Source organism: Nocardia aurea, from assembly GCF_003123685.1.
In the GTDB taxonomy this organism is placed as follows: domain Bacteria; phylum Actinomycetota; class Actinomycetes; order Mycobacteriales; family Mycobacteriaceae; genus Nocardia; species Nocardia aurea.
Window position 1 is genome coordinate 168,501 of the sequence record NZ_QCYJ01000154.1, and the last position, 45,703, is coordinate 214,203.

Annotated in this window: 42 protein-coding genes and 2 pseudogenes; 32 read left to right on the forward strand and 12 right to left on the reverse strand. The window is 66.9% G+C overall.

The window, feature by feature from the left end:
* Positions 1-23 precede the first annotated feature (23 nt).
* From DAT37_RS38645 to DAT37_RS38660, 4 genes are read left to right on the forward strand one after another with little or no spacing between them, the layout of a single operon-like run.
* Positions 24-353, forward strand: coding sequence for a DUF427 domain-containing protein (locus DAT37_RS38645; RefSeq protein WP_232840259.1), 330 nt, complete (start codon positions 24-26; stop codon positions 351-353).
* A gap of 57 nt (positions 354-410) precedes the next feature.
* A complete protein-coding gene (locus DAT37_RS38650; RefSeq protein ID WP_109529896.1) occupies positions 411-1,178 on the forward strand; it encodes an alpha/beta hydrolase in 768 nt (255 codons plus the stop codon).
* A 53-nt stretch (positions 1,179-1,231) separates the two neighbouring features.
* On the forward strand, positions 1,232-1,741 hold the full coding sequence (locus DAT37_RS38655; RefSeq protein ID WP_109529897.1) for a PspA/IM30 family protein: 510 nt from the start codon (positions 1,232-1,234) through the stop codon (positions 1,739-1,741).
* Between the two features lie 36 nt (positions 1,742-1,777).
* Positions 1,778-2,797, forward strand: a complete 1,020-nt coding sequence (locus DAT37_RS38660; protein ID WP_109529898.1) for a hypothetical protein — start codon at positions 1,778-1,780, stop codon at positions 2,795-2,797.
* Between the two features lie 17 nt (positions 2,798-2,814).
* Here the strand turns inward: DAT37_RS38660 and DAT37_RS38665 are convergent, their stop codons facing one another.
* Genes DAT37_RS38665 through DAT37_RS38680 form a run of 4 tightly spaced genes read right to left on the reverse strand, consistent with a single transcriptional unit; the run spans position 2,815 to position 5,950 of the window.
* Positions 2,815-3,588: an ESX secretion-associated protein EspG gene (locus tag DAT37_RS38665; RefSeq protein ID WP_109529899.1), complete on the reverse strand. Its 774-nt coding sequence runs from the start codon at positions 3,586-3,588 to the stop codon at positions 2,815-2,817.
* 22 nt (positions 3,589-3,610) lie between these two features.
* Positions 3,611-4,939 carry a hypothetical protein gene (locus DAT37_RS38670; RefSeq protein ID WP_109529900.1) on the reverse strand — a complete coding sequence of 443 codons (1,329 nt, stop codon included), beginning with the start codon at positions 4,937-4,939 and terminating at the stop codon, positions 3,611-3,613.
* 3 nt (positions 4,940-4,942) lie between these two features.
* Positions 4,943-5,326: a hypothetical protein gene (locus tag DAT37_RS38675; protein WP_109529901.1), complete on the reverse strand. Its 384-nt coding sequence runs from the start codon at positions 5,324-5,326 to the stop codon at positions 4,943-4,945.
* Positions 5,327-5,341: 15 nt separating this feature from the next.
* Complete coding sequence (locus tag DAT37_RS38680; RefSeq protein WP_232840260.1) at positions 5,342-5,950, reverse strand: DUF3558 domain-containing protein; 609 nt, start codon at positions 5,948-5,950, stop codon at positions 5,342-5,344.
* Between the two features lie 578 nt (positions 5,951-6,528).
* Here DAT37_RS38680 and DAT37_RS38685 point away from each other — a divergent pair.
* The 8 genes from DAT37_RS38685 (at position 6,529) to DAT37_RS38720 (ending at position 16,589) form a co-directional block, all read left to right on the forward strand.
* On the forward strand, positions 6,529-9,654 hold the full coding sequence (locus DAT37_RS38685) for a sensor histidine kinase (protein ID WP_109529903.1): 3,126 nt from the start codon (positions 6,529-6,531) through the stop codon (positions 9,652-9,654).
* A 63-nt stretch (positions 9,655-9,717) separates the two neighbouring features.
* Positions 9,718-10,149 (forward strand): roadblock/LC7 domain-containing protein, encoded by a 432-nt coding sequence (locus tag DAT37_RS38690; RefSeq protein WP_109529904.1) that lies wholly within the window; start codon positions 9,718-9,720, stop codon positions 10,147-10,149.
* Positions 10,146-10,574: a DUF742 domain-containing protein gene (locus DAT37_RS38695; protein ID WP_109529905.1), complete on the forward strand. Its 429-nt coding sequence runs from the start codon at positions 10,146-10,148 to the stop codon at positions 10,572-10,574. Before DAT37_RS38690 ends, DAT37_RS38695 begins: the two co-directional genes overlap by 4 nt.
* A 43-nt stretch (positions 10,575-10,617) precedes the next feature.
* Positions 10,618-11,193 carry a GTP-binding protein gene (locus DAT37_RS38700; protein ID WP_109529906.1) on the forward strand — a complete coding sequence of 192 codons (576 nt, stop codon included), beginning with the start codon at positions 10,618-10,620 and terminating at the stop codon, positions 11,191-11,193.
* Between the two features lie 35 nt (positions 11,194-11,228).
* Positions 11,229-11,786 carry a sugar O-acetyltransferase gene (locus DAT37_RS38705; RefSeq protein WP_109529907.1) on the forward strand — a complete coding sequence of 186 codons (558 nt, stop codon included), beginning with the start codon at positions 11,229-11,231 and terminating at the stop codon, positions 11,784-11,786.
* 119 nt (positions 11,787-11,905) lie between these two features.
* Positions 11,906-12,325, forward strand: coding sequence for a VOC family protein (locus tag DAT37_RS38710; protein WP_109529908.1), 420 nt, complete (start codon positions 11,906-11,908; stop codon positions 12,323-12,325).
* A gap of 87 nt (positions 12,326-12,412) precedes the next feature.
* Positions 12,413-15,232, forward strand: coding sequence for a phosphoenolpyruvate carboxylase (gene ppc, locus DAT37_RS38715; RefSeq protein ID WP_109529909.1), 2,820 nt, complete (start codon positions 12,413-12,415; stop codon positions 15,230-15,232).
* Between the two features lie 49 nt (positions 15,233-15,281).
* Entirely contained in the window at positions 15,282-16,589 is a 1,308-nt protein-coding gene (locus DAT37_RS38720) for a type III PLP-dependent enzyme domain-containing protein (RefSeq protein WP_109529910.1), read from the forward strand.
* 31 nt (positions 16,590-16,620) lie between these two features.
* On the opposite strand, the gene DAT37_RS38725 is transcribed toward DAT37_RS38720, so the two are convergent.
* Complete coding sequence (locus tag DAT37_RS38725) at positions 16,621-17,169, reverse strand: TetR/AcrR family transcriptional regulator (protein ID WP_109529911.1); 549 nt, start codon at positions 17,167-17,169, stop codon at positions 16,621-16,623.
* A gap of 112 nt (positions 17,170-17,281) precedes the next feature.
* Here DAT37_RS38725 and DAT37_RS38730 point away from each other — a divergent pair, with 112 nt between their 5' ends.
* Complete coding sequence (locus DAT37_RS38730) at positions 17,282-18,382, forward strand: FAD-dependent oxidoreductase (protein ID WP_109529912.1); 1,101 nt, start codon at positions 17,282-17,284, stop codon at positions 18,380-18,382.
* Here the strand turns inward: DAT37_RS38730 and DAT37_RS38735 are convergent, their stop codons facing one another.
* On the reverse strand, positions 18,383-19,348 hold the full coding sequence (locus DAT37_RS38735) for a helix-turn-helix transcriptional regulator (protein WP_109529913.1): 966 nt from the start codon (positions 19,346-19,348) through the stop codon (positions 18,383-18,385).
* Positions 19,349-19,410: 62 nt separating this feature from the next.
* Between DAT37_RS38735 and DAT37_RS38740 the strand changes: the two genes are divergently transcribed.
* Positions 19,411-20,592: an epoxide hydrolase family protein gene (locus DAT37_RS38740; protein ID WP_109529957.1), complete on the forward strand. Its 1,182-nt coding sequence runs from the start codon at positions 19,411-19,413 to the stop codon at positions 20,590-20,592.
* A gap of 37 nt (positions 20,593-20,629) precedes the next feature.
* Here DAT37_RS38740 and DAT37_RS38745 read toward each other — a convergent pair whose 3' ends face one another.
* The gene (locus DAT37_RS38745; RefSeq protein WP_109529914.1) at positions 20,630-21,610 is read right to left on the reverse strand and encodes a helix-turn-helix transcriptional regulator; all 981 of its coding nucleotides are present in this window, start codon (positions 21,608-21,610) and stop codon (positions 20,630-20,632) included.
* Between the two features lie 62 nt (positions 21,611-21,672).
* Here DAT37_RS38745 and DAT37_RS38750 point away from each other — a divergent pair, with 62 nt between their 5' ends.
* The gene (locus tag DAT37_RS38750; protein WP_109529915.1) at positions 21,673-22,161 is read left to right on the forward strand and encodes a pyridoxamine 5'-phosphate oxidase family protein; all 489 of its coding nucleotides are present in this window, start codon (positions 21,673-21,675) and stop codon (positions 22,159-22,161) included.
* Positions 22,162-22,225: 64 nt separating this feature from the next.
* Here the strand turns inward: DAT37_RS38750 and DAT37_RS38755 are convergent, their stop codons facing one another.
* The 4 genes from DAT37_RS38755 to DAT37_RS38765 form a co-directional block, all read right to left on the reverse strand.
* Entirely contained in the window at positions 22,226-23,068 is an 843-nt protein-coding gene (locus tag DAT37_RS38755) for an alpha/beta hydrolase (RefSeq protein ID WP_198654651.1), read from the reverse strand.
* On the reverse strand, positions 23,065-23,388 hold the full coding sequence (locus tag DAT37_RS45110; RefSeq protein ID WP_198654652.1) for a hypothetical protein: 324 nt from the start codon (positions 23,386-23,388) through the stop codon (positions 23,065-23,067). Before DAT37_RS45110 ends, DAT37_RS38755 begins: the two co-directional genes overlap by 4 nt.
* 163 nt (positions 23,389-23,551) lie before the next feature.
* Positions 23,552-24,094, reverse strand: coding sequence for a hypothetical protein (locus DAT37_RS38760; RefSeq protein ID WP_109529916.1), 543 nt, complete (start codon positions 24,092-24,094; stop codon positions 23,552-23,554).
* Between the two features lie 171 nt (positions 24,095-24,265).
* The gene (locus DAT37_RS38765) at positions 24,266-25,039 is read right to left on the reverse strand and encodes an isocitrate lyase/PEP mutase family protein (RefSeq protein ID WP_109529917.1); all 774 of its coding nucleotides are present in this window, start codon (positions 25,037-25,039) and stop codon (positions 24,266-24,268) included.
* A gap of 294 nt (positions 25,040-25,333) precedes the next feature.
* Between DAT37_RS38765 and DAT37_RS45885 the strand changes: the two are divergent.
* The 12 genes and pseudogenes from DAT37_RS45885 to DAT37_RS38825 all read left to right on the forward strand — a co-directional run.
* Positions 25,334-25,510, forward strand: a pseudogene (locus DAT37_RS45885) (cation:proton antiporter); the annotation flags it as partial.
* Between the two features lie 31 nt (positions 25,511-25,541).
* A complete protein-coding gene (gene argC / locus DAT37_RS38775; RefSeq protein WP_109529958.1) occupies positions 25,542-26,600 on the forward strand; it encodes an N-acetyl-gamma-glutamyl-phosphate reductase in 1,059 nt (352 codons plus the stop codon).
* Complete coding sequence (gene argJ / locus DAT37_RS38780) at positions 26,597-27,808, forward strand: bifunctional glutamate N-acetyltransferase/amino-acid acetyltransferase ArgJ (RefSeq protein ID WP_109529919.1); 1,212 nt, start codon at positions 26,597-26,599, stop codon at positions 27,806-27,808. The genes argC and argJ overlap by 4 nt, the downstream gene beginning before the upstream one ends.
* Positions 27,805-28,713 carry an acetylglutamate kinase gene (argB, locus tag DAT37_RS38785; RefSeq protein ID WP_109529920.1) on the forward strand — a complete coding sequence of 303 codons (909 nt, stop codon included), beginning with the start codon at positions 27,805-27,807 and terminating at the stop codon, positions 28,711-28,713. Before argJ ends, argB begins: the two co-directional genes overlap by 4 nt.
* A gap of 85 nt (positions 28,714-28,798) precedes the next feature.
* A complete protein-coding gene (locus tag DAT37_RS38790) occupies positions 28,799-30,013 on the forward strand; it encodes an acetylornithine transaminase (protein WP_109529921.1) in 1,215 nt (404 codons plus the stop codon).
* Positions 30,010-30,966, forward strand: coding sequence for an ornithine carbamoyltransferase (gene argF, locus DAT37_RS38795; RefSeq protein ID WP_109529922.1), 957 nt, complete (start codon positions 30,010-30,012; stop codon positions 30,964-30,966). Before DAT37_RS38790 ends, argF begins: the two co-directional genes overlap by 4 nt.
* A gap of 255 nt (positions 30,967-31,221) precedes the next feature.
* A complete protein-coding gene (locus tag DAT37_RS38800) occupies positions 31,222-31,740 on the forward strand; it encodes an arginine repressor (protein ID WP_109529923.1) in 519 nt (172 codons plus the stop codon).
* A gap of 495 nt (positions 31,741-32,235) precedes the next feature.
* Positions 32,236-32,538 (forward strand): hypothetical protein, encoded by a 303-nt coding sequence (locus DAT37_RS38810; protein WP_109529925.1) that lies wholly within the window; start codon positions 32,236-32,238, stop codon positions 32,536-32,538.
* Positions 32,535-33,752: a DUF6973 domain-containing protein gene (locus DAT37_RS38815; RefSeq protein WP_109529926.1), complete on the forward strand. Its 1,218-nt coding sequence runs from the start codon at positions 32,535-32,537 to the stop codon at positions 33,750-33,752. Before DAT37_RS38810 ends, DAT37_RS38815 begins: the two co-directional genes overlap by 4 nt.
* 22 nt (positions 33,753-33,774) lie before the next feature.
* Complete coding sequence (locus tag DAT37_RS38820; RefSeq protein WP_157978897.1) at positions 33,775-34,293, forward strand: hypothetical protein; 519 nt, start codon at positions 33,775-33,777, stop codon at positions 34,291-34,293.
* Positions 34,294-34,402: 109 nt separating this feature from the next.
* A complete protein-coding gene (locus tag DAT37_RS45890; protein ID WP_232840267.1) occupies positions 34,403-34,714 on the forward strand; it encodes a hypothetical protein in 312 nt (103 codons plus the stop codon).
* The gene (locus tag DAT37_RS38825; RefSeq protein ID WP_232840266.1) at positions 34,612-35,379 is read left to right on the forward strand and encodes an ADP-ribosylglycohydrolase family protein; all 768 of its coding nucleotides are present in this window, start codon (positions 34,612-34,614) and stop codon (positions 35,377-35,379) included. Before DAT37_RS45890 ends, DAT37_RS38825 begins: the two co-directional genes overlap by 103 nt.
* A 45-nt stretch (positions 35,380-35,424) precedes the next feature.
* Here the strand turns inward: DAT37_RS38825 and DAT37_RS38830 are convergent, their stop codons facing one another.
* The gene (locus tag DAT37_RS38830) at positions 35,425-36,084 is read right to left on the reverse strand and encodes a Uma2 family endonuclease (RefSeq protein ID WP_232840261.1); all 660 of its coding nucleotides are present in this window, start codon (positions 36,082-36,084) and stop codon (positions 35,425-35,427) included.
* 143 nt (positions 36,085-36,227) lie between these two features.
* On the opposite strand from DAT37_RS38830, the gene DAT37_RS38835 reads away from it, so the two are divergent.
* The 5 genes and pseudogenes from DAT37_RS38835 to DAT37_RS38855 all read left to right on the forward strand — a co-directional run bounded on the left by DAT37_RS38835 (position 36,228) and on the right by DAT37_RS38855 (position 45,612).
* A complete protein-coding gene (locus DAT37_RS38835) occupies positions 36,228-37,784 on the forward strand; it encodes a DUF2397 domain-containing protein (RefSeq protein WP_109529929.1) in 1,557 nt (518 codons plus the stop codon).
* Positions 37,774-38,919: pseudogene (locus tag DAT37_RS38840) on the forward strand (DUF2398 family protein). The gene DAT37_RS38835 and the pseudogene DAT37_RS38840 overlap by 11 nt, the downstream one beginning before the upstream one ends.
* Positions 38,916-43,118, forward strand: a complete 4,203-nt coding sequence (locus tag DAT37_RS38845) for a TIGR02680 family protein (protein WP_109529930.1) — start codon at positions 38,916-38,918, stop codon at positions 43,116-43,118. The pseudogene DAT37_RS38840 and the gene DAT37_RS38845 overlap by 4 nt, the downstream one beginning before the upstream one ends.
* Complete coding sequence (locus tag DAT37_RS38850) at positions 43,111-44,313, forward strand: DUF2399 domain-containing protein (protein ID WP_109529931.1); 1,203 nt, start codon at positions 43,111-43,113, stop codon at positions 44,311-44,313. The genes DAT37_RS38845 and DAT37_RS38850 overlap by 8 nt, the downstream gene beginning before the upstream one ends.
* A gap of 207 nt (positions 44,314-44,520) precedes the next feature.
* On the forward strand, positions 44,521-45,612 hold the full coding sequence (locus DAT37_RS38855) for an IS630 family transposase (protein ID WP_198654653.1): 1,092 nt from the start codon (positions 44,521-44,523) through the stop codon (positions 45,610-45,612).
* The last annotated feature ends 91 nt before the right edge of the window (positions 45,613-45,703 follow it).

Sequence of the window (45,703 nt, forward strand, 5' to 3'; positions counted from 1 at the left end):
TCTCCGATGACAGGGACGGCGACGTGACCGACGTGGCCGTGGTGACGACAGCGGAGGTTCCGATGAGCGTGCGAGCACTGTGGAACGACGTGGTACTGGCCGAGAGCGCCGACACGGTTGTGGTGGAGGGCAATCACTATTTCCCGGCGGAGTCGATCAACAGGGAGTACTTCACCGCGAGCGACACCCATTCGGTATGCCCGTGGAAGGGCACGGCCTCCTACTACACCGTGACGGTCGACGGTCGGCAGAATCCCGATGCCGCCTGGTTCTACCCGGAACCGAAGAGCGCCGCCGAGCAGATCCGCGACCGGGTCGCGTTCTGGCGCGGGGTCGACGTCGTCGAGAACTGACCGGATTCCCGGTCCGGCGAACTGTCGCCGACGGCGCGGGCCGAGTATGAAGAGGACATGCGACATCCGGCCGCCCCGATTCTCAACGCGCTGACGTTCATGCCCGAGCGGCAGGTGTCGCGCACACCCGCCGTCCTCGGTCTGTCGTATACCGATCTCACCCTGCGCACCGACGACGGCGAATCACTGCACGGCTGGTGGATGCCGGCAGCGCGCTCCCGGGGGCACATCCTGTTCGCCCACGGCAACGGCGGCACCATCGGCGATCGAGTGCCGATCTTCGCGATGCTCAACGAAATGGGCTTCGACGTACTGGCATTCGACTATCGCGGATACGGTCGCAGCACCGGCCGCCCGACCGAACACGGCACCTACCTCGACGTGCGCGCCGCGCGCCGGAGTCTGCTCGGGCAACGGGGCGTCGACCCCGAACGGGTGCTGTATCTGGGCAAGTCGCTCGGCGGCGGCGTCATGCTCGAACTGTGCACCGAGCATCCGCCCGCCGGGCTGATCCTGATGTCCACCTTCACCGGAATCCGGGACGCGGCCAGGTCGATCTACCCGTACCTGCCGAGCCCGTTCGTTCCCGACGCCTACCCGAGTCTGCGGCGGATCCGCACGCTGCGCGCACCGGTGCTGATCATGCACGGCGACCGCGACGAACTGCTTCCGCTGCGTCACGCCGAACGGCTGTACGCCGCCGCGCCCGAGCCGAAGCGGTTGGAGGTGTTCCCCGGCGCGGGCCACAACGACCTGATCGCCACCGACGGCGGACGGTGGATGGGACTTGTGCGCGGCTTCGCCGGGGACGTTCTCGGCACCTGACGGTGTTTCCCGAGGTCAGCGGGTCGAGCGCAGGTGCTGCGTAACCTGGCGACATGAGTGATTACAGCGATATCGCCGCGAAACTGGCGGCGTTGTCGGACGCGGAACTGGTGGCTGTCCTGCGACCCGTGGTGGCCGGACGGCCCGCCCTCTGGGCGCTGCGAAACGCGCTGGAGGAGTCATCGAGCGTCCATCATGCGGAACTGATCGATGATGTGAGTCCCGCCACCGGTACAGCGCCGTCGCATGACGCGCCCGCGCCGGACCCGGGATCGGGGCAGGTAGGGGGCGGTATTCCGGTACCGCCGGTACCGGTACCACCGACCGGAATTCCCGGCAGCCCCACGATCGGCGGATATTCGACCTCGGGGGTGCCATCCTTCGACTCCGTTCGCGATAAGGTCGAGCAGCGCTTCGGCACCGCGCAGGGGATGGGCGAACTCGACCGACAGACCCCGGCGGGCCGCAGCGCCGAAGAACAATTCGAGGCGCGTGAGAAAGCCGCGCGCGACCGTCTGGACCAGATACGGAAATCGGTGCGCGGCAACGACGTCGATTCGTGACAGCGCGGCCCGGACCGCAGATATGGATGGAACTCGATGAGCGAACCGCGTGAGATCGCCGAACGGCTGCTCGACGCCCAGGTGGAATACCTGCTCGGCGAGGTGACCGGCGACCGCTTCGCGGAGGTCGTCGGCCGCGATATCGAGTCCGTGCTCGGGGTCGCCGACACCCTGGTGTTCCGCGAGATCGTGGACGTCGACCAGGCGAAGCAGACGGTGCGCACCATCGTCGACCTGATCGGCGGCAGCCCGGTCATCGCGGATATGGTCGGCGTCTTCGCCGATTCGATCTACGACAACATCGCCGAGAACAACGATTACACTCTCGGCCAGGTGGTCGACCGCGAGCCCGTCGAGGCGCTGCTGGAGAAGATCTTCGCCATGCACCAGGCCCAGGAACGCATCCTGGACCGGCTGACCGAGAGCCCGCTTGTCGCCACCGTCGCCGCGAAATTCGTGGACAAACTCATCAACGATTTCGTCGCCGCGAATCGGGAGCGCGCCGAGAAGATTCCCGGTGTCTCCTCACTGATGTCGCTGGGCCAGTCGGCGGCCAATCGGGCCAAGAAGGTCGCCGACAACAGTTTCGTCGGGGATCTCGCGGGCAAGGGAGCCCTGTTCGCCCTCAAACGCACGAACAACGCCATCCGGGAGATGTTGCGTGACGCGCCGGTGCATTCCGCCGCGATGGAATTCTGGGATCTGCACGCCGACGAACCCGTCAGCGGGTTGCGCGAATACCTGACCCGCAAGGATCTGAACGAACTCGTCCTGCTCTGCTACGAGATCGCTGTCACCACCAGGGAGAAGCCGTATTTCGGCCTGCTTCTCGACGAATGCGTTGAGGTCTTCTTCCAGAAGTACGGCGACTACACCCTCGCGGCCATGCTGCCCGAACTCGGTCTGACCGGGGACGATATCGCCACCGAGATCCTGCGCTACGGTCCCGCCGTCATCGAGGGCGCCAAACGCAACGGCGTCCTGGCCGGGCTGATCAGGGAACGTCTCGCGCCGTTCTACACCTCCGAGGCGGTGCTCGCGATCCTCGCGGGATAGCCGTTCGCGGCGCTCGCTCAGCGCGGCCGGTGATCGCCGTTGCGCACCTCGGTGACGGTACGGCTGATCATCTCCCGCAGGGTCGCGGTGATCCGTTGCCTGTCGGTGGGTTTCACGGTCACCACGCGACTGCCGAAACTGACGTAGCGGCCGTCGTCCTCGAAATCGGTGATCTGGAAATCCTTACGCCCACCGATATGGCGATTGTCGACGCTGCCGAGCGGATACACCCCGATATGGGTGGTCGCCGTGGTCCTGCGCGCGAAGAATCTGTCGAATTCCTCGCGCACCGTCGGTCGCCAGGCGTCGCGGACCACCGGCGGCGGCTTCTCCAATTCCTCGACCGGAACCTGCATCGGTTTACTCTGTCCGGCACGGCAATCCGGAATCGCCGTGAGCACGGCGGGCGCGAGATCCTCGGCATCGAGCAGCAGCAGATCGACATCGGCGCCGCGATCGTGGTCGATCCCCGGCGCCTGGACGGCGACCGCCGCATGCTGGAAATGCGACCCGCCGTGCGCCCTGATCTTGCGACGGTCGGTGCCGCCCCGAAATCCGGCCACCTCCACCCTGGCCTCGGGATTCAGCAGCACCTCCACCGCCCGCACCAGGTCGTCGTCCATCTGCGGGACCACGGTCTGCGCGGCGGCCCGGCGCAGACGATCGGAATCCTCCTGGAATCGCTCGGTCGAACGATGCTGGAGGGGGTAGGGCAGCACGTCGCGCCCGGTCGACTCCCAGAGCACCCGGAATTCGAGCGCGGTGAAACGCCACCGCCGCAGCGTCGTCATGCGAGATTCCCGCCGTTCTGTCTCACGCGCCGATGACCGGCGGGACGGTTCCCGGGAGGGAATCCAGTCCGGTGACCTGCTCGCCGTTCTCCTGGTTGATCAGATAGTCCGGGATACCTTTGCTCGACTCGTCGTCCTTGCCGCCGCGCGAACCGGGAGAACCCATACCTCCCATGCCGTTACGCCCCGTGCTCGACGCCGCTGCCGCGTTCGTCGAGGCACCCGCCGAGAGACCCGCCGCGACCGGAGTGCCGGTCACCGAACGTCCCGGAGACGGCGTGGACGAACCGCTCCCGGGGCTGCCCGACCTCGGCGAACCGGATCCCGAACCGCCCCGGGAGCCGGGATTGCTCCCGGTGGGATTCGCCGACGCCGGATTGGTCCCCGTGGGGTTCGCGCCCGCCGGATTGGTGGCGGGAGACTCGGATCTGGCGCTCTGCTGCTGCGACGACGGATTCGTCGACTGCGCGGACGTCGGTGAACCCTGGTCGGAGCCCTGCGGATTCGTGGGGGTTTCCGAGGGTGTCTCGCTCCGCGGATTCTCGGAACCGGACGGTGGATTCGTCGTCGGGCTCTTGCTCCGCTGTTGCGTGGGATCGCCGCCGCCGGTGGGGATGTCGGTGTTGTTCGAGGTCCGGCTGGTCGGCGTGGGGATCACCGGGACGTTGGTGTCGGTCTCGACGATGACGGGGGCATAGACCGTCCGCAAAACCCGCACCGCCTCGGTATGCGCGGTATCGATCGCCTCCTGGTTGTCGCGCCATCCGCGCCCGGCGATCCAATGGCGGGTGTTCTCGACATTGGATCGCAGGTCGGGGGCATGCGGTACCAGAGCTTTGGTCGGTTCCAGACCGGATTTGAGTTCGGCCACCTTGTTGGCGGTCAGCTTCGCGGCATTGGACAGTTGCACCGCCTCGGTGCCGTAATCACTCACCGCCTTCGCTGCCGCGTTCCGCGATGCGCCCCGCCACATGCCTTCGTCCGTCGCGCGTTTCATCGCGTTGGTGAAATTGTTCAGCGAGGTCTCGGCACGTTTGCCGATCTCGTTCCACGCGGTCGCGAGATTGTCCACCGCCGCGATATCGATCCGGTCGACTTTCGCGCGCAGTTCCGCGGTGCCCGGGCGGTCGAAATCATCGGTCCGATGCACCGATTTCGGTCGGTAGGCGCCTTGAAACCCGATGCCGGACGCATCGTCGCGCACACCGTCGCGTTGCTGGTTGTACTTGCTCTGGATCGCGGCGGGATCGACACCGGGCTTGCGTTCCTCGCCCGCGATGAAGTCGGTGAGGTTCTCCAGCATGGCGGAGCCGAGGTCGCCGGCGCTCCATTCGAACATTCCGAATCCCATGGGTTATCCCATCGCTTCGGTGTTGGTGTTGAAGTTCGCGGTATTGGTAACGTCCTGACCGGTGATGCGTTTGATCGACAACGCCATGATTTCCCCCATATCTTTGACGACCTCCATATGGTTGTTGATCACCGATTCGATGGAGTTGTCTTCACCGCTCGCTTGCTTTTCGAACATACCTGCGAGGTCGTTCGCCATATCGAAATCGCCGAAGCCGGAGACGTTCTGCGTTTGGCGTACATATCGCGCCATATCGCGCAGGTCTTGGATCCGCTGATCACAGGCAGTCAGGCACTGCCGTGCCGCCTCTTCGCTGTCGAGATACAGCTCACCTGCCCGTGCCTGCGCGGCGAACTGCTCCCACGTCGCGATGTCGGACTCGCTCATGACACCCCCTGTGTCCTATTTCGGTAGGACTGGCACAATCGCCGCACCGGCGCGTTCCAGAACCACGCACGGATCCTCTCGATTGCCTAGGTCTGCATAGTTCAATACCGAGAGCTGAAAGATGCCCTGGGTCGCTGAGAACACGACATCGCAACCGAGATCCTTGGACGTGCCCGCGACTCGAAACTGCCGTCCCGGGCGCCCCGCGACTGTCACGTCTTTGAAATCGACATTGCTGCCTTTGCTCTCGAACTCCGCGACAGTTCGACCTGTCGAGTAGATCGTCAGTGAATAGGTACTGCCATTCCATGCGCAGATTTCCCATCCGGACTGCTCGACCCCGGCGATCCCGGTCTCCTTCGTTGAAGGCTTGACACCCGAAGCGACGAGCACATCGTCCGGTATCCCCGTACACGGATCGAACAGCTGCACCGGCGCGGCACTCACGCTGGTCGGACTCCCACTGGTCGAACTCTCACACGCCATCAACCCGGGCGCGATCACCGCCGCAACCAGCACGAATTTCCATCGATGCGTCATCCCCACCCTCTCGACCCGCGACGACTCGGATTGCCCGACTTTATCAGGGGCGGACGACACGCCGATCCGGGCGAGACCGCCCACTGTGATCGCCGCGAAATCGCCCTACACCTGCGGATTGTCCAGAGCACTGCGAATGAGCCGTGTGGACGATCACCCCGATCACCACTGATCGGCGACTGTACGCGCCCACCGATCCTGCCGGTGCTCTCGTCGGAGGTCGCCACGGTTCGGTCTGCGCGTGCTCTCCGCGATCGACGGGGGCACGACGGCGGAACGGCGTGGCCCGGCCGAGCGGGCCGCTGGATCGGGGATTGCGATGCGCCGATGCCTCCGGTTTGCTCGTCGGTTCGGCAACCGCTCGAAAGTCACATCGAGCAGGCCTGTCTTGTGAGCGGATGGACATTCCGGAACCTACTGATTACCAGCGTGTTTACAAACATTCCGTGTGTCCGTTTTGTCCGCATTTCGCGTTGACGGGCTTCGGCTCACTGTGGCAGCGTTCTCCTCACTTTCCGTCCGATCGGCGGGGGAGGCGGTGCGCTGGAGTTCGGAGGAGCAAGGTGGTGCGGTTACCTTTCGGTACGGAAAAGCCCGGTGGCTCAACGGGTGTCGCGCATCACAGTGCCCGACGGACGAGGCTTCTCCGTACGGGAAGTCCGATGCGGCCCCGCACCATTCGCGGGCAGCTCGCCCGAATCGTCGTGGTATCGCTGGCTTTGGTCTCCGCGCTGCTCGGTATGAGTATCGCCCGGTACTCGGGGGACTATCGGGACAGCGGTGACACCGTCGACGCGGTCGCCCTGGCGCTGACCGTGCAGGACGCGCTGCACGAGGCGCAGCGCGAACGCGGCCTCAGCAACGGCTGGCTCGGCGGTGACGGCAGGTTGCAGAACGCGGTGATGGACCAACGCGGTAATACCGACCGTGCCCTGCGGGCGCTCGACGCCGCGATGGCGGGTACGGCACCCGGTGCGGCGCAAGTGCGTTCGGCGGTGGGACAGTTCGCCGCCCTCGCTGCGACGCGGGTCCAGATCGACGCGCGGCGGATCGCGCGCCCCGCCGCTTTCCAGTTCTATACCGACGGCATCAACGCGCTCAACCACCTGCGGCTCGGACTGGATCAGGCCGGTGACGCCGAGGTCAGGCACGGATTGCAGGCGCTCTACGCGCTCGGCGAAGCCAAAGAACAGACGGCCAAGGAGCGCGGATTCCTCAACGGAGTCTTCGCGGCAGAGGAATTCGCTCCGGGCGAGTACGTGCAATTCCTCGACATTCGCGCGGCGAAGGGCGCGGCGATCTCGGCGTTCGCCCGCGACGCCACACCCGCGCAGCAGTCCATGCTCGACGCGGCGTTGCTCAGCGAGAACGCCGTGCAGGCAACGGAATCGGAGAATATCGCGATCGAGTCCGCGGCCGGGCCGCTGGTGCGGAAGGTGGACGCGATCGCGTGGTGGTCGCAGATGACCGCGGTCATCGATCAGGAACGCGCGGTCCAGCAGACGATCGGCGACTCGGTGCGCGCCCGGGCGGCCGAATTGCGCCGGGACGCGGCACTGTGGCTCGGAGGACTCCTCGTCGTCGCGCTGATCGCCGTCGCCGCCGAGATCGCGCTGGTGCTCGCGAGTATGCGGGCCATCGTGCGGCCGCTGGCCGCGTTGGCCGCCGAAGCCGACGAGGTCGCGAGCCATCGCCTGCCCGACGTGATCGCCGCCTGGCACACCGCGGGCGATACCCCGCCGGATCCTCCCGAACCGGTGCGGGTGCCCTCCGGGGCCGGTATCGAGATCGCCGCCGTGGCAGGCGCTCTCGACCGCGTGCAGGCCACCGCGTTCGAACTTGCCTCGCAGCAGGCGGTACTGCGTCGCAACAGCACCGAATCCATGTCCAACCTGGCCAGGCGCAATCAGAATCTGGTGCGCCGCCAATTGGGCCTGATCAGCGAATTCGAGAAAGGCGAGCTGGATCCCAAGACCCTGGCGAACCTTTTCGAACTCGATCATCTCGCCACCCGCATGCGGCGCAACGCCGAAAGTCTGCTCGTGCTGGTGGGTTCGGAGAGTCCGCGCCGCTGGGCCGAGCCGATTCCGCTGGTCGACGTGATCCGTGCCGGTTTGTCCGAAGTCGACGACTATCGCCGGGTGGTGCTACGGCGCATCGATGACGTGACGGTGACGGGTGCGGTGGTCAGCGAGCTGGCGCATATTCTCGCCGAACTCATCGAGAACGGATTGGCCTTCTCCCCACCGGATATGGAGGTGGAGGTCTACGGCCGCAAGTCCGGGAACGAGTATGTGATCGCGGTGGTCGACCACGGTGTCGGCATGTCGGCCGATCATCTGGCCGAAGCCAATGCCCGATTGCGCGGCGATCGCGATTTCCTGGTGGCTCCCACCCGCTACCTGGGTCATTACGTCGTCGGCCGTCTGGCCGGGCGCCACGGTATCGATATCGAATTGAATACTTCGCCGGTGAGCGGGATCGTGGCGAGGTTGCGCATTCCGCCGGAGATACTCGTCGGCAACCGCGGTCGAGCGGGGGAGAGCATGCCGACGGGCGAATCCTCGGATCGCGAGGACGCGCCGACATCGGATTCGGCCGACTCCGCGAGTGATGTCACGGTGTCGGACCGTTCCTCCGACGACGCGAAGGACCGGACGCACGAATCCGGCGAGCGTCGCCCCGCGCATTCCGCCCCCGCCGATGACGTTCCCGGATCGGCCGCTGCGGCGGCCCGCAACGGTTGGGCCGGAGGAACTCCCGCTCACGCGGTGGGGAGCTCCCGTACCTCCAGGCGAGCGGACGCCCCGGCCACGACAACACCCGCTCCGGTCTTCTCGGCGTCGACCGGACGATCCGTGTCAGGGCACGACGAGCACAGGAACCGGCAGGACATCTCGTCACCACCGCAGGCGGGTCGAGCCGCGCCGCCGACCGGAACGGAATCGACACCGCGCGCCGCCGAACAGTCGGCGCCGACCAGCACCGCCTGGTGGAATGTCGCCGACGAGGAGAGTCCGGCAGCCGAACCCGCGCCCCCCGTCGAGCGCACCCGCAACGGCCTGGTCAAACGCGTCAAACGCAACCGGGGCGCGGCCGCCCCCGCCGCACGACCGATGCCGCCGCGTCCGCCGAGCACCCCCGTCCCCGACCGTTCTCCCGACGAAGTACGCGGCATGCTGTCCGCGTTCCGCACCGGCATGCAGAAGGGCGTGCAGACCGACGACCGCCCACCGGCGAGTCGGCCCGCGTCCTCGCGTCCTACCCCCGTGGAGTCGCCGACCGGGCCGATCCCGCCCCGCGCGAGCGGACCGGTCGCCACGGCCCGGCCGCAACGCCGCACTCCCGTGACGAGCGCCGAGCCCCGACGCGGCGCTGCGCCATACGGCCAGGCCGGGTCTGTGACGCCGGAAACGCCGTCGCGTCCCATTCAGACGTCCCCCGGCAGCGCGCAGCCGCAGCCGCGACCCTCGCCGGGTTTCTCGTCCCCGGCGGGTGCCGTGCCTCGGCCGGGTGAGGCACTGCCGTCGGCCACGCCGCGACGGCCGGGAGCGGAGGTCTCGCAACACCCCGGTGCGGTGGTGCACCGAGACGCGGTTCGTCCGCCGAGCGCACCGGGCGCGGCACCGCGGTCGACCCTGCCGGTGCGGTCGACCCTGCCGGTGCGGGGTGGGCAACTTCCACGAACGCGGCCGACGCCGTCCGTCGCGGCACCCGACGAGCAGCCGCGCCTACCGCAGCGCAGGGTGCTCTCCCGGGACGAGAACACCGGCGCCACCGAGACGTGAACCCGGGCCGGAACCTCCACCCGGTGCGGCACCAGTCCTATCGAGATCGAGCAAGGGGAGTTTGTGACCACACATCTGCAGACCGCGACGGACCCGCACGCCTTCAACTGGCTGCTGGCGAATTTCGTCCGCAATACCGACGGTGTGCGCGATACCGTCGCCGTGTCCTCCGACGGACTCCTGATCGCCATGTCGGACGGGCTGGACCGGGCGGGGGCGGATCGCCTCGCCGCGATGGTGTCCGGTTTGGCCGGGCTCGCCAGAAGTGCCTCGCGCAGTTACGAATTCGACGGACTGAAGCTGATCATGATCGAGATGAAGCGCGGCTTCCTGCTGGTCTCGGCGCTCGGTGACGGCAGCTGCCTCGGGGTCATTGCCGACGGCGGATGCGATGTCGGCCTGGTCGGATACGAGATGGCGGTACTGGCGGATCGGGCCGGTGCGCTTCTCGAACCCGCGCTGATCACCGAATTACGAGAGAAGTTGCGCAGATGAGAGTTCCCGACCGGCCGAGGCCGCCGGAGCATCGAACGAATCCCGCGACACGGTCCTCGGGCTGGTTCGGGCAGGATGAGCCGGATCCGGGCTCGCCGGAGGTCTACGAGCCGGTCGTGCGGCCCTTCATGGTGACCGAGGGCCGGACCACGCCGTTGGTGGACGGACTGCGTATCGAGACCCTCGTACAGGCGTCGCGCGCCGCGTTGTCGGCACCGCTGCGGTTCGAACAGCGCACCGTCGTAATACTCTGTCAGGCACCGCATTCCATCGCCGAGATCGCGACGGTCCTGCGGGTGCCGGTCGGCGTCGCCACGGTCGTCGTCAGTGACCTGGCGAGCCGAGAGTACGTTACGGTTCGCCAGGAACCAGAACTTTCCACCGCTGCCATCGAGAGGATCAGAGACCTTGTACGGGCACTCTGAAAATCGGCCGCCCATCGCCGGGGAGCCGTCGGACGAGGGCCCTATGCCCTCCTCCGTGAAAATCGTCGTCAGCGGCGGATTCGGCGTCGGTAAGACCACTTTCATCGGCGCCATCTCCGAGATCGAACCCCTCGTCACCGAGGCCGCGATGACCGATATGGCGCTCGGTGTCGACGACCCGGGTCACCGCACCGAGAAGACCAAGACCACCGTCGCGCTCGATTTCGGGCGTATCACGCTGGACAGTTCGCTGATCCTGTACCTGTTCGGCACCCCCGGCCAGGATCGTTTCGTCTTCCTCTGGGACGACCTGATCGACGGCGCGCTCGGCGCGGTGATCGTGCTCGACACCAGCCGGGTCGAGGACTGCTATCCGGTGCTCGACTACTTCGAGGAGCACAAGACCCCGTTCGTGGTCGCGGTCAACCGCTTCGAGAACGGCGAGCAGTTCGAACTCGACGAGGTGCGCGAGGCACTCGGCCTGGAGGAACGGATTCCGCTGCTGGAATGCGATGCCAGACATCGTGATTCGGTGCGGAACGTGCTGGTGGCCCTGCTCGAGCTGGTCCTGTCGAACCGGAACGCGGACCGCCGCATGGGGGTCATCTCGGCGGGTTGACCGGCTCGCCGTTCCCGCACCGCTAGCCTGGCCGAATGGGTGAGCAGAAGCAACGGATGCTGCGCGGCGAGCTCTACCGCGACAGTGATCCGGAACTCGTGGCCGACCGTCGCCGGGCCCAGCGGCTCTGCGACGCGTTCAACAGGACCGAGGCCGAGCAGGAGCAGCGGCGTGGCGAACTGCTGCGCGAGTTGCTCGGCGCGTTCGGCGCGGGCTCCTGGATCATGCCCCGATTCCAGTGCGACTACGGTTTCCTCATCGAGATCGGCGCGAACAGTTTCCTGAACTACGACGCGATCCTGCTGGATTGCGCGCCGATCGTCATCGGGGACGACGTGTCGATCGGCCCGCGCTGCCAGTTGCTGACCGCGCTGCATCCGATGAACGATCACGAGATGCGCAGGCAGCGTTGGGAATCGGCTGCTCCCATCCGAATCGGTGACAATGTGTGGTTCGGTGGCGGGGTGATCGTCTGTCCCGGCGTCACCGTGGGGGACGACACCGTCGTCGGCGCGGGCAGTGTGGTCACCCGCGATCTGCCCGACCGGGTCTTCGCCGCGGGGAATCCGGCACGGGTCATCAGGTCGCTGTAGTCGGGCCCCGGGCGCGGACAAGAGATCGCCCGAAAATTTTCCTCGCGGCGACCGATGAGCTTCGCGCGCGACCCCCGTCCTCAGTACTGTCCCGCTCGACATCGAGGAAAGAGAATCCCATGAGCAACGGAAAAGATTTCGTCCTGACCCACGTCTCCCTGCTGGTCGGCGACCAGCAGCAGGCCCTGGAGTTCTACCGTGACGTCATCGGCCTCGAGGTGCGCCAGGACATGGCGTTCGGCGGCGGCCGCTGGCTGACGGTCGGCCCGGTGGCCCAGCCCGGTATCGAATTCATCCTGGAGAATCCCGAGATGGTTCCGGTGCCGGAGATGGCCGAGGCCTCCCGCGCCCGGCTCGCCTCGGGTGCGCAGAGCACGCTGATCTTCACCACCGAGGATGTCGACGCGGTGTTCGCCCGACTGCGTGACGCCGGTGTCGCGGTGGGGCAGGAGCCGCTGACCCAGCCGTACGGGGTACGCGACTGCGGCTTCCGGGATCCGTGGGGCAACCACCTGCGGTTCTCTCAGGTTCTGGGCTGAGTTTGCGGGACGAGACGCTCTGCGGGCGACTGTGATCTGTGCGCTCCAGGGCGCTCGCTCGAGCCTTTTCGGCAGTAGGGTCGGAGGATGACCGAATCGCGGATCGAGACCGAACAGGACGCCATCCGGCCGCTGCGCGACGACATCCGATTCCTCGGTGGCGTGCTCGGTGACACCATTCGTGACCACGAGGGCCCCGAGGTCTTCGACCTGATCGAACGCGTGCGCATCGAGGCGTTCCGGGTTCGGCGCGAAGAGGTCGGGCGCAGCGCGGTCGCGCAGATACTCGAAGGCGTCGATATCGCGGTGGCGTTGCCGCTGATCAGGGCTTTCAGCTATTTCGTCCTGTTGGCGAACCTGGCCGAAGATATCCAGCGCGATCGTCGGCGGGCCGCCCACGAAGCGGCCGGTGAGCCGCCGCAGAGCTCCTCGCTGGCGGCGACCTATCGGAAACTGGACGCCGCCGCGCTCGACGGCGCGGCGGTCGCCGACCTGCTCGCCGACGCGCTGGTGTCGCCGGTGATCACCGCCCATCCCACCGAGACCAGGCGGCGCACGGTGTTCGACGTGCAGACCGCCATCACCGAACTGATGCGCCGTCGGCAGCGCTACACCGAGACCGAACGCGAACGCGCCGCCGCCGAATCGCAGATCCGCAGGCAGGTGCTCGCGCTGTGGCGCACGGCGTTGATCCGGTTGCAGCGGTTGCGCATTCAGGACGAGATCGCGGTCGGGCTGCGCTATTACGAACTGACGCTGTTCGACGTGATGCCCGCGATCAACGCGGAAGTGCGTGCGGCGCTGCGGTCCCGATGGCCCGGTGTGGAACTGCTGCCACGGCCCATACTGCGGCCCGGTTCGTGGATCGGCGGCGACCGTGACGGCAATCCCTACGTGACGGCCGAGGTCGTGCGTCAGGCCGCAGGACAGGCGGCGGGCGTGGCGTTCGGCCGCTACCTGGGGGAACTGGAGGGGTTGGAGAAGTCGCTGTCGCAGTCGTCGCGGCTGGTTCCGGTCAGCTCGCGCGTCGCCGAACTGGCGGCCGCCGGCTACCCGGACCCCGCCACCCACGCCGACGAACCGTATCGCCGTGCGCTGCACGCCATTCGGGTCAGGCTCTCCGCGACTGCGGCGCGCGCGCTCGGCGCCATCGCCGTCGACCGCGCGGCCGGGGTGTCGCTGGACACGCTGCCCGGTGCGGTGACCGGTCCGCAGACCGACGCCGCCGCGGTGTATCCGACTCCGCAGTCGATACTCGACGATCTGGACGCGATCGACGCCTCCATGCGCGCGGGCGGCGACGGTCTGCTGGCCGACGATCGGCTCGCCGCGCTACGGCACGCGGTGGAGACCTTCGGTTTCCACCTGCAGGGTCTGGACATGCGGCAGAACTCGGAAGTGCACGAACAGGTCGTCGCCGAACTGCTGGCCTGGGCCGGGGTGCACCAGGACTACCCGAGCCTGTCCGAACACGAACGGGTGGAACTGCTTTCGGCCGAACTGCGCACCCGTCGACCGCTGCTCGGTCCGCACGCCAGGCTCGGCGAGCTCGCCGCCAAGGAACTCGGCATCGTCCGCGCGGCCCGCGATGTCGTCGATACGCTCGGCCCCGAGGCCGTGCCGAACTACATCATCAGCATGTGCACCTCGGTCAGCGACATGCTGGAGGCGGCACTGCTGCTCAAGGAGGGCGGCCTGCTCGATCCGGGGGAACCGGACGGCCCGCCGATCTGCGCGGTCGGAATCGTGCCGCTGTTCGAGACCATCGAAGATCTCGGCGCGGGCGCGGCGACATTGGCCGCCGCGCTCGAAGTGCCGGTCTATCGCGACCTGGTGGCCGCCGCCGATATGCGCCAAGAGGTCATGCTCGGGTATTCCGATTCCAACAAGGACGGCGGATACCTGGCGGCGAACTGGGCGCTCTACCGCGCCGAACTGGATCTGGTCGAGGTGGTGCGCAAGACCGGGATCCGGTTGCGGCTGTTCCACGGTCGCGGCGGCACCGTGGGGCGTGGCGGCGGGCGCAGTTACGACGCGATCCTGGCCCAGCCCGCCGGCGCGGTGCGCGGATCGCTCCGCCTCACCGAACAGGGCGAGGTCATCGCGGCGAAATACGCGGAACCCGGTGCGGCGCACCGTAATCTGGAATCGTTGATCGCCGGTACGCTCGAGTCGACACTGCTCGACGTCGAAGGTCTCGGGTCCGAGGCCGAGCCTTCCTACGAGTTGATGGACGAGCTGGCCGCCCGTGCGCGCGCGGCCTATGCCCGGCTGGTGCACGAGACCCCCGGCTTCGTCGAGTATTTCCGGCAGTCCACACCGGTGGCCGAGGTCGGCGATCTCAATATCGGAAGTAGGCCCGCCTCCCGTAAACCCACCAGTTCGGTCTCGGATCTGCGCGCCATCCCGTGGGTGATGTCGTGGAGTCAGGCCAGGGTCATGCTGCCCGGTTGGTACGGAACGGGAACCGCGCTCGAGGAATGGATCGGCGGTGACGAGGCCCGGTTGGCGACGCTGTCGGACCTGTACCGGCGCTGGCCCTTCTTCCGGACCGTGCTGTCCAACCTGGCCCAGGTGATGGCCAAGAGCGATCTCGACATCGCGGCCCGCTACGCCGAACTCGTCGAGGACGAGACGTTGCGCGACACCATCTTCGGCATGATCCGCGACGAGCACGCCCGCACCATCCGTATGCACGCCGCCATCACCGGCAACGATCATCTGCTCGCGGACAACCCGTCGCTGGCCGAGTCGATCCACAACCGCTTCCCCTACCTGGAGCCGTTGAACCAGATGCAGGTGGAACTGTTGCGGCGACTGCGCGCGGGCGAGGATTCCGAACTGGTCAAACGCGGCATCCTGCTGACCATGAACGGTCTGGCCACCGCGCTGCGGAACTCGGGATAGGACACGGCCCGGGAACTCGGGGTAAGGACGCCAGCTCGGGAAGGACACCGTGGCGATCGATGAGAAGGCCGTAGGGACACTCGCGGACCGTGTCCTCGGACCCGAGCACAAGGGTCTGCCACCGGCCGCGTGGGGTCGGACGGTGCGCGATTTCCTCGCGACCGCACCGCATCTCGACGATTTCCAGACACCGCTGCTGACACTGGATCGCTCGGTACTCGACGCCAACAGCGCGGTGATGGGCGCGTGGGCCGCCGATGCCGGGGTGCGTCTGGCTCCGCACGGGAAGACAACGATGGCGCCGAAACTGTGGGCCGGGCAGTTGGCCGCGGGATGCTGGGGGATCACCCTGGCGACCGGGTGGCAGGCCCAGCTCGCCCGATCGTTCGGTGTCGGCCGGATAGTGCTCGCCAACGCGCTGGTCGACCCGGTCGGATTGGCTTGGGCCGCCTCGGAATCCGAACGCGATCCGGATTTCGACTTCGTCTGCTGGGTCGACGGTGTCGAGACCGTCGAACTGATGGACCGGCACCTGCGCTCGACATCGGGAGCCGCGCGACTGCGGGTGCTGGTCGAACTGGGCGGTCCGCGCGGCCGGACGGGCGCGCGCCGGGTCGAGGACGCGCACGCCGTCGCCGAGGCGGTACTGCGTTCCGAACGACTGATCCTGGCCGGGGTGGGCGGCTACGAGGCCGCGCTCGCGGATGATCGCGGTCCGGAATCGTTGGCCACGGTGCGGTACTACCTGAACGAATTGGCCCGTCTGCACCGGGAATTGGCCGACCGGGGCCGGTATCCCGGCGCGGCGATCGTCACCGCGGGCGGCAGCGCCTACCAGGACCTGGTGGTCGAGCACCTCGCCGGACTCGCCGACGAACACGGTGTTCGAGGTATTCCGACCACCGTCGTCCTTCGCTGCGGCGCGTACCTCGTCCACGACGACGGTTTCTACGCCGACATCTCGCCGATGACGCCCGCCCGGTCGGAGCATCCGTTGCGGTCGGCGATGCACGCGTGGGCGCGGACGGTGTCACGTCCGGAACCGGAATTGGCGCTCCTCGACGCGGGCAAGCGCGACGTCCCCTACGACAAGGGTTTGCCGGTACCGCAATATGCCGTGGTGCGAGGGGTTCCGGTTCCGCTCGGTGCGGACGCCGTCGTCAGCGCACTCAACGATCAACACGCTTTCCTGCGCCTGCCCGGTGCGTCCGCGTCCGATCTGCCCGTCGGATCCGTCGTCCGACTCGGACTGTCCCACCCGTGCACGGCGTTCGACAAATGGCGGCTGATTCCGGTCGTCGACGACGCGTCGTCGGCGCGACCGCGCGTGGTCGACCTGGTGGAGACCTTCTTCTGACCCCGTAGGCGGGCTTCGGATCTCGACGGCGTCATGACAGGAGCGCTCGGACCGTCCTGTCCAGGTTCGGCGCGGGTTCGAAATCCGAGGTGGGAGCGAGCAATTGGTGCAGGATGACCCCGTCGAGGTAGTCGACCAGGATCTTCGCGATCGAGGGGTGCGCACCGAACGGTTCCAGCATGGTCGCGGCCCAGGCGATCAGCCGTTCGTGTTCGCGCCGCACCGACTCCAGCAGGGCGGGGGAGGTCTGCGCCTCCGAGAACAGGGTGTAGCGGGCGAGGGTCCTGGTGCGGTCGGCGCCGACGGCGTGTCGGGCGAACAGGGTCATGCCGTTCACGAGTTGGTCGACGGTGGCCGGATCGGGCAGTCGGCTCAGGATCGCCCAATCGAGGTGGTCGCGTTCCTCCATCCGCTCGGCCACTGCGCTCAGCAGGGCCTCCCTGGTGCGGAAATAATTCGACGTCGACCCCGGCGGCATGGCAGCGGCCTCGTCGACCGCACGATGGGTGAGCGCGCGCAGGCCGCGAGTGCCGAGTAATTCGATCGCCCCGTCGAGAACGAGTTCACGTTTCGTAGGCACGGATGAACACTATGCCAGTAGTCCGCGCACTACAAATGTTGTGTAGATACTACATATGTAGTAATCTCGTTCGAGTCGACCGATCGGTCGGCCTACGCACGGAGGAGGGCACATGTCCGAGGCGGTCATCGTCGGCGGCGGTATCGGTGGTCTGGCCACGGCCGTCGCGCTGTCCCGGCGCGGCTGGGACGTCGAAGTGCTCGAGCGCGCACCGCGTATCGAAGCGGTCGGCGCCGGACTGTCGCTGTGGCCCAATGCCCTTCGCGCACTCGATGCCATCGGTGTCGGCGCCGAGGTGCGGTCGCGTGCCAGGGAAGAGGGTTCGGCGGGAATCAGGGACGAGCGCGGCAGGCTGCTGTCGCGCACCGACATCGCGGCGATCCGTGATCGCTACGGGCTCCCGATCATGCTGCAGCGCGCCGACCTGCTGGAGATCCTGCGTGCCGCCGTCCCGGAATCGGCTGTGCGGAACGGGATCTCGGTGACCGGTGTGGACGCGAAAGGCGTGGTGACGCATTCCGAGGGGGAGTCGAAGGGCGATCTCATCGTCGGCGCCGACGGAATCCACAGCGTCGTCCGGCGCGCGGTCTGCGGTGACATCACGCCCGTCTACGCCGGGTACACCGCGTGGCGGATGGTGGTCACGCCGAGCGAGCCCATCGGCGACCTCGGCGAAACCTGGGGCCGTGGCGAACGTTTCGGTTTCGCCGCGCTGCCCGATGGTCGCGTCTACTGTTTCGCCACCGCGAACCTGCCCGCCGGAACCGAATCCGGCGGACTCGCCGAACTGCGCCGCCGCTTCGGCGACTGGCACGCCCCGATACCCGCGCTCCTCGCCGCCGCCGATCCGGCGTCGGTCCTGAAACACGACATCTACGAACTGCCGCCGCTGCCGACCTACGTGCGCGGGACTGTCGCCCTGCTCGGCGACGCCGCCCACGCCATGACCCCTAACCTCGGCCAAGGCGCCTGTCAGGCATTGGAAGACGCGGTGATCCTCGCGCGCGTCGCCGACGAGAGAGGCGACCTCACCCACTACGACCGGGAACGTCGTCCGCGCAGCCAGATGATCGCGGCGCGCTCCCGCCGCATCGGCACCGTCGCCCAACTGTCCTCGCGGCCGGTGGTGGCGCTGCGCAACGCCTCGCTGTGGCTCGTCCCGCCGTCGGCGCAGGTCAGGGCACTCGCTACGGTACTCGACTGGACCTGTTGACTATCGAGGGAATCCCTCGACGGCGCGACGGCAGCGGATGGACTGGGCCTCGAGCGCGCTCGCGAGTTCCGGTGGGCCGCTGATCAGCGTGAAGTCGAGATCCACCGAGGTGATCACCCACACGAGCGCTTCCGGTGTCTCCGCGCCGACGTGCAGGTGGCAGGTGGTGTCGTCGACCGCTTCGACCACGCCCATACCCGGCCAGACCCGCGCGGTGGCGGTCTCGGCGGACGCGTGCAGCAGCACGGTGGCCTGTCGAGGCCAGGCGCGCTGGGAGAGACCCCGCGAAAGATGCGCGGCGACATCGCCTTCCGGCAGCTCACGCGGCGTGAACCGGGGACCGGTGGGAACGCGCGGTGTCATGCGGTCCACCCGGAAGGTGCGCCAATCGCCGCGGTCGACATCCCAGGCCACCAGGTACCACCGTCTGCTGAAATGTACGAGACTGTGCGGCTCGGTCTTACGGATCGAACCCGCCCCGCCGTGGGAGGAGTAGTCGAAACGCAGCTGCTCACGTCGCTGACATGCCTCGGCGATGGCCATCAGCGTGTCCGGATCGACCCGCGCCGCCGGGGCGCCGACCCGGACCGTCGCGGCGCGCAGCGTGGCGACACGATGCCGAAGTCGCGGCGGCAGTACCTGTTCCAGCTTCGACAAGGCGCGCAGCGCCGATTCCTCGATCCCGCCCACGCTGCCGTCGGCGGCGCTGCGCAGACTCACCGTGACGGCCACCGCCTCCTCGTCGTCGAGCAGCAGGGGTGGCAATGCCGCGCCCGCGCCGAGCCGGTATCCCGCCGTGCCTCGGGTCGCGTGCACGGGATAGCCGAGATCGCGCAACCGTTCCACATCGCGACGAATCGTGCGGCCGGTGACGTCGAGTCGTTCCGCCAGTTCCGCACCGGCCCACTCGCGGTGGGTCTGCAACAGCGCGAGCAGTTTCAGCAGTCGCGCGGAGGTTTCGAGCATGAATCCAGTATGGCGCGAGGTTAGGAACAAAACTGTCCTAAGGACCTCCTAGCGTGGATTTCATGAGTAACGAACAGGACATCAGGCCCTTCCGCATCGAGATTCCGCAGGCACGCATCGATGAATTGCACACCCGGCTCGCCGCGACGTTGTGGCCGGACGAATTGCCCGGCGTCGGGTGGGACAAGGGCATGCCCGTCTCGTACCTGAAGCCGCTGGCCGATTACTGGAGGTCCGGATTCAATTGGCGCGCGATGGAAGCGCGATTGAACGAACTGCCGCATTTCCGCACCGATATCGACGGACAGCCGGTGCACTTCCTGCATGTGCGCTCACCCGAGCCCGACGCCGTGCCGCTGGTCCTCAATCACGGATGGCCCGCGTCCTTCATCGAATTCCTGGAGGTCATCGGACCGCTCAGCGATCCGCGCGCACACGGCGGCGATCCGCGCGACGCCTTCCACCTGGTGATCCCCTCGCTTCCGGGTTTCGCGTTCTCGGGCGTGGCACCGCAGCTCGGCGCGGGCGGGACCGAGCACTACGCGCAGGTCGTCGCACGTCTGATGGCCCGGCTCGGCTACGACCGCTACGGCGCGCAGGGCGGGGACGCGGGCTTCTTCACCGCTACCGAACTCGGCCGCATCGCGCCGGAAAATCTCCTCGGCATCCACGTCAACGGCCCGATCACCCTGCCGTCGTGGGACGGCGGGGACAACGCCGAACAGGATTGGGGATCGGGCGATTCCGAATACAGCCCGGAGGATCAGGCGAAACTGGCGAAGCTGACCGGACCGGACAGTTTCACCAGATACGGCTACGCGATGGTGCAGGCGGGCCGCCCGCAGACATTGGCGATCGGCATGCACGACTCACCCGCGGGACTGCTGTCCTGGTTGGTCGACATGTTCGCGCGCTGGACGAATCCGGCCATCGAACTGCCCGAGGACGCCGTGGATCGTGACGCTTTGCTCGCCAATGTCAGCCTGTATTGGTTCACCGGGACTTTCGCCTCCTCGATCCGGCTCTACAGCGAATCCGAATCCTGGGGAGCGGCGTCGAAGAGTTCGGGCGTGCCCACCGCGGCCGCGATCTTTCCCGGTGATCTGTCCATCCGGAAGATCGCCGAGGAACAGCACGAGATCGTGCGCTGGACCGAATACGACCGAGGTGGTCATTTCGCCGCCATGGAAGCGCCCGATCTGCTGACGACCGATATCCGCGAATTCTTCCGCACCCTGCGCTGACCCCGGAACGCCGCGGCACGATCGTCGACCGATATCCTCACGCGTCGCCGACCGTGCCGTAGCGTTTCGCCATCGCCAGGGCGATCGCCGAGATCTCCGCGCGCAACTCGGGCGGCGCGAGAATCTCGACGTGTTCGCCGAGTTGCAGAATGCCGTGCAGGAGTACGTGATACGCCTCGGACGCGAGGACGATCTCGACCCAGCCCTCGGAGTCGGGTTCCGACATCGACTCGTAGGCCTCGGTGACGGCGGCAGGTTCGAAGGTCAGCGCGAGCATGCGCAGGTGCGCCGGATCGATCCGGCACCGGGCCCGCACCCGCAACATCGACCGCGCGAAATCCTCCTGGGCCCGCGCCCAATGCGTCGACAGCTCGAAATCATCGGGGCGGGAGAAAGTTTCGTCGAGAGCGTGGGCGGTCTCGATCCGCCCGACCCGATACGAACGGATATCGGCACCCTGCCGGGCCACCAGATACCAGGTGCCCGCCTTGAGTACCAGACCCAACGGATCCAGGCGACGCTCCACGACACGGTCGCCGCGCCGATAGCGCGCCAGGAGCCTACGGTCGTGCCACAGCGCGTCGGTGAGGGTCGTCAGGGTCGGGGTCTGCTCCGGTCTGCGGAACCATCCCGGCGCGTCCACGTGCACACGTTCGGCGATTCGGGTGGCGCGCCCGCGCAATTCCGGCGGCAGCGCGGCGAGCACCTTCAATTGCGCGGTCGCCAGCACGGTGCCCAGACCGAGATCGGCGGCGGCGTCCGGGAGTCCGGCCAGCAGAACGGCGTCGGCCTCGTCGGAGGTCAAACCGGTCAGGCGGGTGCGATAGCCGTCAACGAGCCGTATCCCGCCCGCGCGGCCCGGCTCGCTGTACACGGGCACACCGGCCGCCGAGAGCGCCTCGACGTCGCGATACACCGTGCGCACCGACACCTCGAGTTCGGCCGCGAGTTCGGGTGCGGTCACCTGCCCCCTGGTCTGGAGGATCAGCAGCAGCTGCACAAGCCGACTCGCACGCACCCCTCGACACTATCGGGCAAACCTGACAGAAGATGACAGGTTTTCGTCGTACGGTCCTTCACATGACCACTTGGAGCGAGTTCACCGCGCAAGCACCCAGGATCGCGAACATCTTCACGCGTCGGCACCGGGCGACGGGCAATCTCTGCATGCTCGCCACCCTGCGCGCCGACGGCTCTCCTCGGATCAGCCCCGTCGAACCGCGCGTCTTCGAGGACATGCTCGTCATCGCGGGGATGCCAGGCACCACCAAATTCAAGGATCTGGCCCGCGACCCGCGTTTCTGCCTGCACACCGCGACCGTGGACACCATGGTCGGCGACGGCGACGCGAAACTGTTCGGCACCGTCACCGACCTGCCGGACAAGGAAGTCCACCGCCGTTTCGCCCAGGCGCTGTTCGAAGAGAACGGTTTCGACATCCGCGGGCAGAAGTTCGACCACTTCTTCGTCGCCGATCTGACGAGTGCGTCCACCGTCGAGGTCGCCGACGACAAATTGCACATCACGATCTGGAAGCCGGGCGAGGGGGAACGCGTCGTCGAACGCTGACCCGGTCGATCCGCGCTGCCCGCCCGGGGGACCTGCACCTCGAGTAGGCGTTTCCCCCGCGATGTCACGGTGCGGGGAAGTACCTGGCGAGGAAATCGTCGAAGGTGTCGCGGGAGATCTGCGTGGCCCAGTCACCCCAGGTGACGTCGAATCCGTGGTCGGCGTAGGGGAGCGGGACCAGGGTCACGGGCACGCTCGCGGATTCGAGTGCGGTTGTCAGAGCGGCGGATTGGTCGAAGGGGACGACATGGTCGCGGGTGCCGTGCATGAGCAGGGTCGGCGGCAGACCGGGGCGGACGTACGTGCGGGGTGAGGCGGCGGCATAGCGGTCCGGATGGACGTCGGGCGCGCCACCGAGGTAGTCGGTAAGGGTGCGGTGGGAATAGTCGGGGCTACCGGTGTCGTACCAGCCCGACGCCAGATCGGTCGGCGGAGAGAACGCGGTGACAGCGGCGACGGACGTATCACCGACCGGGCAACTCGGTGCGACGCGTTCGTCCGCGTAGGCCCCCATCAGGGCGAGATTGCCGCCCGCCGAACCGCCCGCGAGCATGACGCGGGCCGGGTCGATCCCGAATTCGGTGGCCCGCTCCTTGATCCGGCCGACCGCGCATCGGATATCTCCCGGTGCCTGCTCCCAGCGCGGCGGCGGCGCCAGCCGGTACTCGATCGCGAAAACCGCGTAACCCCGGTCGTTGAGCCATTTGTGCCACTCCGGACCCTCGCCCCGGTCGCCGCCGGTGAATCCGCCGCCGTGCACCCAGATCACCGCGGCCCGTCGACCTTCGACGAGATCGGTGGGCATCTTGACATCCATCAGCAGATCGGTGCCGTCGACGGACGCGTACGGGGTACTCAGTGTCTCCACCGGATCTCCGGTATTGGTGCCGCCGGTCACATAGTTCATGATCGACAGTCGCGTGCCCTGCCTGCCCGCCACGAGGCGACCAGCGGGACGCAGGCCGCCACCGTCGCGACGACACAGACCATCCCGACCAGCATGCCCAGGATCCGCAACACGACCGTGTTGCGTCGCTGCGCGAGGATCAGCCCGATCCCCATACCGAGCAACCCCGCCGGAATCAGGTAGAGACCGTAATTGCTGACCGCGAACGACAGCGGTACCAACGATTCGGGAATCGTCGCCGACACGATCACGAAGGTGACCGCGCCCAACGCCACGGCGAGTACCACCCCGACCAGCGCAATGATCCAGCGAATGACCATGGGCCCCATTAACCCACGCCGCCCCGCCCACCCCCGCCTGGCACGCCGCGCGCCGCCTACCTGCCCTCCGGCGCGTTGTTGTCGCGGTGGACGAGCACCGCGGCGACCATCAGCCACAGGACCGCGTACACGGCGGCCATCTCGACCGGCGCCGCCTCCCGCTTCACCGTGTCGCCTTCACCACCGGATCGGGAGACGGCTCCTCGATCGCGTCATCGTCGTCCCAGGGGCGGCAGTAAGGACACCACGGCCGCAACCTGTGATGCAGCCACATCGAATAGAGCGACGTCACGAACGCCGCGTCGATCGGGAGGTGAGCCGCACGCGGCAGTCCGAACACGCGGATCGACAGGCCGCCGCCGACGACGAGGCCGATATAGACCAGGATCCCTCGCGTGGTGGCGAGTTCGTGGTTGAACCACAGCACCCGATGTTGCCGCTGCACCCGACCGCTCGGATCGGTGGGCACCTCTTGCATACAGCGGACGCATAGCCGCCGGTGCACGTTGTGCATGACGCCGACGAGTACCAGCAGTGTCGCGACGAACTCGCCGAAACCGACCGCCCAGTGATCGATTCCGAGGTAGTAGGGGAGCCGCGCCACGGCGATGACCGCGATCGCGTACAGCATGAGATGAGCGGCCGTCGTGAGGAATCTGCCGAGGACGGAATCGTCGTTGTTGAACGCATCGTTGACGGCGGGCATCGGTGCTGGTCCTCCATGAAATGCGTTGCGGCAAACAACTCTACCTGCGATGCCGGGTTCCCGTATCGCACCGCGCTTTTCGAAGAGGCTTCCTCTCGCAATCGTGCTGTGTACGACTACTGCACCGCCGCCACGAATGGCACACGCGATATCGCCGTCCCGTCGCGAACGTCATGGTGCGCGGTGCTGCACATCGCGATAACTCGGTATTCCGCCCGCGACCGGCGCGCCGTCGCGCACGGCGCGGGCGATATCCACCGTGGCTGCCAACGCCGCCCGATACAGCAGCGACCCGGTACTCACCCGCTGCACACCGAGCGCGGCCAGTTCAGCGACCGACGGCCCCGTCGTCAGATAGAGGACGTTCACCGGCAGTGGCACCGCGGCGACCGTCGCGGCGATCTCCTCGGGATCGCGTAGGCCCGGCACGAAGATGCCGTCGGCGCCCGCGCGGGCATAGGCGTCGGCGCGCGCGAGTGTGGAATCCTCGTCGAGTTGGAGCCAGTGGGTGTCGACGCGCGCGTTGACGAAGATCTCCGGCGAACGGTCCTTGACCGCGGCGATCAACTCGGCCTGTTGTCCGGTGACGGCGAGGCCGGCCTCGGCGCGGCCGTCTTCCAGATTCACCCCGGCGATCCCCAGTTCGGACAACCGGGCGACGTAATCGGCGACCGTTCCCGGATCCTCGCTGAAACCGCCCTCGATATCGACGGTCACCGGTACCGACAGCAGCGCCAGCCGCGCGGCGAGGGCGAGGGTCTCGTCTCGGGTGACGCCCGCGCCGTCGGCCAGCCCGGCTCCCGCCGCGACGCCGAGACTCGTGGTCCCGACGGCGGGGAATCCCTCGGCCACCAGCATCGCCGCCGAACCGAAATCCCAGGCGTTGGGCAGAACCAGCGGCGTTTCCCGGTGGTGCAGCTCGTGGAAGACCTTCGCTTTGGTCATCCTTCGACGGTATCCCCGATGGGGTCCGGCGGTCAGGGGAATATTGGGCTACGGCGAGGCAATCTGGTCGGCGATCCTCGGATCGCCGCTCGTTCGTGTGCCAGGATTATCGGATGCGCCTGTTGGCAGTCGCAGATACGGGAGCTTCGTCGTCGGCGATCGTCTCGCTCATCCGGGTTGTGCCGGACACTTCGGTCGCGCTGAACGGATCGCGGCTATCTTTTAGCTACCTCGACTTCGGTCCGGTCGCGGTTGTCGATCGGGACGCGGCGGTCAGCACGTGGGTCGCGGTCGATCGCGATCATCGAGGCCGTCACCCTGGTCGCGACCGGAGCGGGGTTGATGTCGGCGGAGATCGCCTCGACACTGGTAGCGGCGGACGCGACGACGGTATTGCTGTTTCCCCTGGTCGCGCGGCTGATCGCCGGTCGCGCCGACGAATCGGCGACCGAGTTCGCCCCCCATTTATGAATGAGCTTGCATGATCGTGCATAATCATTTCATGGTTGATACGTCGGACGAACCCGTCGTGCGGGTCGCCGTTGCCGGTGCCAGCGGATACGCGGGCGGCGAAGTGCTGCGCCTGTTGCTCGGTCATCCCCGATACCGCGCCGGTCGACTGGAGATCGGCGCGCTCACCGCGGGCTCGAACGCGGGCAGCAGGCTGGGGGAGCTCCAGCCCCATCTGCTGCCGCTCGCCGACCGCGTCCTCGCGCCGAGTACCGCCGAGGAACTGGCCGGGCACGATGTGGTCTTCCTCGGTCTCCCGCACGGTCAGTCCGCGGCGCTGGCCAACGCCCTGCCCGAATCGACCGTGATCATCGATTGCGGCGCGGATTTCCGGCTCCGCGACGCGGCGGCGTGGACCAAGTACTACGGCACCGAACACGCGGGCAGCTGGCCCTACGGACTGCCGGAACTGCCCGGTGGCCGCGACGCCCTGCGCGGCGCGCGCCGGATCGCGGTGCCCGGCTGCTATCCGACCGTCGCCAGCCTCGCTCTCGCCCCCGCCGTCGCGGCGGGCATCGTCGAACCGACGGTGAACGTGGTGGCTGTCAGCGGCACCTCCGGCGCGGGCCGCAAACTCGACGTCGGCCTGCTCGGTTCCGAGGTGATGGGTTCCGTGCGCGCCTACGGCATCGCGGGCGCGCACCGGCACACCCCCGAGATCGCGCAGAATCTCGGCGCGGTCGCCGGAACGGAGGTCAAGGTCTCGTTCACCCCGGTGCTCGCGCCCATGCCGCGCGGCATCCTCGCGACCTGCACCGCACCGGTGCGCGTCGACGCCGAACAGGCCCGGGCCGTCTACGAGAAGGCCTATGCCGACGAACCTTTCGTGCATCTGCTGCCCGAAGGGGTGCTGCCCCAGACCGGTTCGGTCCTCGGCTCCAACGCGGTCACCCTCCAGGTGGCCGTCGACGCCGACGCCGGACTGCTCGTGGTGATCGGCGCGATCGACAACCTGACCAAGGGCACCGCGGGCGCCGCGGTCCAATCCATGAACCTGGCCGTCGGATTCGACGAGGCCGAAGGACTTTCCACCGTAGGAGTGGCACCGTGACGACAGTCGAGAGCGGGAAACTGGTTCGGACCCAGGGCGTCACCGGCCCGCTCGGCTTCCGCGCCGCGGGTATCGCCGCGGGCATCAAGGCCAGCGGAAACCCCGACCTGGCACTGGTGTTCAGTGAGGGCCCGGATTACGCGGCCGCCGGCGTCTTCACCCGCAACCAGGTCAAGGCCGCCCCGGTGCTGTGGTCGCAGCAGGTGCTGTCCTCGGGCCGGTTGCGCGCGGTCATCCTCAACTCCGGCGGCGCGAACGCGTGCACCGGACCGGGCGGATTCCAGGACACCCACCGCACCGCCGAGGAATTGGCGACGGCGCTGAGCAACTGGGGCACCGAAACCGGCGCGGGCGAGATCGCGGTCTGCTCGACGGGTTTGATCGGTGACCGACTCCCGATGGACAAACTGATCCCCGCCGTCACCGAGATCGTGCACGAGATGGGCGGCGGACTGTCCGGCGGCCTGGACGCCGCCTACGCCATCATGACCACCGACACCGTGCCCAAGGAAGCGGCGTTCCACCACAACGACAAATGGAATGTCGGCGGCATGGCCAAGGGCGCGGGCATGCTCGCGCCGTCGCTGGCCACCATGCTGGTGGTGCTGACCACCGATGCCCGCGCCACCCCCGAACAGCTGGATCAGGCATTGCGCAACGCCACCCGGCTCACCTTCGACCGGCTCGACGTGGACGGATCCTGTTCCACCAACGACACCGTGCTGCTGCTCGCCAACGGCGCGAGCGCGGTGACGCCGTCGCAGGCCGAACTCGACGCCGCGGTACTCGCGGTCTGCGACGATCTGGCCACCCAGCTGATGGCCGACGCCGAAGGAATCACCAAGCGGGTACTCGTCACCGTGACGGGTGCGCTCACCGAGGACGAGGCGCTGATCGCCGCGCGCGCCGTCGCCCGCGACTCCCTGGTCAAGACCGCGCTTTTCGGTTCCGACCCGAACTGGGGCCGGGTGCTGGCCGCCGTCGGCATCGCGCCGATCACCCTCGATCCGAACCGGATCTCGGTGTCGTTCAACGGAAATCCGGTCTGCGTCGACGGTGTCGGCGCGCCGGGCGCGCGCGAGGTCGATCTGTCCGGCATGGATATCGAGGTGCGGATCGCACTGAATGTCGGTGACGGGTCCGCGACTATCCGCACCACCGATCTCTCGCACGGTTACGTCGAAGAGAATTCGGCCTACAGCTCATGAACGGTTCTCTGCTACGCGAACTCTCGGCGCTGGACAAGGCGCACGTGCTGGCGGGAGCACTGCCGTGGTTGCAGAAGTTCCGCGACAAGATCGTCGTCGTGAAATACGGCGGCAACGCCATGATCGACGACGAACTCAAGCGCGCGTTCGCCGCGGATATGGCATTCCTGCGCACTGTCGGCGTGCATCCGGTCGTCGTGCACGGCGGCGGCCCGCAGATCAGCGCGATGCTGAAGAAACTCGGATTGCAGGGAGAATTCCGCGGCGGATTCCGGGTGACCACACCCGAGGTCATGGACGTGGTGCGGATGGTGCTGTTCGGTCAGGTCGGTCGTGAACTCGTCGGGCTGATCAACGCCCACGGCCCGTACGCGGTCGGCATCTCCGGCGAGGACGCGCGGCTGTTCACCGCGACCCGCCGCACCGTCGACGTGGACGGCGAACCGACCGATATCGGTCTGGTCGGCGACGTCACCCGGGTGAACCCGGACGCCGTCCTCGATCTGATCGGCGCGGGACGGATTCCGGTGGTCTCCACCATCGCCCCCGATATCGACGGCGTCGTGCACAACATCAACGCCGACACCGCCGCCGCGGCACTCGCCGAGGGCATCGGTGCGGAGAAATTGGTGATCCTCACCGACGTCGAGGGCCTCTACACCGACTGGCCGGACCGTTCCTCGCTCACCTCGAGTATCGACGCGACGGATCTCGCGACGCTGCTGCCGCGTCTGGACGCGGGCATGGTGCCGAAAATGGAGGCGTGCCTGCGCGCCGTGCAGGGCGGAGTGCCGACGGCGCACGTCATCGACGGCCGCGTCCCGCATTCGGTACTACTGGAACTGTTCACCGGCGAAGGGATCGGCACCATGGTGACTCCCGCCGCGAGCCGGGCTCGATCATGAGAGAGCCCGTCACGAACCACCCTGTCACGAACGAACCTGATACGCGCCGCGAGGTCCGGGGCCGCAGCGATTACGGAGTCGACGAATGAGTACAGCAGACCTACAGCAGCGGTGGTCGGCCGCGCTGATGAAGAACTACGGCACCCCGAAGATCGCGCTGGTCCGCGGCGCGGGAGCCGTGGTCTACGACGCCGACGGCAATCGCTACGTCGATTTCCTCGGCGGCATCGCGGTCAACAGTCTCGGCCACGGGCATCCCGCGATCCTCGAGGCGGTCACCCACCAGCTGGGCACCCTCGGGCACACCTCCAACCTCTACGCCAACGAACCGGTCATCGAACTGGCCGAGCGGCTGCTCGCGCATTTCGGCGACGGCGAATTCGGTGACGGACACGGCCGCGCGTTCTTCTGCAACTCCGGCACCGAGGCCAACGAGGCCGCCTTCAAGATGGCCCGGTTGACCGGCCGGAGCAAGATCGTCGCCGCCGAGGAGGCCTTCCACGGCCGGACCATGGGCGCGCTCGCGCTGACCGGTCAGGCGTCCAAGCGTGAACCGTTCGCGCCGATGCCGCCCGGCGTCGTGCACGTCCCCTACGGCGACGCCGCCGCGCTCGAAGCCGTCGTCGACGCCGACACCGCCGCCGTCTTCCTCGAACCGATGATGGGGGAGAGCGGCGTCGTGGTGCCGCCGCTGGACTACCTGGTCAAGGCCAGGGAGATCACCGCACGTCACGGCGCGCTGCTGATCCTCGACGAGGTGCAGACCGGCATCGGCCGCACCGGCAAGTTCTATGCGCACCAGTCCTGCGGCATCGTGCCCGACGTGATCACCCTCGCCAAGGGTCTCGGCGGCGGCCTGCCGATCGGCGCGGTCCTCGCCACCGGCCCCGCGGCCGATCTGCTCACCCCCGGCCTGCACGGCACCACCTTCGGCGGTAACGCGGTCTGCGCCGCGGCCGCACTGGCGGTATTGCGCACCATCGACGAACAGGATCTGCTCTCCCACGTCGAATCGGTGGGCAAACGGCTCAGCGACGGCATCGAACTGCTCGAACACCCCCTCGTAGACCACGTGCGCGGGGCCGGGCTGCTGCTCGGAATCGTGCTCACCGAAGATATTTCGGCCGAGGTCGAGAACAGGGCGCGAGAAGCCGGATATCTGGTGAACGCACCGAAGCCGAATATCATCCGGCTGGCCCCACCGCTGGTGCTCACCGAGACCCAGTCCGATAATTTCGTCGCCGACCTCCCGGAAATCCTGGACGGCGCGGCCGACGACGCGAAGGGAAAACCGGCATGAGCGAGGCCACCGCGCGATTACGGCATTTCCTGCGCGACGACGATCTGTCCCCGGCCGAACAAGCCGAAATCCTCACCCTGGCAGCCGAACTCAAGGCGGCACCGTTCTCGCGCCGTCCGCTGGAAGGCCCGCGCGGCGTGGGAGTGATCTTCGAGAAGAACTCGACCCGCACCCGCTTCTCCTTCGAAATGGGGATCGCCCAACTCGGCGGGCACGCGGTCGTCGTCGACGGCCGCGACACCCAACTGGGCAGGGAGGAAACCCTGGCCGACACCGGGCGGGTGCTGTCGCGCTACGTCGACGCCATCGTCTGGCGCACCTTCGAACAGCACCGCCTCGACGAAATGGCCGAGGCCGCAACGGTTCCGATGGTCAACGCGCTGTCCAACGAATTCCACCCGTGCCAGGTACTCGCCGATCTGCTCACCCTGAAGGAACGCATCGGCGAACTGGCCGGACGCAACCTCACCTACTTCGGCGACGGCGCCAACAACATGGCGCATTCGCTGCTACTCGGCGGCGTCACCGCGGGCCTGAACGTGACCATCGCCGCGCCCGCGAATTTCGAACCGCTGCCGTGGATCCTGGACGCCGCACGCAAACGGGCCGCCAAAACCGGCGCGACCATCACCCTGACCGGCGACCCGATCGCCGCCGCCTCCGGAGCCGATGCCCTCGTCACCGACACCTGGACCTCCATGGGCCAAGAGAACGACGGCCTCGACCGCGTCGGCCCCTTCCGCCCCTTCCATCTGAACGCCGACCTGCTCGCCAAGGCCGCCCCCGACGCCGTAGTGCTGCACTGCCTTCCGGCCCACCGCGGTGAGGAGATCACCGACGACGTGCTCGACGGACCGCACAGCGCGGTATGGGACGAAGCGGAGAACCGGCTACACGCGCAGAAGGCACTGCTGGTGTGGCTGTTGGACAAACATCGCGGAGACGCGTTGTGAGTCGACGAACGGTGCTGTGCGTACTGCGGCACCAACCGATTCCGAACGAGCCGCCGACCGTGCGAGGTCACAGGTGAACGCGGTCGGCCGCCCGGAGACCCCTGCGCAGAGGCGAACTCAGCACCGCATCCGTATCGCTGATCGCCCACCGAGTACGCGCAGCCGCGCCGCTGGAAAACTAGCGTCGACGAAACGGCAGCATCTCGCCGCCGGGTCGGTGATCCTCGGCCCTGTCGGCGGGGAGGAAGTCCAATCATGACCGGGCAACCGGAGAACGGCAGGGGCGTGAAAGGCGCGGCGATCGCCCGCACCCGCGCGGGCCGCCAATCCCGCATCGTCGAACTGCTCTCGGCCCACGCTGTCCGCAGTCAGACCGAACTCGCCGCGCTGCTCGCCGCCGAGGGAATCGAGACCACCCAGGCCACACTGTCGCGTGATCTCGATGAACTCGGCGCGGTCAAGCTGCGTGCGGCCGATGGGGGTGCGGGGGTGTACCTGGTTCCCGAGGATGGCAGTCCCGTTCGCGGGGTCACCGGTGGGACCGATCGGCTCTCGAAACTCCTCGGTGACCTGATGGTGTCCACCGATTCGAGTGGCAACATCGCGGTGTTGCGGACGCCGCCGGGGGCCGCCCATTATCTGGCGAGTGCGTTGGATCGGGCGGCATTGCCGTTCATCGTGGGGACGATCGCGGGGGACGACACGATCGCGGTGATCGCGCGGGAGCCGCTGACGGGGGCGGAGTTGGCGGCGAAGATCGAGGAACTGGCCTGAACCGACCGGTGGCTCAGCGCGGTCCATGAGTCGGTACGCTACGATCCGCACGCGGGGATCGGCGGCTGCGGACAGCGGTATAGCGTTGCCCACGAGCATGTTCGGGCAGGTTGTGATTCGGGGGAACAAGTGAGTGTCGGATCTTCTCGGGCAGAGATCGATCGCATCAATAGCCAGCTGGCCGAACTGCGGGGATCATCTCGATCCGTGGATGGCAGTGTCGCAATCGAGACCGACTCCACCGGGCGAATAACCTAACTCTATCTCGCCGACTATGCGATGGATAGCGGCCCCGACGGGTTGGCGCGGCTCATCGCCGATCGGCATCGGTCGGCGATGAACGAGGTCGAGTCGAAGGTTGTCGAACTCTTCGAGTCGCTTCCGCCGCCCGGTGAGCGTGCGGATGGCGAGCGTGTCGTAGACGAGCGCAATTCACCGAGTAGCAGTGGCGACGACTTCGGTTATGTGCCATCGCATCTCAGGCGAGGCTGACCGATGTCCATGGATATCGACCCGGCCAGGATGCGGGAGATGGCCAACGATGTGCGGCGGAACGCCGACGTGATCGATGCCATATCGCCTATCGCGCGCGAGCAGCGGACGAATGCTCGGAGAGCGATGATGGAGTCGAATCTGGCGACGAAGCTGGAGGAATCGCTGCAAGCGCTCGACACCGTCGTCGAATATCACACGACCACCATACGTGCCTTCTGCACGGACACCGATTACGTCGCCGCGCTGCAAGAGGAGTTGGACAAGGCGATCGGTGCGAATATCAACAGGTTGGAGCCGCGATGAGCGGGATCGTGTTGCTCACCGTGCCGGTTGTTGTCCAATGGGATACGACGCATATGGCGCAGGCAGCAGTCCAGATGGCGGCTTGCTCGGATATCCTGGAAGCGGAGGCGAATTCCGCCGAAGGGAAGATCTCTCGATCGATCGACTACTTCAAGGGCGAGGCGGGCGATGCCGCGCGTGTGCGAGGAAAATCCGACCGTGGGGAAATCATTGCCACGGCAGAGGTGTTGGCGCAGATGGCCGCGAAGACCGCGTCACTCGCCGCGAACATCGACACCAACATAGCCAAGATCAAGGCCGGTGTGGCCGAAGCCGACGCGTCCCGATGGGATCTCTTCGTGGAGAGCGACGGCAATGTGAGGTCGTACAAATCCAATGTCGAGACCTCGCGCGAATACTGGCCGGGAGGTGCCGCGGCCGTGCTGGCGAAAGAGATTGCGAGTTCCTCGCTGTCATCGAAGATAAAGGATGCCCTGGCAAGCATCCAAAGCGACGACCAGGAAGGCGCCGAGCATCTCGTGAGATTCCTCGAGCTGCTTCCGGATTCCGTGAAGTCAGGGGTCGCTAGATCGGTCCGAACCGGCAATCCGACTTTGGACTCCATTCTCGAGAACTACCAGACGGCCGTCTCGTCGGAAAGTGCTGAGCTGTGGCCCACCGGGGCAACGCTCGAACTCATCCGGCTGAAGTACCCGGATATCAACCCGTCGATGCTGACGCCCGACGAGATATCGGCCATGAAAAACCTTCTCTTGACGCAGGGGCCTGCGGCCGTCGGTGAGCAGTTCAAACTCTCTTCGGATGCGACGGAGGCCGCATTGGCCACCTTCCTGGCATCTGCCCAGGATGGTCAGGGTGACGCCTTCAGACATGCCTACTGGAACGCGCTGATGACACAGAAGTTCGGGGAAGAGTGGACGACGGAATACGCGACCGCGCACGAGAAGACCGCCGGTAACGTCCCGCAACGTGAAGCGATGGACCTGTACAACAATGAACGTGGTCGCCAGATCGCGCTCGCCAATCCGAACGCGAGCCCGGCCGAATTGCAGCAGATCATCAAGAACGAAATAAACAACGGCACCTTGGTGGTATTGGAGACCAAAGATGCCGAAGGTGGAGAACATACTCCGAAACTGGCCTTCAGCAACCTTCCAGAAGGCCGGACCGGTCAAGCGCCCGGTGTCGGGATCCCGCTACCTGGAAAGAAGTGACTCTGTGCGTCGACGTGTTCCGTTGGTTTTCTTCGTCATCGCGACTTCTGTGCTTGTCATAGCGGGGTGCGCCCCCTTCCCGGCACCGAACAAGAAGGAGAGTCCTGTCACTTGCGCATCGAAGTATTTCTTCGGTCGTGAGCAGCCGCTGGGCTCGTTGTTCCGGTTCAGTGACGATGCGCTCGCTGCCGCCAAAGCGATGTCGCCGACCACGGTCGCGAATATCGCCCGATCGGCAGGCTGGCAGGACGGTGGCTGGGATCGCATCGTCGATGTGCCGCAGGAAATCACGTCGGCGGAACTCGATCGCCGAACCGGGACCACTGGAATATGTTGGGAGAACTTGCCTCACCGCATCGGCTCGGAGTACGACAACCCATCGGTCGGGGAATACCTGTTCTTGAATGGTGATCAACCGGTTCAGAATACGCCCTGGTACGAACCGTATCAGCGTCCTTTCGACTTCGATGGGCGCGACTTCATTTCGGCGGATACTCCGCTGGTCGCCAACGGAAAGAGCGGGAGACTGCGGCCGGAGTGATCTCCAGATCATTCGGGGCGCTGGTCTCTGATTCCGTCGGAGACGACTAATCGGGTTCGGGCCGACGGTCCCGCGGCCCCTCCGCGGCGAGCGACCACCATCGGATGCAATGCACATCGACCTGATGCTCGACACGCTGGACGGGCTCTCGGTGGGAGACGCGTCGGGGCAGCGATTCCCCGTGATGGCTCGATCGGTTCCCGATATTCTGGCGGGTGACTTTCCCGTCGGGCAATGGGAGTGGACCGACGACACCGAAATGGCCTGCGGCGTGGCGGTCGAGCTCGTCGCACGCAGAAAAGTATCGACCAGGATCGGCTGGCCGCCAGGTTCGCCGCACGATGGGATCCCCGTCGAGACTACGGTTTCGGCGCATCGGGAATTTTGCGCAAGATCCGTGACGGTGTGCCATGGCGGGTAGCCGCGGGCGCGGCCTTCGGCGGTGAGGGTTCATGCGGGAACGGAGCGGCGATGCGAGTCGCGCCACTGGGCGCGTACTACGCCGGAGATCCGGAAAAGATTGTGAGCGAGGCGGTTCGGTCGGCGCAGGTGACACATGCCCACCCGGAGGGGGTTGCCGGAGCGGTCGCGGTCGCGGTCGCGTCAGGGCAGGCAGCGCATGCTCGTATGATCGGAACTGCGCACGCACCAGAGGAATTCATCACCGGAATCATCGATAGGCTCGGTGACGGCGAAGTCGGCAGAGGGCTACGCCGTGCCCGTACACTGCTCGGTGCTTCCGTGGACGAAGCCGCACGGATACGCGGCAATGGATCTCGGGTAACCGCGCAGGACGCCGTGCCGTTCACGTTGTGGATGGCGTCGACTCATCTGACGAACTATCCGGCAGCGATCGCGACCTGTCTCGTTGCGGACGGTGATATCGATACCACCTGTGCCATCGTCGGCGGAATCGTCGCAGCCCACAATGGTCGCGGCAGCGTGTTCGGGCGGATCGGGGTGCCTGAGGCGTGGATCGAGATGCGAGAACCGTTGCCCCGGTGGACTTCCGGGGTTCTCGAGCAGCGACGGCGGCGATCCCGATCCGGATTCGAGTGTATACGAAAGTGGTTCGCGGACAACTGAACCGAGGTCCATGTCATCCGGAGTTCCCGGTGGCTCAGGGGGCGATCACTCGTTGAATTCGGACCACGGAATGCTGATCGGAAACGGAAGTTTCGCCACGATTCCGGCACCGGTTTCCGGGCTCCATTCGTTGAGCAATCCGTAGTTGACCGGACGAATGGACAGCACCCCGGTCGGCAGTTCGAGTGGCGTCGTGGTCCGTCCATATGCACGCACTGCCTTGATCAGTGGGGTATCGGTGTCTCTGTTGAGATCGACCTCCCAATACCAGGGAATCCCGGCTGTCGCATAGCGCGCCTTCTTCGCCTCGATCTCGGTGGCGCTGTTCGCTGGGGACAGCACTTCTCCGGCGATGAGCACATCTGCGGCCCGGACATCGTCGTGCATTGACTTCTGGCACCGGTAGACCATGAAATCCGGGGTCATGAAATCCGACTTGCCGGTCGCGCCGAAGAAGATGTTGGTTTCGGTGGCCGCTCGCGAGAACTCCTTGGGGTCGTTCCTACGTTGTTCAGCGGCCGCGCGCCGCAGTCCCGTCCAGAACACGTTCGCACAGAACTGATGCGACGGGGTGCCGCGCCGCAACCACACCACGCGCCCCTCCCACAACTCGATCCGTGCCGACACCACCTCGGGCAGCTGCTGGAGCTCGTCCCAGGTCATGCTCCCCGGCAGATCGAGTCTGTCCAGGTCAGGAGGGGGCATACCCGCTATGGTAGCCGTACAGGGCAGGCCATGACCGGTCGTAGGATGAGGTCGGGCCGGCACGCTTCCTGTGCCGGATTTTCAGGAGTGGACAGGGGCCAGCTCGGCGAACTATCCGGTCCGCGCCTGACTATCCTGGCCGAATGGCCGACGGGGACGAGTTGTTCGAATCGACGGGGATCGATCCGTGGGCAGCTCATCTTCCAGGTCAGGAATTGGTTCCCGCGTACCTGGTGTCGCGTTTCGCCGCGCAGTACCGAGCGATCGTGGATGTGCTGGTGGAGGCACAGGACACCAGCCTGACGGGAATGTCGTTCGACGAGATCACCGCTCGGCTGCGCATGTGGGTGAGCGAGCATGCCGGGAAGCAGGCAGCCGACCAACTGCTGCACGCGGACTCCTTCTCTCTCGACAACCGTCTGACGAGCCTGGTGCGGTGGGGAGTGCTCACTCGCTGGCAGGAGCCGGCGCGCACGGGCGATGATTTCCTGCGTCGCCGTGACCGTTTCCAATTGACTCCGACAGCGGCCCGTTTGCACGCGTTCTGGACCGAGGATCTGGCTGCCGAGGAAGAGGCTGCCGCCGACCTCACCCTCGCCCCTCGCGCGATCCACGATCGTCTGCGAGCCTTCGCCGATGCGGTGCGGGACCGGAACTTTCCGGCGGCAGCGGCTGAATACCAGCAGGTCATCACCCTGCATCACGGGATGGCGGTGGCGGCTCGATCCTGGCAGCGCAGCCTGGCCCACGCATTGTCCGGTGGACCCGACGCAGAGAAACAGGATGTGTTGTGGCGGACGCTGCAATCCTATGTCGGCATGTGGGGGGAGCAGGTCGACATCCATACCCCGGCGGTTGCCGCGCTGATGACCGACACCGAGCCACAGCTGACCGATTCGGTGTGGCGGGCATGTGTCCGAGGCGCCCTCGCCGATGGCGCTCCCGATCAACTCGTGGATCCGCAGGTGCAGCGCTGGCTGCGGACCTGGGAGTCGTTGCGGTCCTGGTTCGGCGGTGCCGACGGACAAGCCAGGAGACTGCGCAGGCAACTACGCGACCTGGTGGCACCGTGGGCCCGCAACATGCATATCCTGCTCGACACCGGCGGTGCGCTGACCCGGCGCGCGGAACTGCTCGAACTCGCCGGGGCGATCGAATCCGCGCCCGACGACGAGACCGCCTGGCACATCTGGGATACCGCCATCGGGGTCTTTCCGGCGCGACATCTGTTGATCGCGGCCGAGAACTCCGAGGATCACACCACCGGCTGGGCCGATGCCGCCGCGGCTCCGATCACCGCGCGTTATCGTGAACACGGCCAACGGGCCGCGGTCGGACGGCGGGTCAAAGCGATGGACACCTCCGCCGGGCGTGCGGCGGCTCGGCGGGCTCGGACCGCCGCGCTGGCGCAGCGACGGGAGGCCGAAGCGGCTCTGCGCGCGCGGTCGGGAACGGAACTGGCGCAATGGGAACCATTGTCGGAGCCGGAACTGGGGCTGCTGCTCGATCTCTTGGCCACGGCTCGGGCCCGGCGCGGTGAATCGCATCGGATCGGGGTGACCGAAGACGGACGCTGGCGGGTCGCGCTGGCCGAGCCGGTGGTCGCGGGTACCACGACCCTGGAATCGCCCGGTGGCCGATTCGTCACGCGAAATTGGCATTTCACGCTGGAACCGGTCGAGGTGGGACATGGTGGATGACGATCGCGACGCAGTTGACCGTCGGCGCGCGTTCACCGGACTACTCGCCGGTCCCGTGATCGACCGCGTCCGCGACAGGGAACTGTTCGGCCTCATCCGTCATCCCCGGCATCGACCCGAGTTGGTGAACTGGTTCTCCTCTCGTCTCGGCTACCGGTTGGTGGTCACCGATACCGCTGCCCGATTGTTCCGTCTGCCGCTGGGGGATTCGGTGATCGCGCCGCGGCGGGTCGATCCGCCACCGCGCCGATCGCTGGTGTTGGCGCTGCTGGCCGCCGCCGCTGCCGAGGACGCCGAGGACATCACCTCCACCCAGGATCTGTCGGATCGGGTACGGGTGCTCTCCGCCCGCGAAGACTGTCCGGTCACCGCCTACGAGCCAGACCGGTTCGCCGAGCGCAAGGTATTCATCACCGCGTTGGGGCTGCTGGTGTCGGCGGGAGCGCTGGCGGTGGTCGGCGGTGCGGGGGCCGATGCGGACAGCTGGGCGCGACAGCAGGACAAGGTCGGCGGCACCTACGGTGTGCAGCGCGAAATGCTGCTCAGGATGGCGGATCCGGCTTCGCTGGCGGCCGCGCTGAACCGGCGGGGCGCGGTATTCACCGAAGCGGCAGAACGATTCGCGGTGATGCGCCGCATCATCGAACTGCCGGTCTGTCTCTACAGTGACCTCAGCGAACCCGAACGCGCGTATCTGATCCGCCAGCGCACCCGAGTGGTGGCATGGTGCACCGAAATGACCGGCTGGACCGTCGAACAGCGCGCCGAGGGGCTGGCGCTTATCGCGGGCGAGGAATCGGCCACGGACCTGGCTTTCCCCCGCTTGCGTGCCGTCGATTTCGTCACCCTCGTGGTGCTCGACGAACTGTTTCGTGCCGGGGACTAGAACGGCGTGGTCACCGAGGCCGACCTGTTGACGGCTGTCGAGCAGGTCGCGGTGGCCCACCCCAAGTCGATCACCGCCGAATTGAAGACCTCGGGTGCGCGTCGGGAGCGAGTGGTGGAACTGCTGCGCGCGCTCGATCTGCTCCGACCGGGTCTACGGCCCGGGCTCTGGCAGGTGACCCCGGCGGCCGCCCGCTATCGCGCACCGCACATTCTCGCGAGTACCGCACGGATCGAGGAGTTGTCGTGACCGTCGAAATCGCCGCCACCCACCAGTGGGGGCAGGACTGGTTGCAGGCCGCGCAGTCGCGCGGGCTGCCGACGGCGGGGCGGGCGCGGTGGCAGCCGCTGCGAGTGGGCATCGTGAACCTCTGGGAGTACGACGACGCCGAATTCTGGTTCGCGGACGGCAGATTGGTGTTGCGGGGCGGCAACGGCGCGGGCAAGACCAAAGTGCTGGAACTGACCACCCTGATGCTGTTGCGCGGCGAGATCGCGCCATCGGTGCTCGATCCGTTCGGTTCCCAGCATCGCAGTATGCGGTTCAACCTGCTGCCCACCGGCGACGGCGACGACCCTCGCGAACCCGCCGACGCCGGGCTCGGATACGCCTGGGCCGAATTCGGGCGGATCGCCGAGGACGGTTCGCTGGTGTACTTCACCTGCGGACTCGGCGCCTCCGCGCGGGCGGGCAGCGGCACCGCCACGGTCAGCACCTGGCATTTCGTCACCCGGCGGCGATTGGGCCGGGATTTCACCCTGCTCGATGGCGGCCGGGCCCTCGCACTCGCTGATCTCAAACAACTCGACGGCGTCACCGTGCCCAGCAGTGCCGCCGCGTATCGGGCCCGGCTGGCCGACGAACTCTACGGTTTGGGCGCCGAACAGTACGACAATCTCACCGAACTGTTGAAACAGCTGCGCAAACCGAAACTGGGGGAGCGGCTCAATCCCGTCAGCCTGGCCTCGACATTGCGCGATGCTCTGCCACCGCTGGCCGGTCACGAGGTCGACCAGCTCGCCGACGGCTGGGAACATCTCGAACAGCTCCGCGCGACGATGCAACGCACCGAGGATTCGGCCCGCGCGATCGCGATATTCGTCCGCACCGGCTGGCGGCCGTGGGCCGAACGGGTGCTGCGACGCCGCGCCGACGATATGGCTGCTGCCACCACCAGCCTGGACCGCACGACCAGCGACAAGAAGGCCGCCGCGGACACCCTCGCGGCCGCACGTGAGCTGCGAGGCCGCTCCGAAGCACAGCTCACTCGCACCAGGGACGCGCACACCGATGCCACGACCGCCATGCGGGAGTTGCTCGAATCCGACTCCTACAAAGACGCTGTGGCGGCGACCGGCCGGATCGAAAGCCTGCGCCGGGAACTCGGCCGGGTCGGTGACCAACACCGTGCGGCGGTGAAAGCGGTTGCCCGAGAATCCGATTCCGAACAGGGAGCGCAGGGGAAAGTCGTCAGAGCCGCGGAGAAACTACAGGCCGCGCAGGACGCGGTCCGCGACGTCGAGCAGGCGATCGGCGTCGACGCGAAGCTCGCGGGCCTGACCGAATCAGTTCGACGGCACCTGCCGACTCGCGATGTCGACGCCCTGCTCGGTGCGCACCGCTCCCGCCTGGAACGTTTCGAACATCTGCGCGCACTCGACATGCGGCGCGCCGATGCCGTGCGGCGCACGGAGGTGTCCGGCAAAGCCGTAGAGGATGCCCAGACTCGGCTCATCTCGGCGCGTGCGACCGAAGAACAGGCACTGTCGGCGGTACAGGCGGCGGCGCGAACCTTCGAGGCGCGGGTGCGTGACTGGTCGGGGGCGGCCGAGGTCGCCGCACCCACCGAGGAGAGCCTGGCCGACTGGTGCGATGCGATCTCTGAACTCACGGTTATCGATGAGACCGGCGCCGTGTCGACGCGCCCGACCGTGACCGGGCGGATGCGCGCCCATATCGTGACCTGGCGCACCGAGTGGCAGGAACGTAAACAGACCGCGCTATTGGACCGCGCCCCGATCGCGGCTCGGGCCGGTGCGATCACCGACGAACTGGCCGAGGCACGGCGGGAAACCGATGCCGCGCCGCCCGTTCCGTCGACGTGGCGACGACGGACACGGCCGGATGTGGCCGAGCGACAGGGCGCGCCCGTGTGGCGGCTGATCAATCCCGTCCCCGGACTGGACGACGCTGCCCTCGCGGTGTTGGAGGCCGTGCTCGCCGCCTCCGGATTGCTCGACGCCTGGATCGCGCCGGACGGAACCGTCGATTTCGGCGTCGCCGACCAGTGGCCGGTCGAGAGCATCGCGACCCCGGCGGATGCGAATCTGCTCGCGGTACTGGAACCGGTCGACGCGGGCGGTGTCGGTGTCGAGCAGGTGCGCCGCGTGCTGGCTCGGTTCGGCTGGCGCGCGACCGGCGCTCCCGCACCGGCCGGTGATTGGCTTGGCGTGGACGGCTGCTGGCAGGTGGGCGGTCTCACCGGCCGCGCCGAAGCCGCCGGACCGGCCACCTATGTCGGCACCGCCGCCAGGGAGGCGGCCAGAGCCCGACGCATCGCCGCGCTGCTCGCCGAACAGGAGGAATTGGTTCGCCGACTGTCATCCCTCGACCTGCGGATCACCGAAACCGAAACAGCGTTGAACCGCCTCGCGGCCGAGGAACGAGCACTGCCCGAAGCAGCCGAACGCGACCTCGCCGACGCGGTGGTGCGGTGGGGTGAACGCACCCGTTCGACCGCCGCCGGTGTCCTCGAACTCGCCGCGGCCGAGGACCGGCACGCCCAGGAGTCGGCGGCGCTGGACGCCGCACGCGCCGCCCTGGCCGAATATGCTGCCACACAACAGTTCTCCCGCACCAACCTCGATGACCAAGCCGCCGCGCTCAGCGCGGTCCGCGGCGGAATCGACCGGTACGCCATCCTGCTGCGTCAACTGGACACCGCCACCGAGAACCACGGTGACGCCGTGAACACCTTGGAAGAGCACACCGCGCGCCGAGTGGAAGCCGAATTCGCGCGTGACGACATCGCCGCCGATCAGCGACGACTCGACGTGAAACTGCGCACCGCCGAGGATGCTTTGGGAGCCGACCAACAGCAGCAATTGAGCGTCAAAGCCGACCTCGACAGCCGCATCGACCGGCTGGACAAGGAACGCTCCGACCTCGAGGGCCAGGTCACCGGAGCCCGCGTGGACGAGGCCCGCGCCGACGAAGTGCTCGCCAACCATGAGAGAGAGCGAGCCGTAGCCGAGATACGCCGCGACGAAGCCATCGCGGCGTTGTGGGAAGCAGTCGACCACGGCCTCGCCCAGCCACTGACCACCGAAGCGCCGCCGCGCCGAAATGTGCAGGCCGCCCGCGATTTCGCCACCTCCGTGCGCCGGGAGGTCGAGCTGAGAGCCGAAGCCGCCGACGTGGACCGCGCGTGGCGAGCATGCGTCAACAAACTCGAGGAACTGCGTCAAGCCCTGCTGCCGCAACAGGACGCCCGGGTACTCGACGACGACGAAACCCTGCCGCGAGTCGAGATCCACACCGACCCCACCGCCGGATTCCAGTTGCCACCGGCCGCCGCCGACACCCTGGCCGCCCGGGTACTCGAACAACGCGACAGTTTCGACGCCGAACAACAACGAGTCCTGGCCACTCTGCTCGGCTCGACATTCATCGAACATCTCAAGGACCGCCTCGACTACACCCGCCGCACCTTCACCCATATCAACAACCAGCTGGCCCGGCGTCCGACCCGCCAGGGCCACACGGTCAAGGTGGTCTGGCAGGCCGATCCCGCCGAACCCGATGCCGCGGCGGTTCTGGAGGCACTCGGCCGTGGCTATGCCGAACTGTCGGTCGACCGGCAGGAGATGGTGCGCCGATACCTGACCCGCAAGATCGACGACGCCCGCTCGGAAGCCGCCGCCGAAGGTGCGGTGGATTGGAAACATCAGCTGGGCCGCGCCCTGGACTATCGCAGCTGGTTGAAGATCGATCTGCACTATCGGCCCGGCAGCACCAGCCGTTGGGTGCCCTTCGATGCCGCCAGACACGGCGCGAAATCCGGCGGCGAGAAAGTGGTGTTGCTGTCGCAGCCCCTGTTCGCCGCCGCGGTGGTGGCCTATGACGCCGCCGCGACGCACGCGCCGCGCTGGGTGTGGCTCGACGAGGCGATGACCGGTGTCGACGCCCAGGTCAAAGCCTCGTTCATGGGTTTGACGGTCGATTTCGAACTCGACATCATGCTCACCGCCCACGACGAATGGTGCAATTACGAAACCGTGCCCGCCGTCGCCATCTACGAACTCGCCCGCGAGAAGCACCTGGCCGGTGTCGATGTCCTGCCCTATCTGTGGTGCGGCGGCACATTGATCGAAGTGGGTGTCGACCGGCTCGGCGCCGCCGCCGTCGCCGTGCCGATGAACGGGCTGTTCGGCCTCGCCGATGAATGAGCTGCCCGAAGGACTGCGCGGCTGGGCCGCCCTTCCCGGCCCTGCCCTACTCGTCGACGCGCTCGGCCGCCGGATCCATCGCGGCGGCAGTCTGGAAAGCGGGTCGCTGACCTTGCGCTTGACCACTGCCCAGCGGCGCGAAGTCGGTCGACTGCTCGGCGTGGACTGGGAAATCTCCGGTCGCGCGGTGACAGTGCGGGCACTCGGTGCCGCCCTCGCACCGCACGGACTCACCGTCGCCCGGTTCGTCGAACTGCTTTACGGCGGACCGCTACCGGTCGGACGAGAGGTCGCGGCGGCCCGACAGCACGCGGAGCAGCTGGAACGCGTCCGTGTGCTGGATATTCTCGGTGCGGCCGGGGTGGACGCGGCGATCGCCGAGATATGGCTGGCCGGACCCCGAACACCGAAACCCGGCACCGGCCGCACTGTGGAACTGGCTACAGCTATTGCCCGTGTGTGGCCGTCGCTGCCCCGCGCGGGGCAGGCGAAACGACTCGGTCAACTCGCCGCCGAAACCACCGGCGATGCCCACGCCCTCGATCACAACACCGAATTGGGACGTGCCGTAGCCCGCCTGATCGCGATCGGCAACGGCGACCCGCCACCTTCCCGCCCCGGTCGCCACTGGCGCGCCGTCTGGGCCTCGGCCGGGGTGCGTTGCGACACCGTGTCCTCGCGGGTACTGACGCTGAACGTCGCGTTGGATATCACCGGCGGTCACCGCCCCGGCGCACCGGCCTGGCTCACACTCCGAGATCTGTTGGGCCCCTGGTGTTTCGCGCCTGTGCCGCCAGTGCTGTTCGTCTGTGAGAATCCGACCGTGGTGGAAGCCGCCGCCGACGAACTCGGTGCGCGGTGTCCGCCGCTGGTCTGTACCGACGGCATGCCCGCCCTGGCCGCCTTGGATCTGCTGGCCGGTGCGGCGGAAGCGGGGGTGTCGGTGCGGGTGCGGGCCGATATCGATCCGGCCGGATTGGCGATCGTGCGGACGGTGCTGTCCACGGTCGGTGGTGGCGAGCTATGGCGATTCGACGCCGCGACGTACTGCCGTCATTTCGGATTGGAGGTTTCGGGAGCGGCGCAGGTTGCCGACGTGTACGCGGTGCACGGTCGTGATCTGCACGAGGAAGCGATTCTGTCGTTGTTGCTGGCCGATCTGCGAGCGGCACAGGGCGGCAAATCCACCAGTTGACCATCTGCAAATCCACCATCAACATAACGGCAGATCCATCAGCGGCTTCGTGGTAGACCACCACTCACTGCCTCGGGGGAGCTCGGATGCGAACACAACTCGGGTCTGCACTGCCACGTCACGCCGAGAAGGCGCTGGTCGACGCCTTTGCGGACACTCGACTAGTGTGCTGAGTTGTTAATTTGGCTCCAGTTGTAGTGTGTGGTGGTGCCGAGCCCGGGTCCGCGTGTGGCGGAGATCGTGTTGACCGAGTCCGAACGCGCCGAATTGGAGGGCTGGGTACGTCGACGCAAGACGGCGGCCGGGCTCGCGTTGCGAGCGAGGATTGTGTTGGCTGCTGCTGAGGGAGGCACGAATTCGGCTGTGGGGCAACGGATCGGCGTGGGTCGTGACACGGTGCGTAAATGGCGTAACCGGTTCGTCGAACAGCGTTGCGACGGCTTGCTCGACGAACCTCGTCCAGGCCGGCCGCGGGTCATCGATGACGCTCGGATCGAGGCGTTGATCACCGCGACGCTGGAAACCACACCGAAAACCGCGACACATTGGTCGACGCGATCGATGGCCGAGCACCTGGGGTTGTCACAGACTATGGTGTCGCGGGTCTGGCGGGCGTTCGGGCTGGCTCCCCACAAACAGGACTCCTGGAAGCTCTCGACAGATCCATTGTTCTGCGCGAAGGTCCGCGACGTGGTCGGCCTCTATCTCGACCCACCGGAACGAGCATTGGTGTTGTGCGTGGACGAGAAGACCCAGATCCAGGCACTCAACCGCACCCAACCGGTATTCCCGATGATGCCCGGCACCCCCGCCCGGGCCAGCCACGACTACGTCCGCCACGGCACCTCCAGCCTCTACGCGGCCCTGGATCTGGCCACCGGCAAAGTCATCGGATCACTACACGCCCGCCACCGTGCCACCGAATTCCTCGCATTTCTGCGCAAAATCGACACCGCCGTACTCGCCGACCTGGACGTGCACCTGATCCTCGACAACGCCTCCACTCACAAAACACCCACAGTGAAGCGTTGGCTGACAAGACATCCCAGATTCGTGCTGCATTTCACCCCCACCAGTAGCTCCTGGCTGAACCTGGTCGAGCGATGGTTCGCCGAGCTGACCACCAAGAAACTCCGCCGCTCCACCCACCGATCCGTGCGCGCACTCAACAAAGACATCCGCGACTGGATCGACACCTGGAACGACAACCCCCGCCCCTACATCTGGACAAAAACCGCCGACCAGATCCTCGAATCCATCGGCAACTACTGCCAGCGAATTAACAACTCAGCACACTAGGGCGTGTTTTGAAAGTGGTGAGGTGATGGTGCCGGGCTGTCGGGCGGGGTGTTGAAAGATGTTGTGCGGGTGTGCGTGTCAGTGACCTGAA

What these genes read in the sequence shown, in the direction of transcription:
- DAT37_RS38705 (WP_109529907.1), top strand. Translation starts at nt 11,229, where the DNA reads ATGGGTGAGCAGAAGCAACGGATGCTGCGCGGCGAGCTCTACCGCGAC.
- DAT37_RS38755 (WP_198654651.1), bottom strand. Translation starts at nt 23,068, where the DNA reads ATGAACTATGTGACCGGCGGCACCAATACCGGAGATCCGGTGGAGACA.
- DAT37_RS38790 (WP_109529921.1), top strand. Translation starts at nt 28,799, where the DNA reads ATGAGTACAGCAGACCTACAGCAGCGGTGGTCGGCCGCGCTGATGAAG.
- DAT37_RS38675 (WP_109529901.1), bottom strand. Translation starts at nt 5,326, where the DNA reads ATGAGCGAGTCCGACATCGCGACGTGGGAGCAGTTCGCCGCGCAGGCA.
- DAT37_RS38830 (WP_232840261.1), bottom strand. Translation starts at nt 36,084, where the DNA reads ATGCCCCCTCCTGACCTGGACAGACTCGATCTGCCGGGGAGCATGACC.
- DAT37_RS38750 (WP_109529915.1), top strand. Translation starts at nt 21,673, where the DNA reads ATGACCACTTGGAGCGAGTTCACCGCGCAAGCACCCAGGATCGCGAAC.
- DAT37_RS38835 (WP_109529929.1), top strand. Translation starts at nt 36,228, where the DNA reads ATGGCCGACGGGGACGAGTTGTTCGAATCGACGGGGATCGATCCGTGG.
- DAT37_RS38815 (WP_109529926.1), top strand. Translation starts at nt 32,535, where the DNA reads ATGAGCGGGATCGTGTTGCTCACCGTGCCGGTTGTTGTCCAATGGGAT.
- DAT37_RS45890 (WP_232840267.1), top strand. Translation starts at nt 34,403, where the DNA reads ATGCACATCGACCTGATGCTCGACACGCTGGACGGGCTCTCGGTGGGA.
- DAT37_RS38650 (WP_109529896.1), top strand. Translation starts at nt 411, where the DNA reads ATGCGACATCCGGCCGCCCCGATTCTCAACGCGCTGACGTTCATGCCC.
- DAT37_RS38660 (WP_109529898.1), top strand. Translation starts at nt 1,778, where the DNA reads ATGAGCGAACCGCGTGAGATCGCCGAACGGCTGCTCGACGCCCAGGTG.
- DAT37_RS38800 (WP_109529923.1), top strand. Translation starts at nt 31,222, where the DNA reads ATGACCGGGCAACCGGAGAACGGCAGGGGCGTGAAAGGCGCGGCGATC.
- argC (WP_109529958.1), top strand. Translation starts at nt 25,542, where the DNA reads ATGGTTGATACGTCGGACGAACCCGTCGTGCGGGTCGCCGTTGCCGGT.
- ppc (WP_109529909.1), top strand. Translation starts at nt 12,413, where the DNA reads ATGACCGAATCGCGGATCGAGACCGAACAGGACGCCATCCGGCCGCTG.
- DAT37_RS38685 (WP_109529903.1), top strand. Translation starts at nt 6,529, where the DNA reads ATGCGGCCCCGCACCATTCGCGGGCAGCTCGCCCGAATCGTCGTGGTA.
- DAT37_RS38695 (WP_109529905.1), top strand. Translation starts at nt 10,146, where the DNA reads ATGAGAGTTCCCGACCGGCCGAGGCCGCCGGAGCATCGAACGAATCCC.
- DAT37_RS38765 (WP_109529917.1), bottom strand. Translation starts at nt 25,039, where the DNA reads ATGACCAAAGCGAAGGTCTTCCACGAGCTGCACCACCGGGAAACGCCG.
- DAT37_RS38850 (WP_109529931.1), top strand. Translation starts at nt 43,111, where the DNA reads ATGAATGAGCTGCCCGAAGGACTGCGCGGCTGGGCCGCCCTTCCCGGC.
- DAT37_RS38810 (WP_109529925.1), top strand. Translation starts at nt 32,236, where the DNA reads ATGTCCATGGATATCGACCCGGCCAGGATGCGGGAGATGGCCAACGAT.
- DAT37_RS38670 (WP_109529900.1), bottom strand. Translation starts at nt 4,939, where the DNA reads ATGGGATTCGGAATGTTCGAATGGAGCGCCGGCGACCTCGGCTCCGCC.
- DAT37_RS38730 (WP_109529912.1), top strand. Translation starts at nt 17,282, where the DNA reads ATGTCCGAGGCGGTCATCGTCGGCGGCGGTATCGGTGGTCTGGCCACG.
- DAT37_RS38665 (WP_109529899.1), bottom strand. Translation starts at nt 3,588, where the DNA reads ATGACGACGCTGCGGCGGTGGCGTTTCACCGCGCTCGAATTCCGGGTG.
- DAT37_RS38740 (WP_109529957.1), top strand. Translation starts at nt 19,411, where the DNA reads ATGAGTAACGAACAGGACATCAGGCCCTTCCGCATCGAGATTCCGCAG.
- DAT37_RS38735 (WP_109529913.1), bottom strand. Translation starts at nt 19,348, where the DNA reads ATGCTCGAAACCTCCGCGCGACTGCTGAAACTGCTCGCGCTGTTGCAG.
- DAT37_RS45110 (WP_198654652.1), bottom strand. Translation starts at nt 23,388, where the DNA reads ATGGTCATTCGCTGGATCATTGCGCTGGTCGGGGTGGTACTCGCCGTG.
- DAT37_RS38655 (WP_109529897.1), top strand. Translation starts at nt 1,232, where the DNA reads ATGAGTGATTACAGCGATATCGCCGCGAAACTGGCGGCGTTGTCGGAC.
- DAT37_RS38700 (WP_109529906.1), top strand. Translation starts at nt 10,618, where the DNA reads ATGCCCTCCTCCGTGAAAATCGTCGTCAGCGGCGGATTCGGCGTCGGT.
- DAT37_RS38710 (WP_109529908.1), top strand. Translation starts at nt 11,906, where the DNA reads ATGAGCAACGGAAAAGATTTCGTCCTGACCCACGTCTCCCTGCTGGTC.
- argF (WP_109529922.1), top strand. Translation starts at nt 30,010, where the DNA reads ATGAGCGAGGCCACCGCGCGATTACGGCATTTCCTGCGCGACGACGAT.
- DAT37_RS38760 (WP_109529916.1), bottom strand. Translation starts at nt 24,094, where the DNA reads ATGCCCGCCGTCAACGATGCGTTCAACAACGACGATTCCGTCCTCGGC.
- argB (WP_109529920.1), top strand. Translation starts at nt 27,805, where the DNA reads ATGAACGGTTCTCTGCTACGCGAACTCTCGGCGCTGGACAAGGCGCAC.